Source organism: Methylomonas sp. (assembly GCF_023228165.1).
GTDB lineage: Bacteria > Pseudomonadota > Gammaproteobacteria > Methylococcales > Methylomonadaceae > Methylomonas.
The window spans coordinates 1-57,671 of the sequence record NZ_JALOBS010000031.1; the positions used below are offsets into that span (position 1 = coordinate 1).

At 50.6% G+C, this 57,671-nt stretch carries 41 protein-coding genes; 18 read left to right on the top strand and 23 right to left on the bottom strand.

From position 1 onward, the window contains the following. Positions 1-590 precede the first annotated feature (590 nt). Both M0R33_RS19105 and M0R33_RS19110 read left to right on the top strand, forming a co-directional pair. Positions 591-1,400, top strand: a complete 810-nt coding sequence (locus M0R33_RS19105) for a formate/nitrite transporter family protein (protein WP_292573115.1) — start codon at positions 591-593, stop codon at positions 1,398-1,400. 122 nt (positions 1,401-1,522) lie between these two features. Then, positions 1,523-3,247 carry a bifunctional protein-serine/threonine kinase/phosphatase gene (locus M0R33_RS19110; protein ID WP_292573118.1) on the top strand — a complete coding sequence of 575 codons (1,725 nt, stop codon included), beginning with the start codon at positions 1,523-1,525 and terminating at the stop codon, positions 3,245-3,247. A gap of 62 nt (positions 3,248-3,309) precedes the next feature. On the opposite strand, the gene treZ is transcribed toward M0R33_RS19110, so the two are convergent. The 3 genes from treZ to gap all read right to left on the bottom strand — a co-directional run bounded on the left by treZ (position 3,310) and on the right by gap (position 7,722). Further along, the gene (gene treZ / locus M0R33_RS19115) at positions 3,310-5,166 is read right to left on the bottom strand and encodes a malto-oligosyltrehalose trehalohydrolase (RefSeq protein WP_292573121.1); all 1,857 of its coding nucleotides are present in this window, start codon (positions 5,164-5,166) and stop codon (positions 3,310-3,312) included. 96 nt (positions 5,167-5,262) lie between these two features. Then, complete coding sequence (gene pyk / locus M0R33_RS19120) at positions 5,263-6,699, bottom strand: pyruvate kinase (protein ID WP_292573123.1); 1,437 nt, start codon at positions 6,697-6,699, stop codon at positions 5,263-5,265. A gap of 9 nt (positions 6,700-6,708) precedes the next feature. After that, on the bottom strand, positions 6,709-7,722 hold the full coding sequence (gene gap / locus M0R33_RS19125) for a type I glyceraldehyde-3-phosphate dehydrogenase (RefSeq protein WP_292573126.1): 1,014 nt from the start codon (positions 7,720-7,722) through the stop codon (positions 6,709-6,711). Between the two features lie 367 nt (positions 7,723-8,089). On the opposite strand from gap, the gene M0R33_RS19130 reads away from it, so the two are divergent. The 5 genes from M0R33_RS19130 (at position 8,090) to M0R33_RS19150 (ending at position 16,090) form a co-directional block, all read left to right on the top strand. Then, a complete protein-coding gene (locus tag M0R33_RS19130) occupies positions 8,090-10,129 on the top strand; it encodes a TonB-dependent receptor (RefSeq protein WP_292573129.1) in 2,040 nt (679 codons plus the stop codon). Between the two features lie 25 nt (positions 10,130-10,154). Then, positions 10,155-11,249, top strand: coding sequence for a lipocalin family protein (locus M0R33_RS19135; RefSeq protein WP_292573132.1), 1,095 nt, complete (start codon positions 10,155-10,157; stop codon positions 11,247-11,249). 287 nt (positions 11,250-11,536) lie between these two features. Beyond that, on the top strand, positions 11,537-12,139 hold the full coding sequence (locus M0R33_RS19140) for a YfiR family protein (RefSeq protein WP_292573135.1): 603 nt from the start codon (positions 11,537-11,539) through the stop codon (positions 12,137-12,139). Positions 12,140-12,143: 4 nt separating this feature from the next. Then, entirely contained in the window at positions 12,144-15,173 is a 3,030-nt protein-coding gene (locus M0R33_RS19145; RefSeq protein ID WP_292573138.1) for a response regulator, read from the top strand. Further along, positions 15,170-16,090, top strand: coding sequence for a diguanylate cyclase (locus M0R33_RS19150; RefSeq protein WP_292573142.1), 921 nt, complete (start codon positions 15,170-15,172; stop codon positions 16,088-16,090). Before M0R33_RS19145 ends, M0R33_RS19150 begins: the two co-directional genes overlap by 4 nt. A gap of 108 nt (positions 16,091-16,198) precedes the next feature. Here M0R33_RS19150 and M0R33_RS19155 read toward each other — a convergent pair whose 3' ends face one another. Continuing rightward, on the bottom strand, positions 16,199-18,448 hold the full coding sequence (locus tag M0R33_RS19155; protein ID WP_292573144.1) for a PAS domain S-box protein: 2,250 nt from the start codon (positions 18,446-18,448) through the stop codon (positions 16,199-16,201). 1 nt (position 18,449) lies between these two features. Next, a complete protein-coding gene (locus tag M0R33_RS19160; protein WP_292573147.1) occupies positions 18,450-20,111 on the bottom strand; it encodes a thiamine pyrophosphate-binding protein in 1,662 nt (553 codons plus the stop codon). Between the two features lie 297 nt (positions 20,112-20,408). Here M0R33_RS19160 and M0R33_RS19165 point away from each other — a divergent pair, with 297 nt between their 5' ends. Genes M0R33_RS19165 through M0R33_RS19175 form a run of 3 tightly spaced genes read left to right on the top strand, consistent with a single transcriptional unit; the run spans position 20,409 to position 24,565 of the window. Beyond that, a complete protein-coding gene (locus M0R33_RS19165) occupies positions 20,409-20,741 on the top strand; it encodes an STAS domain-containing protein (protein WP_292573149.1) in 333 nt (110 codons plus the stop codon). A gap of 15 nt (positions 20,742-20,756) precedes the next feature. Beyond that, positions 20,757-21,182, top strand: coding sequence for an ATP-binding protein (locus M0R33_RS19170; RefSeq protein ID WP_292573152.1), 426 nt, complete (start codon positions 20,757-20,759; stop codon positions 21,180-21,182). A 53-nt stretch (positions 21,183-21,235) separates the two neighbouring features. Further along, positions 21,236-24,565: an NAD-glutamate dehydrogenase domain-containing protein gene (locus M0R33_RS19175; RefSeq protein ID WP_292573155.1), complete on the top strand. Its 3,330-nt coding sequence runs from the start codon at positions 21,236-21,238 to the stop codon at positions 24,563-24,565. 61 nt (positions 24,566-24,626) lie between these two features. Here the strand turns inward: M0R33_RS19175 and M0R33_RS19180 are convergent, their stop codons facing one another. Further along, the gene (locus M0R33_RS19180) at positions 24,627-26,966 is read right to left on the bottom strand and encodes a TonB-dependent receptor (RefSeq protein WP_292573159.1); all 2,340 of its coding nucleotides are present in this window, start codon (positions 26,964-26,966) and stop codon (positions 24,627-24,629) included. Between the two features lie 211 nt (positions 26,967-27,177). Between M0R33_RS19180 and rnd the strand changes: the two genes are divergently transcribed. After that, on the top strand, positions 27,178-28,338 hold the full coding sequence (gene rnd, locus M0R33_RS19185; RefSeq protein WP_292573162.1) for a ribonuclease D: 1,161 nt from the start codon (positions 27,178-27,180) through the stop codon (positions 28,336-28,338). Between the two features lie 44 nt (positions 28,339-28,382). On the opposite strand, the gene M0R33_RS19190 is transcribed toward rnd, so the two are convergent. The 5 genes from M0R33_RS19190 to efp all read right to left on the bottom strand — a co-directional run bounded on the left by M0R33_RS19190 (position 28,383) and on the right by efp (position 35,903). Then, complete coding sequence (locus tag M0R33_RS19190; RefSeq protein ID WP_292573165.1) at positions 28,383-32,513, bottom strand: EAL domain-containing protein; 4,131 nt, start codon at positions 32,511-32,513, stop codon at positions 28,383-28,385. A gap of 53 nt (positions 32,514-32,566) precedes the next feature. Further along, positions 32,567-33,196, bottom strand: coding sequence for a TMEM165/GDT1 family protein (locus M0R33_RS19195; RefSeq protein ID WP_292573168.1), 630 nt, complete (start codon positions 33,194-33,196; stop codon positions 32,567-32,569). An 80-nt stretch (positions 33,197-33,276) separates the two neighbouring features. Continuing rightward, positions 33,277-34,206, bottom strand: coding sequence for a ZIP family metal transporter (locus M0R33_RS19200; RefSeq protein ID WP_292573171.1), 930 nt, complete (start codon positions 34,204-34,206; stop codon positions 33,277-33,279). A 147-nt stretch (positions 34,207-34,353) separates the two neighbouring features. Beyond that, a complete protein-coding gene (epmA, locus tag M0R33_RS19205; protein WP_292573174.1) occupies positions 34,354-35,334 on the bottom strand; it encodes an EF-P lysine aminoacylase EpmA in 981 nt (326 codons plus the stop codon). After that, positions 35,334-35,903, bottom strand: coding sequence for an elongation factor P (gene efp, locus M0R33_RS19210; RefSeq protein WP_292573177.1), 570 nt, complete (start codon positions 35,901-35,903; stop codon positions 35,334-35,336). Before efp ends, epmA begins: the two co-directional genes overlap by 1 nt. A gap of 220 nt (positions 35,904-36,123) precedes the next feature. Here efp and epmB point away from each other — a divergent pair, with 220 nt between their 5' ends. The 6 genes from epmB (at position 36,124) to M0R33_RS19240 (ending at position 43,880) form a co-directional block, all read left to right on the top strand. Continuing rightward, positions 36,124-37,110 (top strand): EF-P beta-lysylation protein EpmB, encoded by a 987-nt coding sequence (epmB, locus tag M0R33_RS19215; protein ID WP_292573180.1) that lies wholly within the window; start codon positions 36,124-36,126, stop codon positions 37,108-37,110. Between the two features lie 77 nt (positions 37,111-37,187). After that, complete coding sequence (locus M0R33_RS19220; RefSeq protein ID WP_292573183.1) at positions 37,188-40,235, top strand: PAS domain-containing protein; 3,048 nt, start codon at positions 37,188-37,190, stop codon at positions 40,233-40,235. Further along, positions 40,226-41,173, top strand: a complete 948-nt coding sequence (locus M0R33_RS19225; RefSeq protein ID WP_292573185.1) for a response regulator — start codon at positions 40,226-40,228, stop codon at positions 41,171-41,173. The genes M0R33_RS19220 and M0R33_RS19225 overlap by 10 nt, the downstream gene beginning before the upstream one ends. Before the next feature lie 2 nt (positions 41,174-41,175). Further along, complete coding sequence (locus tag M0R33_RS19230) at positions 41,176-42,123, top strand: diguanylate cyclase (protein WP_292573188.1); 948 nt, start codon at positions 41,176-41,178, stop codon at positions 42,121-42,123. A gap of 60 nt (positions 42,124-42,183) precedes the next feature. Next, positions 42,184-42,888, top strand: coding sequence for a sulfite exporter TauE/SafE family protein (locus M0R33_RS19235; protein ID WP_292573191.1), 705 nt, complete (start codon positions 42,184-42,186; stop codon positions 42,886-42,888). Positions 42,889-42,908: 20 nt separating this feature from the next. Next, entirely contained in the window at positions 42,909-43,880 is a 972-nt protein-coding gene (locus tag M0R33_RS19240) for a sigma-54 dependent transcriptional regulator (protein ID WP_292573194.1), read from the top strand. A gap of 50 nt (positions 43,881-43,930) precedes the next feature. Here the strand turns inward: M0R33_RS19240 and M0R33_RS19245 are convergent, their stop codons facing one another. The 12 genes from M0R33_RS19245 to M0R33_RS19300 form a co-directional block, all read right to left on the bottom strand. Next, entirely contained in the window at positions 43,931-44,671 is a 741-nt protein-coding gene (locus M0R33_RS19245) for a PP2C family serine/threonine-protein phosphatase (RefSeq protein WP_292573197.1), read from the bottom strand. Between the two features lie 4 nt (positions 44,672-44,675). Further along, positions 44,676-45,419 (bottom strand): pyridoxine 5'-phosphate synthase, encoded by a 744-nt coding sequence (pdxJ, locus tag M0R33_RS19250; protein ID WP_292573199.1) that lies wholly within the window; start codon positions 45,417-45,419, stop codon positions 44,676-44,678. Between the two features lie 142 nt (positions 45,420-45,561). Beyond that, positions 45,562-46,263 (bottom strand): DNA repair protein RecO, encoded by a 702-nt coding sequence (gene recO, locus M0R33_RS19255; protein WP_292573202.1) that lies wholly within the window; start codon positions 46,261-46,263, stop codon positions 45,562-45,564. Between the two features lie 3 nt (positions 46,264-46,266). After that, the gene (era, locus tag M0R33_RS19260; protein ID WP_292573204.1) at positions 46,267-47,154 is read right to left on the bottom strand and encodes a GTPase Era; all 888 of its coding nucleotides are present in this window, start codon (positions 47,152-47,154) and stop codon (positions 46,267-46,269) included. After that, the gene (rnc, locus tag M0R33_RS19265) at positions 47,154-47,834 is read right to left on the bottom strand and encodes a ribonuclease III (RefSeq protein WP_292573207.1); all 681 of its coding nucleotides are present in this window, start codon (positions 47,832-47,834) and stop codon (positions 47,154-47,156) included. Before rnc ends, era begins: the two co-directional genes overlap by 1 nt. Beyond that, the gene (locus tag M0R33_RS19270; protein WP_292573210.1) at positions 47,831-48,208 is read right to left on the bottom strand and encodes a DUF4845 domain-containing protein; all 378 of its coding nucleotides are present in this window, start codon (positions 48,206-48,208) and stop codon (positions 47,831-47,833) included. The genes rnc and M0R33_RS19270 overlap by 4 nt, the downstream gene beginning before the upstream one ends. A 28-nt stretch (positions 48,209-48,236) precedes the next feature. Further along, the gene (gene lepB, locus M0R33_RS19275; RefSeq protein ID WP_292573213.1) at positions 48,237-49,013 is read right to left on the bottom strand and encodes a signal peptidase I; all 777 of its coding nucleotides are present in this window, start codon (positions 49,011-49,013) and stop codon (positions 48,237-48,239) included. Positions 49,014-49,027: 14 nt separating this feature from the next. Beyond that, on the bottom strand, positions 49,028-50,827 hold the full coding sequence (lepA, locus tag M0R33_RS19280; RefSeq protein WP_292573215.1) for a translation elongation factor 4: 1,800 nt from the start codon (positions 50,825-50,827) through the stop codon (positions 49,028-49,030). Between the two features lie 68 nt (positions 50,828-50,895). Then, positions 50,896-51,591 (bottom strand): cell division protein ZipA C-terminal FtsZ-binding domain-containing protein, encoded by a 696-nt coding sequence (locus M0R33_RS19285; RefSeq protein WP_292573218.1) that lies wholly within the window; start codon positions 51,589-51,591, stop codon positions 50,896-50,898. Beyond that, positions 51,591-55,091: a chromosome segregation protein SMC gene (gene smc, locus M0R33_RS19290; protein WP_292573221.1), complete on the bottom strand. Its 3,501-nt coding sequence runs from the start codon at positions 55,089-55,091 to the stop codon at positions 51,591-51,593. The genes M0R33_RS19285 and smc overlap by 1 nt, the downstream gene beginning before the upstream one ends. A 284-nt stretch (positions 55,092-55,375) precedes the next feature. Further along, positions 55,376-56,263 carry an ADP-ribosyl-[dinitrogen reductase] hydrolase gene (draG, locus tag M0R33_RS19295; protein WP_292573224.1) on the bottom strand — a complete coding sequence of 296 codons (888 nt, stop codon included), beginning with the start codon at positions 56,261-56,263 and terminating at the stop codon, positions 55,376-55,378. Between the two features lie 13 nt (positions 56,264-56,276). Then, positions 56,277-57,086, bottom strand: a complete 810-nt coding sequence (locus tag M0R33_RS19300) for an NAD(+)--dinitrogen-reductase ADP-D-ribosyltransferase (protein WP_292573227.1) — start codon at positions 57,084-57,086, stop codon at positions 56,277-56,279. A 138-nt stretch (positions 57,087-57,224) separates the two neighbouring features. Here M0R33_RS19300 and M0R33_RS19305 point away from each other — a divergent pair, with 138 nt between their 5' ends. Continuing rightward, the gene (locus M0R33_RS19305) at positions 57,225-57,620 is read left to right on the top strand and encodes a DUF393 domain-containing protein (protein WP_292573230.1); all 396 of its coding nucleotides are present in this window, start codon (positions 57,225-57,227) and stop codon (positions 57,618-57,620) included. Positions 57,621-57,671: the final 51 nt, after the last annotated feature.

Below are 57,671 nucleotides of genomic sequence, written 5' to 3' on the forward strand. Positions count from 1 at the left end.
GTTGCTCGGCATTGCGGCCGCTTGGTTCTGTATTCAAATACACCGAGCCTTCCTTCGAATCTGATTTTTGAACGTCTGCTTATTAAGTGATGAAGTTTAACTAAAAAAATTTGATTCAATATTCGACTGGCCGGTTAGGGTCGACTGCGCCAATTCGCCGCATCGCGTTTTGCCGGCACACTCATACCAGCCTCGATCACCGGTTGCGCGTGATCGTCCGCCCTACCGCTTTGGTGCAGAAACAGTTCATTTCGGTGCAAATTGTTCTGCCGGTGACTGACCAAACTACCTGCCGCTCCCTAAAACAGTAGTGCTGCAGAGCTTGGCACAATCAGTGCTAAAAAAATGACGATGCAATGGCGCATCATATCTTCCCTTCAACAACGGCGTTGGCTGGCTGCATGTTTTAAACAGGCGGCTAAAAGTTTACTCGTCTGTTGTTCCTGTCCATTTCGGCCATCCGCAATTAACGAGTAAATCGCTCGCCTTCGGGGAATCAACGGCCTGCTTAAACTGGCTAAATCAACCGAATGACCGTGTTTTTGATCCGACACCTCATTCATTGTGTTCCTATTTTTTAAAGGTGCGTTATGTCCTATCTGATTCCTTCAGAATTTGTCACCAAGATGGTGGATGCGGGTGAATCCAAAATCTTTATGTCGACCAGAGATACCTTGATCAGGGCTTATATGGCCGGCGCGATACTGGCGCTGGCGGCAGTCTTTGCGGTATCGGTTACTGTCCAGACCGGTTCGCCGATTTTCGGTGCAATCTTGTTTCCGGTCGGCTTTTCCATGCTGTATCTATTAGGCTTCGATTTATTGACCGGTGTATTCGTATTAGCGCCATTGGCTCTGATCGATAAACGGCCTGGGGTTACCATGGGCGGCATTTTCAGGAACTGGGGACTGGTTTTCGTGGGTAATTTTCTGGGCGCTTTAACCGTGGCGATCATGATGTCGATTGTTTTTACTTACTGCTTCTCCGTGGAACCTGATGCAGTAGGTAAAAAACTGGCCGGCATTGGTGAAGCGCGTACCCTGGGTTATGCCAAATACGGCATTGCAGGCTGGTTTACCATCTTCATTAGAGGCATGCTGTGCAACTGGATGGTATCGACAGGGGTAGTGGGCGCGATGATTTCCACCTCGGTCAGCGGCAAAGTCATCGCCATGTGGATGCCCATCATGCTGTTCTTCGGCATGACTTTCGAACACTCGGTAGTGAATATGTTTCTGTTCCCGTCCGGCTTGATCATGGGCGGAAATTTCTCGATTGCGGATTATTTTATCTGGAATGAGATTCCGACGGTGCTGGGCAATTTGGTCGGCGGCCTGGCCTTTACCGGCTTGACACTTTATTCCACCCATGTAAAAACCGCGCCTAAACGTACTTTTTAATTCAAATCGGGATCATTCAGCCTCGGCTATCAACAGGCCGAGGCTGAATGATCAGACGGTTTAAGTAGTATTCACGCTCATCTCGTCCCAGATGCCGCCCCCGAAGCCTTCGGCCTTATACAATGTCCTCCAGTCAATTAACCGTGTCCGTCGGCCAATATTCCGATAAAGGCCGCAAAGCCGTCAATCAGGATTTTCACGGCCTATATGCTCCGGGACAGCCGCAATTAGCGTCAAAAGGTATAGCAATCGCTTTGGCCGATGGCATCAGCAGCAGCGAAGTCAGCCAGATTGCCAGCCAGGCGGCTATTACCGGCTTTCTGGAAGATTATTACTGCACCTCGGAAGCCTGGTCGGTAAAAAAATCGGTACAACGGGTTTTGACCGCCAATAACGCCTGGCTGTACGCCCAAACCCGACAAAGCCAGTATTGTTACGAGAAAGACAAAGGCTATGTCTGCACCTTGAGCGCCCTGGTGCTCAAATCCGCCACCGCGCATATTTTCCATGTCGGCGATTCGCGTATTTACCGCTTGCAAGGTCACGACCTGGAACAGCTCACCAACGATCATAGGCTGTGGGTGTCAAATGAAAAAAGCTACCTCAGCCGGGCCATGGGTATGGATTCTCATTTGGAAATCGACTATCACAGCCTGTCCGTGGAAATCGGCGACAGCTTTATCCTGGCCACCGACGGCGTTTATGAATACGTCAGTCCAAATTTCGTCTGCGATACCATTAACAACCGGTTCAGGGGTAATCTCGACGCCGCCGCCAAGGCTATCGCCGATGAAGCTTACCGGCAAGGCAGCACTGACAATCTAACCATCCAGATCATCAAAATCGAGACCTTACCCACGCCCGACTCAAAAGAACTTTACCAGTCATTAACCGAATTACCGTTTCCGCCGCTCCTGGAAGCCCGGATGCAATTCGACGGCTATACCATCACGCGCGAGCTGCATGCCAGCAGCCGCAGTCATGTCTATTTAGCGGTCGACCAGGACACTCAGACACCCGTGGTGCTCAAAACCCCATCGATCGATCTGCGCGGCGATCCGGCCTATCTGGAGCGGTTTCTGATGGAGGACTGGATTGCCCGCCGCATCAACAACCCGCACGTCCTGAAGCCTTACGCACAGACCCGCAAACGCCACTATCTCTATATCACCACCGAATTTATCGACGGCCAGACGCTGAAACAATGGATGCTCGACCATCCGCAACCGGATATGGAAACGGTGCGCGACATAGTGGAGCAAATCGCCAAGGGCTTGCGGGCCTTTCACCGCCTGGAAATGTTGCACCAGGACTTAAGGCCCGACAACATCATGATCGACAGCACCGGTACAGTGAAAATCATCGACTTCGGCTCCACCCGAGTCGCCGGACTTGTCGAAATGAACACCGCCGGCCAAGACAGCATCCTCGGTACCGCCCAATACACCGCACCGGAATATTTTATCGGCGAGCCGCCCACCGCGCGCTCGGATATGTTTTCCTTGGGCGTCATCACTTATCAAATGTTGATCGGCAAGCTTCCGTATGGCGCCGAAGTCGCCAAATGCAGGACTAAAGCGACGCAAAGCAAGTTAATGTACGCCACCCTGCTACAACCGAATCGGCTCATTCCAGCCTGGGTGGACGACGCCGTCAAAAAAGCCGTACACCCTAATCCCTATCGGCGTTACGAAGACTTGTCGGAATTCATATTCAACCTGCGCCATCCGCACCAGGCATTCTTAAACAAAACCCGCCCACCGCTGTTGGAACGCAACCCGGTCGGTTTCTGGAAAGGCGTTTCCTGTATTCTGGCGCTTATTATCGTGGCGCTATTGCTGAAATAAGGCCTCCCGAGTTTAGACATTGCCGCTTTATTTTGGCATACCCACCGCGGTGCCGGCAGGTTCTAAGCTAACAGGCAGACCACGGCCCAAGCCGGTAAGCAACCGCTTTTCGGTTGCGAGATTAACTCACCATCAGTGGCGTATAGTATTCGCCCGCAAATAACGGATTCACCAAGCTCGGCGGACTGGTCTCCCGGATTGGCTACCAAGCGCAAAATCCTACCTTCTCCGATTTGCCAATCGACTTGCCACGCTTGCCCGCCGAGCTGCTTTATGCGGGTATCGTTTAAACGGATATCCGGCAGTCGCGGGACAATCTCTTGCCGGCGTACCGCCAACAGCTTGCGATGGCAGGCCAGCCAGTCTTGCCCCTCGGCAGTGTTTAACGCCCGCCAATCCAAGATCGATCTCTGAAAGCTTTCGGCCGCCGAGGGATCGGGAATCGCGGCGCGGGCTTTTGCCGTGGTAAAGCCGGGAAACTCGACAAACTCGCGCCGGCGAGCCTGATTGACGCGTTTTGACAAATGCGCTTCAAAATCGCAAAAAAAACTAAACGGCTGCCGACAACCCCATTCCTGGCCCATGAACAACATGGGCGGAAAAGGCGACAGCAATAACACGGCAGTAGCGGCGCGCACGGCTTCCGGCGCGACTAATTGATGAATACGTTCGGCAAACGGCCGATTACCAACCTGATCGTGATTTTGCAAGAAGTTAACAAACGCCAGCGGCGGCAGATGTGCACTGACTTCGCCACGCGGCTTAGCCTGCCGATACGCCGACCTCTCACCCTGAAATGCAAAGCCCTGCTGCAGACAACGCAGCAAATGTTGGCGGGGATTATCCGCGAAATCTTGATAGTAGCCCCAAGTCTCACCGGTCAGTAACACATGCCAGGCATGATGAAAGTCATCGTTCCATTGCGCGGTGTATCGGCAAGGCGTGGCCGAAGCGTCTCTGTTTAAGTAATGCGCCGCATTGTCGTCGTTTTCCAATATCAAATGTATCTGCCGCTGCCCGAATTGCCGCCGCAAGGTATCCGCCAATTCATCGAGTACATGCAGCGGCCCCGAATCCAACATCGCTTGCACCGCATCCAGCCGCAAACCATCGAAATGATATTCTTCCAGCCAATACAAGGCATTGTGGATAAAAAACCGCCTGACCCAATAACTATGCCCGCCGGCAAAATTAAAGGCCTTTCCCCAAGGGGTATGCTGCTTTGAATTAAAAAAAGCCCTGGCATAATGGTGCAGGTAATTACCTTCCGGCCCGAAATGGTTGTATACCACATCCAGAAATACCATCATGCCCTTGGCATGCGCGGCCTGCACCAGATTTTTCAAATCTTCGGGCCTACCGTAACGGCTATCGGGCGCAAACGGTAATACCCCGTCGTAACCCCAATTTCGGCCTCCGGGAAAATCGGCGATGGGCATCAGCTGAATCGCCGTGATACCCTGTTCCAACAAATAGTCCAGCTTTTCAATCACTGCGTTGAAAGTACCCGCCGGCGAAAAGCAGCCGACGTGCAACTCGTAAACCACCGCCTCATGCCAGGGCCGGCCGAGCCAATCGCCATCAGTCCAGCGCCAAGTTCCGGGGTCGATCGCCTGACTGTATCCGTGCACGTCATCGGGCTGATACCGCGACGCCGGATCCGGTACATTATGCTGCCCGTCTATCCGATAACGATACAAACTACCGGCCGGGGCCTCCATCGCCCGCGCAAACCAGCCATCGGCTTCGGCTTGCAGCGGATAACGCTTTTCCGCATCCGCATCTCTCAAACAAAGCTCAACCCGTTTGGCGTTAGGTGCCCAAATTCGAAAGCAAAACCGGCCATCCGGCTGCCACTGTGCACCATACGGCATCCGATGGCTGCGGGTAATTTGGCTATTGATAGCAGTTTTTTCCATAGCTGTTTATATCGCCCAAAATCGACGAACGCCAGATAAAAAAAAGGAAGCACCGCTTATACGGCACTTCCTTTTCGCAACGCTGACACCGGGAAATTAATCTTCGGTTACATTGATCACTTTCAGCGAGTTGGTTCCGCCGCTGGTGCCGGTCCGATCACCTTTGGTCAGAATCAGCGAATCACCGTTTTTCACCACACCGCGCAATTTCAACGCTTGAGTCAGACTATGGCTGACGCTGGCGGATTCCATCTTTTCATGACTGAAATGAATCGGGAATACCCCTTTATATAAGGTAACCCGACCCAAAGTGCGCTCGTGACTGCTAAACGCGAAGATGGGGATGTCGGAGTTAATTCTGGACATCCACAACGGCGTTGAACCCGACTCGGTCAGGGAGGCAATACCGGCGATTTCAGTGTGGTTCGCCATGTACATGGCCGACATGGCGATGGCTTCGTCGATACGTGCGAAGTTATCGGTCATGCGGTGCATGGACTTGGTCACGCTCGGTTGCTTCTCGGTTTCCAGGCAGATACGCACCATGGCTTGCACGGTTTTGACCGGATGCTTGCCGGATGCGGTTTCCGCCGACAGCATGATGGCATCGGTTCCGTCCATGATGGCATTGGCGACGTCAAACACTTCCGCACGGGTCGGAATCGGATTTTCGATCATAGACTCCATCATCTGGGTCGCGGTAATCACGGTCCGGTTCAGGTCACGCGAACGCTGGATCAGCAGTTTTTGCGCTGCCGGCAGGTTGGCATCCCCGATTTCCACCCCCAAATCGCCTCTAGCCACCATGATGGCGTCGGAAGCCAGAATGATTTCGTCGATGACTTCCATGGCTTCGGCACGCTCAACCTTGGCGACCAGACCGGCGTAGCAACCTTCCGCTTCCAGCAGGCTGCGCGCTTCGTTCATGTCCGCCGCGGTGCGCGGAAACGAAATAGCCACGTAATCCGCATCAATAATGGCGATGGTTTTGATGTCTTCTTTGTCTTTGTCGGTTAAAGCCGCCGCGGACAGACCGCCGCCCAACAGGTTGATACCCTTGTTATTGGACAAATCGCCACCCACCACGACGGTGGTGTTGACGCGGGTGTTGTTCTCGACATTCACCACGTCAAGAACTACCCGGCCATCATCCAGCAATAAACGGGTGCCCGGTTTTACTTCACGCGCCAACGGATCATAACTAATGCCGACCTGGGTATTGTCGCCGTCCAACTTGCCCAAATTGATATCCAAAGCAAACGCTTGACCCTCTTCCAGCCAAACTTTGTTTTCTTTAAAACGCTCGATGCGGATTTTCGGGCCTTGTAAATCGGCCAAAATGCCGACCCTGCGGCCGGTTTGTTTACTGATGGCACGCACCCGGTTGGCGCGATCGATGTGATCCTGCGCCGAACCGTGTGAAAAATTTAACCTGACAACGTCAATCCCGGCCTTGAACAACTCTTCAAGTACGCCGGGCTTGTCGGTGGCAGGTCCCAGCGTAGCCAGGATCTTGGTTCTTCGTAACAGCATGTAAATCCTTTATTTGGCGTTGAACAATGCAACCGTGGTATCCAGCATACGATTCGAGAAGCCCCACTCGTTGTCATACCAGGACAAAACTTTAACGAAGTTGCCGCCGGTGACTTTGGTCAGACCCATTTCATAAATAGATGAATGTGGGTTGTGGTTGAAGTCTATGGATACCAACGGCTCTTCATTAACCGCCAAAATACCTTTCAATGAACCCGCCGCTGCTTCTTTAAGAATGCTGTCGATTTCGTCTTTGGTGGTGTTGCGTGAAGCTTGGAAGCATAAATCGACCACGGACACATTAATGGTAGGCACGCGCATGGCGAAGCCATCCAATTTGCCTTTCATTTCCGGCAATACCAAACCTACCGCGGCCGCGGCGCCGGTTTTGGTTGGGATCATGGATTGAGTGGCGGAACGGGCACGGTGCAAGTCGCTGTGATACACGTCGGTCAACACTTGGTCGTTGGTGTAAGAGTGAATGGTGGTCATCAAACCATGTTCAACACCGATGCTGTCTATCAAGGGTTTAACCAGTGGAGCCAAACAGTTGGTGGTGCAAGATGCATTGGAGATAACGGTATCGGATGCTTTCAGGGTCTGGTGGTTAACACCATACACGATGGTTGCATCGACATCGGCACCGCCTGGCGCGGAAATAATGACTTTTTTGGCGCCGGCTGTAATATGGGCAGACGCTTTGGCTTTGCTGGCGAAGAAACCGGTACATTCATGTACCACATCCACACCCAATTCAGCCCAAGGCAATTTTGCCGGATCTCGTTCAGCAAAAACGCGGATTTTGTCGCCGTTAATGACAATGTAATCACCATCAACCGACACATCGAAAGGAAATTTGCCGTGTACGGTATCGTATTTGGTCAAATGTGCATTGGTTTTGGAATCGCCCAGATCGTTAATAGCAACGACTTGAATTTCGTTGGTGCGACCTGATTCGTACAAAGCGCGCATGACGTTGCGACCAATGCGACCATAACCGTTAATTGCAACTTTAATTGCCATAGAGTGTTCTCCGGAATGAGTGTGAAAGACGAGGGGTGAAACTAATTGACACTACGGGCGCCAAAAATCGCTTGGATTGTAGCAAATTGAGCTGGAAAGCGTCCAGATTGCTGAAATTAAAATATCAAAGTGCAAGTAGATTTTAAGCGCATATTATTCAACCTGGCATGAAAGCCATGCTTCCGGTAATAGTTGAATTTGTATTTTGGACTATTCTTCAGCGTTAAATATACGAAAACCTAACCCCATGAATAGGAAAACATTTTGGCTATGCTTACAAGGACTAGACTGGTTACCCGGCTTGCCGCATAAAGCTGCATCCCGGTAAATAGCTAACTTTGCGCTGCAATCTCCTAATGATACGACGATGCAAAACGATAACAACCTAAAGTCCGCGACCAATTCACTCAGCCTTTTTTTACTAGGCACATTACTGGCCTTAACCTTAGCCGACGGTGCGGCGGCAGAGCAAGCCTCCCCGGATATTGGCGACATATCCATCAACGAGCTGATGCAGATGGAAGTCTCTTCCGCATCCAGAAAATCAGAATCATTATCGGACACCGCCGCGGCCGCCTTCATTATTAGTCAGGACGATATCCGCCGATCCGGAGCTACCAGCATTCCCGAAGCCTTAAGACTGGCACCCGGTATTGAAGTAGCCCAAATCAACGCCAATAGCTGGGCAATCACATCGCGCGGCTTCAACGGCAGGTACGCCAATAAATTATTGGTGCTGATGGATGGCCGCACCGTGTATACGCCGCTATTCTCAGGCGTGTTCTGGAATTTACAGGACACCCTGATGGAAGATATCGAACGCATCGAAGTCATCCGCGGGCCCGGTGCGGTAATGTGGGGCGCCAATGCCGTAAATGGTGTCATCAATATCATTACCAAAAAAGCCAAGGATACCCAAGGCGACTTGTTCGTCGCCGGCGGCGGCAATCAGGAACAAGGCTTTGCCGGCTACCGGCACGGCGGCCAGATCGGCAACGACGGCAATTACCGGGTCTATGCCAAAACCTTCGAACGGGAGGCTTTTGTCACCCCCAGCGGCCAGAGGCAACATGACGACTGGCGCTCGGTGCAAGGCGGGTTTCGAGTCGATGACAGGATTTCCAGCAATCACCGTTTTACCGTGCAAGGCGATGTATACCGTAAAAAAGTGGGTAATACCGTACAACCGCTAACGATCTCGGCGCCATTCAACACTGCTTTTAACGTGGACGACCAGGCCGATGGCGCCAACTTGATATCGCGCTGGGCGGGTAGTCTCAGCGACGGCTCGGAATTTGTGTTGCAGGGCTATTACGACCGGGTCGATTTCACCGCCCAAGCCTTGTCCGACAGCCAGGACATGTTCGACATCGATTTTCAACACCGCCTGCATCCCGACCCCAGTCACGACTTAATGTGGGGGGTGAATTATCGCTTCATCCACAGCACGACCGTCAACAGCTCCGCTATCGCCTTTACGCCGAACAGTTTGGGATATCACCAGGGCGGCGCCTTTGTGCAGGACGATATCACCCTGATCGATCATACCTTGCGGCTAACCTTGGGCAGCAAGATCGAGGAAAGCCATTTCGGCCATACCCAGGTACAGCCCAATGCCAGATTATTATGGACGCCAAATAGTACCCATTCGGTATGGGCCTCGGTGTCCAGGGCCTCGCGAATTCCATCGCGCGGCGAGGCGCAATCCAGCATTGCATTGGGAACAGCTAACACAGCTCTGCTACCTGTTCCCATTCAGATCATGGCTTTACCTAATCCAAACTTGAAGGCGGAAAAAGTCTTCAGCGCGGAAATCGGATATCGCACGCAATGGAGCGAGCGGTTTTCAACCGATGTGACCGCGTTCAGCAATCATTACACCGATCTCATCCTACTCAGCAGAGGCGACCTTTCTATACAGACAGCCCCTACCTTTTCGGTAACCCAACCCTTGATGTGGACCAATCTCACTCGAGAGATTACCACCCGAGGCATCGAAGTGTCCGCCGATTGGAATGTACTCGACTGGATGCGCTTTACCGGCAACTACAGCCACTTGAAAATCGAAAAGCCCTACGACCCCAACAATCCGGATCTGGCCGGGCTAAGCCCAAGGCATCGCGGCATGTTGCGTTGGCAGGTCGACGTGAATGCACAAACCCACCTGGATATGACCATGCGCCACGTCGGTCGCTTGAATGCCGTCAATCAAAGCGTACCCGCCTATACCACTTTCGATGCCCGGCTCGCCTACGAACCGATCGCGGGTATGGAATGGTCCCTGGTCGCGCAAAATATATTCGCCCCTCGGCATCTGGAGTTTAGAGACTCCGCCGCCGTCTCGCTAACCGACTTTACAACCGAAGTACCCCGTTCTATTTACGGCAAATTCAGTTGGAGTTTTTGATTTTTTCACTCACTAGAGAATACCTATGCTAAGCAAACTCTGGAAGAAACTACCTTGGATCCTTGTCGGACTTATACTGCTGATTAGTCTGCTGGAGCCGGCATTACTGCCTTGGCTACTGTTGGCCGCAGTCGTGGTCGCTTGTTTGTTTATGCCAAAACGAGGCTTGATCGGCCCGGTTGAACTGCCCGCCGACGATGCCTTTTTGCCGACCGAGCAAGTTCAGTGGTGGTATTGGACCGGGCACTTGCAAAGCGAGGATGGACGCCGCTTCGGCTTTGAGGTGGTATTTTTCACCTTCGACAGCTTTCTGATCATGCGCGACCAACTGGTACAAGCCGCCATTACCGACGTGGAGGGCAACCGATTTGAATTCGCGGAGTATGTCAAGTTTCACCTGCCGACTCGCGGCAAAAACGGTTTTAACCTCGATTCGGGCAACGGCAATCGTATCACCGCTGTCGGCGGCGACGGCCATGATCGTTTACACGCTGCGGTGGGCGAATACATACTGGATATCGAATTACAGGCCACTCAACCGCCGGCCTTGCACTACGGCGGCGGTCCACACCCCTACCGTTTCGGCGGTTACACCTACTATTATTCACGGCCGAAGATGGAGACTAGCGGCACCTTGACGGTAGCCGGCGAAACGCTGAAAGTGAGCGGCAACAGCTGGTTCGACCGCCAGTACGGCGAGCTGTACCAAGCCATTCAGCAAGGTTGGCAATGGTTTGCCATTGAATTGGCAGACAATCGGCAAATTATGCTGTTCGACTTTAAAGGCAACGATTCCGAGGTGGAAAAATCAGGATCGATCACGGATGCGGAAGGCCGTACCGTAACCCTGGCCGCCGCCGAATTTCAGGTGTCCGTATTGGACCAATGGATCAGTCCTAACACCGGCTGCAGCTATCCTTCCGGTTGGGAACTTGAAATTCGCGGCGAAAAATTCACCGTGCAACCCTTGCTGAAGGACCAGGAATTACATGCCAAACACAGCTTCTGGATTGGCCCGGTCTATTGGGAAGGTGCCTGCAGCGTTGCGGGTGCCGTCGACGGTCAAGCGTATGTGGAACTCAACGGTTATTGTCGCTGTCCGCCCCGGAGCGGCATATAACAACGGCTTGCCCGCATATATGCCGGTCAACTATGGAGTAAATTGCTGCCGTGCCGCGACAGTTATAGCTTAAGAAGATGCCGTACCACTCGACTGATGTACGGCATACTGCGTCAATTGAACCGATAACGAATCCGCACCGTAATTTTAAAACAACCGAGCAAAACACTCGTGTTATATGTAAGATTTGTGTAAGTATTTAAGCCTGATCGCCATTACCACTTGATCGTTACCCAACCCGAAAACGCATGATGCCTTCCGATAAATGTAAAGGATTTCAAAATTGCTTGGACAAGATTCGGCTGGGTCCCCGTGCGCGTTTTGCAAGAATATTAACTTCAATAGCAGCTGAGCAAGGCCGTTGGCTGACCAGAGCCATCCTGGCTTTATCGTTGTTGGGCGTCTGCCAGCCCCAATGGGCCGACGGCCTTTCCGAAAAGCAAATCAAAGCGGCTTATTTGTACAATTTTGCCAAATTCGTGGAATGGCCCGCCGATATGCTGTCACCCAACGCTGAAATTTTACTGTGCATTGTCGGGAATAACGCACTGGATGGCGCACTGGATGGGCTGAATGGGCGTAATGTCGGCGAACACCCATTACGCGTAGAGCAAAAAAACTATGCCGATCTATCCGTCGCCGGGTGCCACCTGTTATACATCGGCGACTCGGAACAAGCCCATTTCCTGGTTATACTCACAGCCTTAGGAAACGCGCCGACGCTAACCCTATCCGACATTGACGATTTTGCGGAAAAAGGCGGCGGTATCGGCCTGCTATTCCGCGATAACAAGGTAGTGTTCGAAGTCAATCTGGAATCGATTCGCAAAGCAGGTCTGCACCTGCCGAGTCAGTTATTGAATATCGCAAGCTATGTTTACGGGAGATAGTTCAGTGCGTGCCTTATCCGGTTTTTCCAATTGGTCGCTGCGCCGAAAACTGGTTTCCATCATCATGTTGAGCTGTGCGGTCTGTCTACTGGTCAGCCTATCGGTGATGGTAGCCAGTTCCGCTTTCAAGCATTACCGAAATGCATTACATGAGTTGTCGAGTTTGGCCGATGTATTAGCGGAAAACGGCCAGGCCGCGCTGGCTTTTTCCGATCACGCCGAAGCCCAGCGACTATTGGATAGTATGAAGGAACATCCGGAAATCGTCGCCAGCTGGATGGTCACTCCCGACGGCACGGCACTGTCTTCCTGGAGCAGAGGCGGCATAGCCCGCGTCATGCCGGATGACTTCCAGCAGCCGGCTCGAGAGCTACGCACGGACTTTTGGAGCCGGCGCGCCGAACTTTTTACCCCGGTGATTAAAAATACCCAGCTGATCGGTTACGTGTTGCTGCAAGCCGATTTCACCGAACAATGGAACGACCAACTCACCGGTTTGGGCAAAGGTTTGGGTGCCGCCGGATTGGCGCTAATCTTGGTCTATTTACTGGCAAACCGCCTGCAACGTTTGATCTCCCGCCCAATAGAGGAACTGGCCGCGGCCGCCCGCAGCATAGGCGACCAAAAAAATTACGGGCTGCGCGTCCGGCCGCGCGGCCACGATGAAATCGGCGATCTGGTGCGGGCCTTCAATGCCATGCTGGAAGAAATCCAACTTCGCGATAAAAACCTGACCGAACATCGCGACCGCCTGGAAATTGAAGTCGCGCAACGCACCGCCGAATACTTGCAGGCCAAGGATGAAGCAGAAGCGGCTTCTCGCTCCAAAGGTTTGTTCCTGGCCAATATGAGCCATGAAATCCGCACACCAATGAATGCTATCGTTGGTCTGTCCGATCTGGCTCTGAATGCCACACCCCCACCCAAGCTACTGGATTATTTACAAAAAATCCATACTTCCTCGATGGCATTAATGGCGATTACCAACGATATTCTCGACTATTCCAAAATCGAAGCCGGGCGGATGGAATTGATGAGCGAAGCCTTCAATCTTGAAGAAATGCTGGAAAACGTATTGAACCTCTTCATAGTGCGCGCCGAGGAGAAAGGCCTGGAGATCGTACTGGAACTCGACCACACCATACCTCCGCGCTTAAGCGGCGATGCGCTACGCCTCGGCCAAGTGTTGAATAACCTGGTCGGCAATGCGGTTAAATTCACCGATACCGGCGAAATTCATATCAAGGTCACACAAGTCGCCACCGCGCACGGTTATGCCACATTAAAATTTTCGGTGCGCGACAGCGGTATCGGCATGACCAGCGAGCAACTAAACAATTTGTTTCAAGCCTTTACCCAGGCGGACAGCTCGATTACCCGCCGTTTCGGTGGCACTGGCCTAGGCTTGGCCATTAGTAAAAACCTGATCGAAATGATGGGTGGGGAATTGACCGTAGAAAGCCAGAGTGATAAGGGTAGCGTGTTTGAATTTACCCTGATTCTGCCCTTGCCGGAACAGCAGAACGCCAGCCAAACGCCCAGCCACCTGCACAGCATGCGGGTATTGATCGTCGACGACCTGGACATTTCACGGAAGATTTTAAGGGACATCATGCAGGCTTGGGGATTTCAAGTTGTAGAGGCCGCCACCGGCACGGAAGCCCTGTCGCAATTAAAATCGGCCAACGATGCCGACCGGGATTTCGAACTGGTCTTGCTGGACTGGAAAATGCCCGGCTTGGATGGTGTCGAGGTGACTCGAACCATCAAGGACATGGTGCGTAAGGCGGAAATTCGCCATGCGCCGGTGATTATCATGGTCACTGCGTTCAGCCGGGAAAAATTATTGACTGCCGCCGGCGATACGAAACCGGACGATATTCTGGTCAAACCGGTCATGCCATCCGTTTTGTTAAACACCTTGACGCGTTTACAAGGCGGCGAAAGCTTTCTTGTTGCGGAACAAGACCGGCCACCACTGGCCACCATGGCGGCCGGCATACGCGGCGCGCGCATACTGCTGGTGGAAGACAATGAAATCAATCAGCTTGTAGCCCGCGAATATTTGGAAAGCGCCGGCCTAATCGTTACCGTGGCCAATAACGGCCGGGAAGGCGTAGAAGCCATCCGCCAATCAAAATTCGATGCCGTGTTGATGGATTTGCAAATGCCCGAGATGGATGGCATAGAGGCCACCCGCATCATTCGCCAGGAGAAACGCTTCGCCGATTTGCCCATCATAGCCATGACTGCCGCGGTACAGAACCGGGAGCGTAACGACTGCTATTCCGCCGGCATGTCCGATCATCTGGGTAAGCCCGTGCTACCACAGACCTTAATCGAGGTGCTGATTCGTTGCATCAAACCTCACTCTATCCCTCGGCAGCCCCAGCACTCCACGCCTGCCGATATCGCGAGTTCCGCTCTCCCGTTCGACCTCCCTGGCTTCGACCTGGCGTATGTCGACAAAACCATAGGCCAGGACGGCGCTAAACTTAAACGCTTGCTGGACGGCTTTTGCGAAAAATTCGCCGACTCAGCGGATCACATTCGGCGATTCATCGAGACGGCAGACAGTAAACAGGCCGCCGAATGCTTACATGACCTTAAAGGGGCTGCCGGCGTTATCGGCGCGACAGACCTAAGCCAGGCGGCTGCCCAGCTTGAAGATCAACTCACCGGCAATACGCTTGCCGATATCAGCACCGAGAATCTGGCTCGTACCCTGGAGGCTTTACTACAAACCGCCTCCCGCTTCGGTACCCCGGAAATTCCAGCCGAGCCTGAAGACGAAGCCGACTGGTCCGCCGCAGACAAACTCGCTAAACAATTGCGAATTTTGTTGGATGGCTGCGACTTCGTGCCGCAGGAACTGATAGTATTACTCAAAGAGGCGCTACCCGGACAACATTTTCAGCAACAACTGCTCAAACTTGAAAAACAGATTAATACTATAGATTACCGGCAAGCGGAAAAAACCTTAGCTAAAATGGAAGTCATCGTAACGCATCATTTACAGAAAGGAACGGCATGACTTGCGAACCAATCAAGCCCTTGATTCTGATAGTTGACGACACTCCCACCAACATTCAAATATTGGCGGAAAATCTCATAAAAGACTATCGGATCAAAGTTGCCGCCAGCGGCGAAGCCGCGCTGCAAATTCTTGCTCAGCAAGGCCTGCCCGATCTGATTTTGCTGGACGTGATGATGCCGGACATAGACGGTTACGAAGTATGCCGCCGGCTAAAAAATAACCCGCAAACCAGCTCCATCCCCATCATATTCGTGACCGCATTAAACGAAGTCGCCAACGAAGAATTCGGCCTCAACCTCGGTGCGATGGATTACATCGCCAAACCCTTCTATCTGCCTGTCGTCAAGGCCAGAATACGCAATCATGTCCGCCTCAAGCAGATGACAGACATGCTGGAATCCATGGCCTGGATAGACGGGCTGACCGGCATCCCCAACCGGCGCCGCTTCGACCAAATGCTGGAAGTCGAATGGAAACGCGCCCAACGTAATCTTTTGCCGCTGGCCGTCATCATGGTGGATATCGACCATTTTAAAGCTTATAACGACTGCCACGGGCATGGCGAAGGCGATGTTTGTCTGAAACAGGTGGCCGCGATGTTTGCGGCCACCGTGAACAGGCCGGGCGATTTAGTTGCCCGCTACGGCGGCGAAGAATTTGTGATACTGATGCCGGAAACCGACACCGAAGGCGCCCAACAGCTTGCCGATCATTTACGCCACCGCATCGAATCGATGCGAATTCCCCACACCGATTCCGGCTCTTCAAGCTGGGTGACTATCAGTCTGGGTTACGCCGCCTTGATTCCCCAACCGGACCAAGTCTCCTCCGTATTGCTGGACGAGGCCGATAATATGCTTTATCAGGCCAAAAATTTAGGCCGTAATCGTGTCGTTGGCTATTGTCTAGGGTAAAAACCCGTGGGTCGACTCGACCTGACTGTCCACAAGCAGTCCGCCCCTCAAACCAGTTCACATTAATGTGCTGCCCATTTCAGGTTTATTTCCCCTTGTATTTCCAGCTCAGCGCCATTTGAAAACCATCAGCGTAATATCATCGTCGAAACGGCTTTTTTGGCAAAACCGTTTCAAGGCGGCATATAAGGCGTCAATAATCGCTTGCGGCGGCAGATGCGAATTTTCCAGAAAAATGCGTTTCACCCTCTCCAGACCAAAAAACTCTTGTTGCGGGCTTTCCGCCTCGATTAGACCATCGGTATAAAAAAGAATCACATCACCATCCACCAGGCTAATGGATTTTTCTTCGAACATCACCTCCTGCCGGATACCGACAATTAAGCCATCAGCATCCAATTCTATAAAGTCATTTCGCAAACGATTCAATAATATCGGTGGCGGATGACCGGCATTGGCATATTTAATTTGCCGTCCGATCTGATCGACTTGCATATAAAACAAGGTAATAAAATAGTCGGCATTGTTTAAATCGTTAAACAGAAACTTGTTTAATATCCCCAGGGTTTCCGCCGGGGTTATGGATAAATTGTGCTGCGCGCGTAAGGCGCTGCGCGTTTCCACCATGAATAGCGCCGGACCGATCGAATGCCCGGAAACGTCGGCAATCACGATGTCCAGATGGGTTTCGTTGCGAAAAAAATAATCGTAATAGTCACCGCCGACCTTGTCCGCCGGCACACATAAGCCGGTTATGGCAAAGTTATCGGTTTTTATGGCCGAGGACGGCGATAAAGTAGCCTGAATTTGTTGAGCGATCCTGATTTCATTTTGGGCAATCGCCAGCTCGACTTCGGCCTGGCGAATTTGCTGTTCCGCGGCCCGGCGCCCGGATATGTCGTGTATGAAACCGCTAAAAATATAGCTATTGCCGACTTTCAACGGCGAAACACTGAGTTCGACCGGAAATTCGCTGCCGTCACGCCGCGCGGCTAGTTGTTCGGTCTGCCGGTTTAATACCGGTCCTGCTCCGGTGCGCAAAAAGGTCTGCATACCTTCCCGATGGGCACTGTGATAGCGCTGCGGAATGATCAATTGGGCTAATGGCCGGCCAATCGCTTCTTCAACCGACCAGCCGAACATTTTTTCGGCCCGTTGGTTCCAGTCGGTAATTATGCCGTAAGCATCCATTATAACTATGGCGTCCAGCGAACTTTCGATAATCAACCGGTTACGTTTTTCCGACTCGATCAGGGCATTTTGAAATTGCATGCGAGCGGTTATATCTCGATCGACACCCCGCCATTTAAGTAATTTTCCGTCCGCATCGAACAGCGGCAAGCCGGTGGATTCAGTCAAAACCAGGTGTCCGTCCTGATGCCGGTAATGATTAACCAAGGCATGAAAAGCATGCTGATTGCTGGAGTATCCGGTTTGCGAGGCACGATCTTGATCGGTCAACAGCTCCGTATAATGCTTGCCTATGATCTGTTGCTGACTAAAGCCCAAAATTTGATTTACGGCCACACTACTGTACAGGTAATAGCCGTTTGGATCCTGTTCCCACAACCATTCGCCGGACAATTCCGCCATTTGCCGAAACCGTTCTTCACTTTCCGACAAGGCCGATTCGACGGCTTTACGGTGGGTAACGTCTTCTTCGACAGCCAGGAAATGCGTGATTTCGCCGGCCTGGTTTTTGATGGCGCTAATGCTTTCATAAACCCAGTAATCGCGACCGCTTTTGGATTTATTTTGCACTTCCCCCTGCCACTGCCCGCTGCTCAGCAGCGTATCCCACATCGATTTATAAAGCGTCGGTGACATATGGCCGGATTGCAGAATATTGGGATTATGACCGATTAACTCAGCCGCCTCGTAGCCGGTGAGTTCGGTAAATTTCGGATTGATATATTCAATACGCCCCAAGCGATCGGTAATCATCATGGCACTGGCGCTTTGCTCGACCACCCGTCGCATCACCAACAAATCATCGCCGGATTTAAGCGCTTGAATCAGCAGGATGCAGTCGAGGTAACCGGCTTCGCGACCGGGCAAGGAAGAGACTGAAACCAATGCCGATACGCTGCCGTTTTCCTTGCTGAGTAGCTCCGCTTCGAAACTGCTATCTATACCGCAGTGCTGCGTGTTTGTGGCAGCGGCTTGCCAGCACGACAGGCTCTTTTCGGAAAAAACCATGCTAAGCGGCTGGCCGGTTAGCTCCGCCTCGGCATAACCCAGCAATTTAAGCGCGGAATCGTTGGCTTGAATAATACGCGGTGAAACCGGCCGGCCCTCCGCGCATTCGCTCCTAACGATCAGCAAATTGAAGGTAGGCATCTCAATTAAATTCGACATATCAAGCAGGGCTTTCGCCTTGAACTTTGGATTTCAAATGCTCCGCCAGCCTTCTCATGGCTGAAGAGGTATCGTCGGAGGCAAGATGTACATTGATGATACTGGGCATGCTACGGTTATTCAACGCCTGCAGTAACGCGGCTTCAAACGATTCTTCGCTGGCAGCGTCGAAACCTTGCAACGGTCCGAACACTTCACCCAACCGGTCGAACCGCCAACTGCTGATATCATTAAACGGTCCTTCGAGTATGCATCGTTCGGTACTATAGCCGCTATTGTTAAAGACGATCACAATCGAATCGAGACCCAACCTGGCTTGCGTGGACAACTCCGTGCCGGTCATTTGAAACGCGCCATCGCCTACCAAAATAAGCGCCCGATGCCCCGGCCTGGCAATCTGCGCCCCTAAAGCCGCGGGAACCGCAAACCCCATCGAGGTATAAAAACCGGAAGCCAAAAATTCGCTTTGTTCATGAACCTCTAAATCGATAGCCGCAAACAGGCAATCGCCCACATCGCAGACGACGATCGTTTCGGAGCCGAGCGCCTGATTGATTCGGTCGATCAAGCGGGTGATGGTTATAGCTTGATTGGCCTGAGGAAATGGGCTGGCAACCGATTTGCCGGGCTTTGCGGGAAAACCGGCGCTACTCGGCTTAACTGCTTCCACCAATGCATTTAAAAAATCCTCCAGAGCAACCCGTGGATAACGATGGGCGCTAATCACCACCTCGTTGAGCGCGGCGCGTATGGTATGCTGAGGATCGAGTTTTGCCGTGTAAATACCGGTATCAACCTCATTCAAAGTAACACCCAACATCAATAATAGATCGGACTGTTCCACCATATAGCGGGCATGTTCCGAACTCATAGCGCCCTCATAAATACCTAAATAAGCCGGATGCCGCTCGGCGATGACCGACTTGCCGGTCAGCGTGGCCGTCACCGGCATGCGGGCCCGCTCTATCAATTCAAGCAACCTATTTTGCAAACCGCGCCTATGCAATTCGATACCGGCGATAACCATGGGCGAAACAGACCTTTCCAGCAAGTTCATGGTTTCCGCGACCGCCTCGGATAAGGCGGTTGCATCGCTGCCTAATGGCTCAATGGCCTCTATGGTCGGCATGGGATAGCCTTCAACCATCACCAAATCCCGAGGAATTTCTATATAAACCGGTTTACAGTAGCGTCGTGCCGAGGCAATGGCGTGGTCAATTTGCCGAAACGCAATAACCGGATCGTTGAGAACAGCGGTCGCGCAGGTAATGCGTTCGAAAATTTCACGTTGAAAGGTGAACGGTCCGAAGCGGTGGTGAATCAAAGGATCGTCTCTTTGTTCGCGCACCCCGGGAGCACCGCTAATGACGATAACAGGCGAAGATTCCGCATAAGCGCCGGCCACCGCATTGACGGTATTCAGCGCGCCAACCCCATAGGTGACGGCTAATGCACCCAAACCGCGGCAACGCGCATAGCCATCAGCCGCAAAGGCGGCTGTATCTTCTCGGGTGGTTCCGATATGCTGGATAGCGCTTTTCTCCATCAAATCATAAAAACCCAGCACGTAATCGCCCGGCACGCCAAACACATGTTCAACCCCCGCCGCATATAAGCGATTGAGGAGATATTGACCAATGGTATCGAACTTCACAGTATTCATAACGGTTTATCCTGTAAAAAAGTTCTCATCTTGCAGTGAATAAGCCATTCACGCTGTGGACAGCGAATGTGAGAAAACACTTACAGTCTGAACAGTACAGCTTATCGCTGCCGCAGAGCAAGCGTTTTGAATGTATCAGCTGCGGAGAACGAATCGGTTATTACATTGTCTCAGGTTCATGCTGTGTCCGACTTTTGATGAATAGAGTTATGCAAGCCGAATTAATTCAATATTTTTTGAATTGGTGCTAAGATTCTATATTAATGGGTTTAAATATATTTATTAAAAATAAAAACAATGAATTTTAATCTGGAAAAAATAAAAAATTTTAGCGTATTGACTATCCAAGATGAAAGAATAGATGCGCACAATTCCGCGGAATTAAAAGAATACCTGCTAGATATGATAGAGAGCGGCGAGAGTCATATTATTGTTCAATTAAAACAGGTTCGTTTTATCGATAGCTCCGGCTTAGGGGCTTTATTATTCGGCCATAAACATATGACAGCCAAAGCCGGACAATTTGCTTTAAGCAATATACAAGCTCAAGTGCTATCGATGTTCGAACTGACTAGGCTCACCCGGGTATTTGAAATTTATTCCGACATAAATGAAGTACTTACCAATTAGCCATAGAGATGACTTATGTGTTCCTCAGTGATACAAGTTGACGTTATTGTCCCTACCCATACCAAATATTTGGATTTAATCGGCAGCATAGGTGAACGCATAGTTAAAGAACTGGATGGCTTCACGGGAGACCGGGAGGCCTTGGCATACCAGTTAAACCTGGTATTGACCGAAGCGACCGCCAACGCCATCAAGCATGCTAACGATACTCACCGTAAAGATACCGTGCGTATTTCGATACATCTACATCACGACATATTGAATATTAAAGTTTACGACCACGGCCAGGGCTTTGATTTAGACAAAGTCCCGACACCGGATTTTGACCACCCAACCGAAAGCGGCATGGGGCTATTTTTTATCCGCTCCATGATGGACTCAGTCACGTATACCCGGCAGACCGACTGCAATGTTTTGGAAATTATTAAATACTTAAAATAAACCATCAAAAATTGGTTACGCCCATTACCAAACCCCACACGAACATTATAGATATGCGTAAACCGACTCGATCATGGCTGGAAAATCTGAAGATTTTCACTGAAAAAGCGTTAGGAAAACCAAGCGGAACACCACTGGTGCAAAAGTATTCCGGCCTATTTCCACCCGACTATCAGGCGCTTGTTTCACCACGTTATGCTCTCAACGATATCCTGCACTTAGAGCGATTAACAAACCCTAATCATCAAGCCGTCTCGTTAATCAAACCCTGCGCAAACCATCCGCACTTCCGGTTACATTTTTATAGCCACCGTGAACGTTATTTGGATGAGTTTATTCCAATTCTGGAAAATATGAATTTACGGGTGATCGATCAGGTTCAATTCGGATTTTCGATTGAAGGTGTTCCCGCAACGATTAAAAGCTTCACTATTAAAGCCGCGACGGAACAATGCGAATCTTTTAATACCATAAAGGAAAAACTATTAGAAACCATACAGGCAGTCATGGCGTTTCGGGTTGAAAATGATGCGCTCAATAAACTGGTTATCATGACCGCCATGGACTGGCGGGCCTGCGACGTTTTGCGTACCTATCGAAACTATTATCTGCAACTGGAACACCGCACCACAAAAGACAGTATCCATCACGCCCTGATCAACAATTCTCATGTTACAAAAGCCCTTTATGACTATTTTGAGGCGCGCTTTCGACCTAATCCGGACTGGCAGGATTCTTTAATTAGAGAAGAACAAGTTTTATTCCCTTTGCGATTACACTTGCTGGAAAGCATGGCCTCCGTTTCGAATATCAATGACGACCGTATTTTACGCACCCTATTTAATTTGATTGATGCAACGGTAAGAAGTAATTTTCATCAGCGCTGTTTACTGGATGATTATTTTATTGCCATCAAAGTGCATAGTTTGGGTGTTATCGATATGCCGGCCCCTAAGCCGCAGTACGAAATTTATGTGCATAGTGTCGATATGGAAGGCATTCATTTAAGGGGCGGAAAGGTGTCGCGCGGCGGTATTCGCTGGTCCGACCGCATCGACGATTTTAGAACCGAAATTCTGGACCTGATGCAAACCCAGGTTAGCAAAAACGCCCTGATCATTCCTACCGGTGCCAAAGGTGGATTTGTCGTCAAAAACCATGGCGGCAAACATGATTTCAAGGAAGCCGGCAAAAGGGCTTACCTAACATTAATGAGAGGTTTGCTGGATTTAACCGACAATTATCATGACGACGCGATCGTCACCCCCCCCGGCATCGTGGTACATGACGATCCCGACCCGTATTTAGTAGTTGCGGCCGATAAAGGCACGGCCAAGTTTTCCGATATTGCCAATGGCGTAGCGGCGGAGTACCACTTTTGGCTGGGCGACGCCTTTGCTAGCGGCGGCTCACGCGGCTATGACCATAAAGCACTGGGTATCACGGCGCGCGGAGCCTGGGAATGCGTGCGGCGGCATTTTCGCGAACTCGGCAAGGATATTCAAAACGAACCGTTCACGGTGATCGGAGTGGGCAGCATGGATGGCGATGTGTTCGGCAACGGCATGTTGTTATCACCCTGCATCCGCCTGCTCGCGGCATTTAGCGGCCAGCATGTTTTTATCGACCCGAATCCGCCCGCCACTGATGAGGCGTTTAAAGAACGGCAGCGCTTATTTCAATTACCCGGATCGAGCTGGGATGATTATGACCGCAAGCTGATTTCGCATGGCGGCGGCGTTTACATGCGTACCGACAAAGATATTCCCGTCTCGGCTGAAATTAAAAAATGGCTGGGCATACGTTACAAATCGATTGATGCGGAATCACTGATTCAGCACTTATTAAAAGCCCCCGTCGAATTATTATGGTTGGGCGGCATAGGAACTTATGTCAAAGCCAGCGCGGAAAAACCGGAAGACGTCGGCGACCGTGGCAACGACCATGTGCGCGTGGATGCCGGCGAGTTGGGTGCTATGGTAGTAGGCGAAGGCGCCAATTTGGGCTTTACTCAAAAAGCCCGTATCGAATATAGCTTGACGGGCGGCAGAATTAACACCGACGCGGTGGATAATTCGGCTGGCGTCGACACATCAGACCACGAAGTCAATTTAAAAATACTGTTGACCCGGCTGCACAAGAAGCACCTTGTTGAAGATTACCAAAGTTTATTTATCGGCATGACGGAAGCGGTTTGCCGGTTAGTGCTTGCCGATAATTATGCGCAGAGCCTATGCTTGTCTTTAGAGCAGCAACGCAGCACCGAAAACCCGGCGGCATTTATGCAAGTCGCAGATCGTTTAGAGGCGGCCGGCTTCTTAGATCGCGCCGTGGAATCTTTTCCGCAAAGTAAGGAAATTCAAGCCCGGGCCGGGCAAGTCATTACCCGCCCGGAACTCGCGGTACTGATGTCCGCCAGCAAAATGTATCTGACCGAACAAATACAAAGTCAATTGGACATTTTGGAAAACGATTGTTGCGAAGGATATTTACAGGCTTATTTTCCAACCGAATTCACCGATCTGTACCAACAACACCTGTCCAGTCATCCGCTCGCCAACGAAATTAAAGCAACCATGATTAGCAATTACCTGGTTAATCAGGCTGGATGTAGCTTCTTAAGCCAGGACGACGACATTGAAAACGGCAGCACCTTGGCCTATGTTAAATGTTATTTAACTTTTGACAGGGTATTAAAGGCGCAAGAATTGAGAACGGCAATTTATCAATTAGATAATATAATCCCAGCCAGTTCACAATATCAATTATTGTTGCAAATTGAAAACACATTATCCGACTTTTCTCACTGGGCTGTACTTCATCATAAGAGTATTTGCCCTGACGTAGAAACAGTCGAATGCTATAACGTTTATTTAAATATTTATGCCGAGTATTTAAAACAGCAAACTCGTGAAAATCAACCGAACAAAACCAGCGCTTTGGAATCGGATTGCATTCCCGTGGAAATAGCGGAAAAACTGGAGTTTATCGCTCAGCTAAATGACTTCCCATTCATGGTTTCATTAGCCATAACAACACAGCAAGATTTAATCACTATATTAAAATTATTGGTCGATATCAATCAAACGTTTGGCTTAAATGAAATAGAAAAACAGCTGACCCAAATACCGAGACGGGATTATTGGGTAAAAACCGTGTGCAATACTCTACAAGCAGACATACATCGATTTAGCGCAAAACTGGCTGGCAATATATTAAATAGCCAGGCACAAAACTGCTCGAATTATATTCAACGCCATATCAACAAAGCTCAAATTAAATACTACAGAAAGATTTATCTGGAAAACCAAAAAATGGCACCCGTCAATTTACTGGCCTATATTACCCTGATCCGTGCTTTCGGAAATATGCTGGAAATATGATTGCCAAAAACGGGCCGAATCACCAGTTCGGCCCTAACGCGGCTGTCATATTCGAAATCGGCTACATGGTCAGACGGATACCGACCCAGGCGGCGCGCGGCGCACCTACCCCGACGAAGCGGCTTTTCTGGTCGCCCGGCAAGCCGACGCCATCCAACACATCACCAGTATTACCCCAGGTTCCGAAGTTGACATAGTCACGGTCGAACAGGTTATTGACCCGCCCGAATAGGGCCACATGCTGATTAAAGCGATATTCACTACGCAAGTTAAACACCACGAAAGCCGGTAATTTATCGGTCAGATTGGCCTCATCGCCGCGCAGGTATTGCGGCCCGTTGTAGTTCATATCGAAACCCAACGTCCATTCCGGCAATATGTCGTAATCGGTACTGAATTTAAATTGATGCGCGGGAATTCCCGGTATCTTATCGCCCGCTTGTACCTGAATATTGCCGTTTTCATCCGCTGCCGGATTATTGGGGCTGGACCCCAAAAACGCCGTTTCAAAACTGGCATCGATAAAGGTGTAATGGGTCGACCAACGCCAGCGCTGCTGAAAATTACCGGACAAGTCCAGCTCGACACCCTGCCGCAAAGTAGATCCGACATTATCGAAATAGCCGACATTGCTACCCACTCCGCCGGTGCTCTTGAAAATAATATCGTTGTTGTTGATGGCGCGAAATAAGCCTAGATTCCAGTCCATGTGACCGTCCAGCAAATTGCTGATCCGGCCGCGCAAACCGGTTTCAAAGGTATTGGCCACCACTTGTTTCAACGGCGGGTCGGACACGAAAGCGTTAGGTAAGCGGCATGGGTCGTCCGGATTTGCGCAACTCAACTCCATCGGCGTCGGCACCCGCGACGATTCGCTATAATTGCCGTAAAAGGTCAATTCCGGCATAAACGCGTAAGTCAGGCCGGCCGCAGGATTAAAGCGGTCGAAAGAATGCGAACCATTCAGATCGGCACCGAAATGATCGCGCAGTTTAATATGGCTTTGGTTGTAGCGCCCGGCCACCGTAATATCCAGTTTATCGGTCAGCGAATAGGTATCGGTCAGATAAAGGCCGTAGTGATCGGTTTCGGTGGTCAAGCGCACGCGCGCATCTTGTAGAAAAACCCCACCGGCGGCCACGCCGCGATTGGCGGTTAGGGAACCCAGCTGGGTATCGGCTTGATATTGGGCATTGCCGTAATCGAAACTGGCGCCACCGACTAAATGATTGTTACGGCCGAAAATTTTGTGATCGAAGGCATCCTGCAAGGCAAAACCGAAGGATTGCTGCAAAGTGCTGCTGGTATTGATCGTGCCGCCTTCCAGCGAATCCGCGGCCGGAACATTGTTGCCGGCCAAATCGATCAAACCCTCGTCGGCCAGTTCGCCATCGGATTCTTGACACAAAAAGGCATCTTCCCCACCACCTTCATCGACGCAGTTGCCGAACTCGCTACCGTCACCGTTATAAGTACTGATTTTATTGCGGCGGTAATACAGGGTACCGGATAGCTGGTTCTGGTTGTTCAGCCAGGTATCGCCGGCCAGCGACACCAACAGCATCCGGTTACGGGTAATGTCCGGATGGGTAAATACCTGGTCCCGCCCAAAAGCCAGCATTTCCTGTGGTAAGGCCCCATTACCACGCAAGGTGTTATCGGTACCGGCAATGCTCAAATCCAGACCGGATTCGACACCTCGCCAACTCAGGGTGCCGAAACCGCGCTTGGCTTCGGTATCGGAATGGTCGCGCCAACCGGCCTCGGAAAAATAATTGCCGTCCAGAAAATAACCCCAGGTGCCGTTATTCCAGCCGCTGGTAATTTCCTCGGAATGCCTGTCCCAGGAACCGCCTTGGGCTTCAAAGCGATGACCGGGAGCGGAAAAACCGGTTTTGGTTTTGACGCCTATGGAACCGCCCAGTGCATTTAAACCAAAGGCGGGATTCGAGGCCGGCTGCAAAGCCATGCTTTGAATGGCGCCTTGAGGGATCAAATCCCAATTAATCATGTCGCCAAACGGTTCATTGAAGCGAATACCATTGACGTACACAGCTAATCCTTGTGGCAAGCCCATCAAGGGTGAAGCGCTAAAACCGCGATACTGTACATCCGGCTGCAAGGGATTATTTTGTGCGTCATTTATATTTACCCCCCCCAGATAGCGATTCATATAATCGGCCAGCGATAGGGCCTGCGCTTCTTGAAGCTGTTCGGCATTTACAGTTTGCACATGGGCCGGAATTTTACTGATATCCACGCCGCCAAACTGAATCGGCGATACCGCCACTACTTCCACGCTTTCCAGCGCTTCATTGTTACCGGCAATTTGTTCGGCAATCGCTTCAGCCAACGGCATCAGCGCAAACCAGGGCAAAAGGCCCAGGGCAACTTTGTTCATCGTTTTTTCCTAAATCATGCTGTCTTTTATTAAAGCTGCGCATGATACCCAGCTGCTCCCACCGCCACCACATTTGTCGCCTAAAAAGGAAATTTTCCCACCTTTATGCCAACCCATTACTTCCAAGAAATATTTAAACCCCGCCTATTGCTTTGGCAGAGTAAAATAGCCTCTTAATACATCAAGAAAGCCCCATTCCCTATCAGGCACCATGACTATTCAATACATCGACCGCCCCGAACAACTCCCCCTTTTGTGCGAACAAATTCAACAAGAACCCTGGATTGCGCTGGATACGGAATTCCTGCGCGAAAAGACTTATTATCCTAAATTTTGTTTGCTGCAAATTGCCGCGCCAGGTTGGGTGGCATGCATCGACCCGTTGGCCATAGCCGATCTGTCGCCGTTATTCGAAGCCATCTACAACCCCGACATCATTAAAGTTCTGCATTCCTGCCGCCAGGATCTGGAAATTTTTTTCCAAATCACCGGCCGCATACCCGGACCAATTTTCGACACCCAAATCGCCGCGCCATTGTTGGGTTTTCAGGAAAATCCCGGCTATGCCATGCTGGTGTCGAGTTTTTTGAACATTAATCTGAACAAGGCTCACACCCGTACCGACTGGACTCAACGTCCATTGAGCGGCGACCAGATTCAATATGCCGCCGATGACGTCATCTATTTGTGCAAAATCTATACGCTGATGTGCCAACAGCTGGAAAAGCTGGGCCGGTTAGACTGGCTGGAAAGCGACTTTGCGCTGCTGAACAATCCTGAACTCTATCAACTGTCTCCGGAAAATGCCTGGCTGAAAATCCGCGGTAAAAATAAACTCACCGGCCGACAGCTATCGATTTTACAAAGTTTGAGCGAATGGCGGGAACAGACAGCCCAGTCCGAAAATAAGCCGCGCAACTGGCTGTTCCCGGACGATATGCTGCTGGAACTGGCCAAACTGCAACCCGTCAATTTAACCGATCTGGGCAAGATCAGGAATATCAACGAACGTAGCGTCAACCGCTATGGCAAAATCCTTTGCGAATTAATCGACGCTGCCCGGCAACGCCCGCCTAAACCATTAACCGAAAAAGATCGCTCGGGTAAAAAGACTCAACAACATGAGGCCGTTATGGATGTATTAAGCGCCGTCGTGCGTATCCGGGCCGAACAAAACTCGCTTAATCCGGTGATATTGGCGACCCGTAAAGAACTGGAACAACTGCTGTTTGGCGATCCCGACTGCCCGCTGCTGCACGGCTGGCGCTATAACATGGCGGGACAGGAGTTGCAGGGCTTGTTGCAAGGGCACTATAGTTTGAGCCTTACGCCCGATTCGGTGGCGATTAACCCGGTTACTAGCGCGCAATAGTGATGTTGCTTGGCGAGGTAGAGATGCAGATTGCGTCTCTGCCTTCAATTTGGCTTCCGGTCGACCGGCGCCTGTCTAGCGGCGCTATCCTTAAATCGCGCTTCAAAATCCTCTGCGACCAGGGGCTTTGAAAATAGGTATCCCTGCCCGTAATCGCAAGCGATTGAGGTCAATAAATCGCATTGCGCTTGGGTTTCCACGCCCTCCGCAATCACTTTTAATCCCAATTTATGGGCCATGACGATGATGGCCTCGCATAACACAAAATCGCTGGATTCTAGACTCAGGTTACGCACGAACGATTGGTCGATTTTCAAATAATCGATATCGAACTTCTTTAAGTACGACAGGGAGGAATAGCCGGTACCGAAATCGTCGATGGCTACTTGGATACCCGCATCTCGAAACACCAATAAATGTTCGGCCGTTTTGATATTGGTTTCCAACAACAACCCTTCGGTAATCTCCACCACCACGGACTGGCCCAGTGAATCATGCGCCTGCAGATAACGAATCCAATCGGTCGGATCATGACGGATATCCAAGAATTGCATCGGCGATTTATTGATGCTGATTTGAAAATCCGGATGCAGTATTTGCCGCCAATGGTTCACCTGCGCCACAGCCACGTGAAACACCCAATCGCCGATTTCATTTATCAAACCGGATTTTTCGGCCAACGGGACGAAATCGGCCGGACTGATCAATCCACGCAAAGGATGCCGCCAACGCAGCAAAGCCTCGGCTTTATGCACCTGTTGCGTGGCCAGTTCCACTATGGGCTGGTAAACCAGCGTGAATTCCTGTCTAGCCAGAGCGCCGCGCAAATCGTTCACCATTGCCGCCCTGGCATTCAACTCGGCCTGCATGGAGGGGGTAAAAAAGCTGTAGCAATTTCGACCTTTGGCCTTGGCCGCATACATGGCCTGATCAGCATTTCTCAGTAGCTGACTCAATTCCGGCCCATCTTCGGGGTACAAAGTAATGCCGATACTAGCCGAAACATACACTTGCTCATTTTGCAAATTAAATGGCTGACTTAATCGTTCCAGCAGCTTTTTAGCGACTTGCTCGGGACTGTCGGCGCTTTCCAGTCCATTCAAAATCACCAGAAATTCATCACCGCCCATACGGCCTACCATATCCGACTCGCGCACAGCCGAGATTAGACGCTTGGCCACTTGCTGCAACAGCTGATCGCCGATTTCATGCCCCAAGGTGTCGTTGACTTCGTTAAATCGGTCCAGATCAAGCATCAGTAAACCCAATCGCTGTCGAGTGCGCTGGGCATGTTTAATTTCTTCCCCCAACTGTCTACTCGCCAAATGCCGATTAGGTAAGCCGGTTAATTGATCGAAATTAGCCTGTTGCCAGATTTCTTCTTCCGACCGTTTGCGCTGGGTGACATCGGAAAAAAAAGCCACTCGCCGACTTGGCCTGCCTTCGCTGTCAAAAATAGTATTTATGACAATTTCCACCATATAATGCTCGCCGGTATCGCGGCGATTTTTGATAACGCCCCGCCAATTACCCGTCGCCTCAATGCTTTGCCGCATCTTTTGATAAAGCTCGGCATCATGCTCTCCACCCATCAAAATACTTAGATCCTTATCCAACACATCAGCGCGTTTAAGGCCGGTTATCGAGGTAAATGCAGCGTTCACATCTAAAACTTTATTATTGTCATCGACAACCATCATTGCTTCGCTGCTGTTTTCAAATACGGAGGCCGCTAACTTTAAATTCTCTTCAGCTGCCTTTCGTTGGCTGATATCACGAGCAAAGCCGACCGTACCCAGCACATTGCCCTGTTTATCAAATAACGGCGCCTTATAGACTTCAAACCAAGTGGCCGGCTTTATTATCTTGCCAATTTCTTCGGTATTTCTATTGAGTTTACTCTCCATAATCTCAATATCCTCGGACCGAAAAAGCCGCGCCAATCTGGAGGGAAACAAATCAAAATCCGTTTTACCTATCACCTCTTGCATACTGAGCGCATAGGATTCGGCAAACACTTTACTGACCACTTGATACCGGCTTTGCGCGTCTTTAATCCAAATTAAAAATGGAAAATTATCCATGAGCGCCTGCTGGTAATAATCCTTTAATTCCAACTCGGACTGAGTTCGTCGAATCTGCGTGACATCCTTAAACTGCCAGATTCGACCATAGTAGTTACCCAACCTATCCTTCACTGGCGCGGAATATCGTTCCAGAACGGTGCCATCCCGCAATTCTATTTCATCGCGACTGGTGATATCCGGGTGGGCATACAGATATGCCACTTTCTCCAAAAACTCAGCCGGATTGCCGAGCTTGCTTTTAACATATTCCACTTGCACGGCATCCTCTGGATGATTGGCCACCTCGGCGGGGAGCCGCCATAAATCCACTACCCGCTGATTTTGCAATAGTTTGCGTCCCTCCTTATCCACCGCCAAAATCCCGTCCGGCGAGCATTCCAGCAAGGTTTCTAAAAATGTCGTGCGCCATAAAAGTTGGTCTTCGATACGTTTGCGCATACTAATGTCTTCATAGGCACCCACAACACCAATAATTTGATTGTCGCTATTGCGTAGCGGCAATTTGAAGGTGCTTAACCACACCTTTTCGCCATCGGGCATGGTTCTCAGCTCTTCGACATTCAATCGGCTAACGCCGGATTGCATGATCTGTTGATCGTCCCGTTGGTAAAAAGCCGCCCGTTCCCACCATTGCAACTCATAATCGTTCTTGTCTAATAAGTCGGCGACTGAATCCATCCCGGCATCTTGGGCAAACAATCGATTGCCGCCCCTATATCGCGACTGGGTATCCTTCCAGAACACCCGTAACGGCAACGTTTCCAGAATGGATTGCAATAAAACATTAGAGTTTGACAGTGCACGGCTAGCTCTGATTTGCTCGGTCATGTCCAATAACGTGACTAAATACTCGCTGGAATACACTCCTTCCAACGGTCCGGCACCAACCAGAACATGCTTGACCTCGTCGTTTTTACACTGTATCCGTATCTCGAACGGCTGAAACGGGCGACCGTTTTTTTCGGCCAGCTGCGAACGCTCCCGCCAAGTCGCCTCCACCCATTTCCGGTAGTCGAGATCTGGACAGGCTTTAGGCCACCAATCAGCTAAAGAGGGTATATCCGCTAGCGTATAACCAAAGGTGGCGATAAAGGCCGGATTGAGTAGCGTAATGTTCTGTTGATCGTCGTTGAGGACGTAAGCGACAGGAGAGGCATCGATAATGGCTTGCAACCGATGTTCGCTGACCGTTAATTTGGCATGAGCTTCGCGCTCATTGTGCAAAGTCAACGCCAATACCGTACCAATCCAGGAAAACAGTGTTTGAAAAAGCCAGTAATTCCATAACCCGGATTTTTCAAAATCGTCGGCAAAATACCCTAATCCCTTGGCGGCCCCCATCAATGCAGTGACAGCTGTGAATGCCGCAACCAGTTGAACGCCGTGGCGGCCGAAGCGCATGGCCCCCCAAAACATAACCGCAAACATCCAGTAGCCATGCTGTTGCCCGTCCAACGGCTCTTTGAATGCCCCCAGAAACACCACCGATGCCAACAAGAGATTAAGGGTAATAAACCCAGCGGTCTCTAACAGACGGTTTTTGTTAAACCAGTCTGTCGGCCAATTGCGCCAGATTAATATAAATGGGGTGGTGGAAATAATGCCGAATACGTCCGCCATCCACCAATGAAGCATGATACTCGGCACGGCTTGAGTGGAGAACACGCCTTCCAGCCACAACGCACTGGGCCCGATAGCGCCACTGATCAGGGAACAAACCAACCCCACCCCGGTAAGCCACGCCAAATCGCTAGGCTGCCTTAACTGTAGAGAAAATGCGGTACTTCGCTTAAGCAGCCAGGCGGCGGCTACTGACTCCAAAGTATTGCCCAGGGCAATAAATAAACACAACCAATAGGCATCTTCGACCAGTAATCCGGCGACAAAAGCACCAATAAACACTCCCGGCCACAGCTTCAACCCTTTTGACAATAAAACCGCTAGTGCCATGCCGCCTGGGAACCACACTAAGGTAACATTGCCAATAGCGGAAAAATAATTCAGCACTAGCTTGCCCAACAACGCATACGCTGCAGCCATTAGCAATATACTGAATACATCCTGCCTTTGATAGTGCGGAAATACCATACCGATCACTCCGGCTCATTGGACGATTAAAACACCAGCCACCAGCCTGCCAGTTATACAGCAGTATAGGCTTGATAGGCAGCCACCGCCGCCAATAGGATAAAAATCATCCCGCTAATTTTATGCAAAAAATTCAAAGGCATACGTTGCAACACCGTACGCCCGGCCCATACACCCAAACCCGAAGTAAAGGCGAGCGCTAACGTAGCGCCCAACCAAACGGCTACTGGCACGGTGGTACTACTCAAGGCCACAACCGCCAACTGGGTTTTATCGCCAAATTCCGCCACGGTAATTAACAGGAAAGTGGTAAAAAAAATCCCATGCCCGGTTTTTTCCACCACCTCGCCGTCACCCTCGTCATCCGCATGATTCAGCAAAGCATGCGCGCCAAAACCGGCAAATAACAAAGCCACCGCCGCCGCAACCAGATAATCCGGTAACCAGCTGGCTATGGCGACGCCAAAAACCACCGCCAAGGTGTTTAACACGGCAAAGGCCGCTACAGCGCCCCAAATCACCGGCACGGCGCGGTGCCGGGATGCCAGGGTCATACAGACCAGCTGGCTTTTATCGCCTATCTCCGCCGCCGCGATTAAGGCAAAACTGGTCGCCGAAGTAGTGGCAAGTCGCGGAAAATTGATGTCTTGAATATCAACAATGATTTGAGTTAATGAATCCATGGGCCAAACAGATCAGCTAGAAGGCTTAAGGTAATCGTTATCGATATCTTGTCTTTAAATTTTCGCAGTTTATGCAGGTTTCATCCCAACATTTTGTCCAACATCATCATGATGATAAAACCTATCATCAATGAGAACGTTGCGATGCGCGAACGGCCCTTGGAGTGCGTTTCCGGAATAATTTCTTCGCTGATCACAAACAACATGGCTCCGGCGGCAAAGCCCATGGCTATAGGCAGAACCGAAGAAAAAATCGTGACCATGGTAATGCCCAGCAATCCACCTACCGGCTCAACCAAACCTGTCAATGTGGCCAACCCCACTGCCTTCCATTTGTTATAACCCAAACCGACCAAAGGTAAGGCGACAGCCAGACCTTCCGGCAGATTTTGCAAGGCTATCGCTATTGCCAACACCAGGCCATTCTTCATATCGCCGGAGCCGAAGCTGACCCCGACCGACATCCCCTCCGGAAAATTATGAATAGTAATGGCAATGATGAATAGGGAAATTTTTTGCAGCGAATCCAAGCTCTCATCCGCCACCGTATCGAAATGCAGGTGCGGCAGTTTTTGGTCGGCAAAATGTAAAAACAAGGCGCCTAGGATCATGCCTACCGATACAACCAGTAACCCCTTGCCGGGCCAAACCTGTTCGCCGTATTCCATGCCGGGCACCAACAACGAAAAGGCGGTCGCCGCCAACATCACGCCGGCCGCGGCACCCAACATGCTATTAAACAGGCGGGTAGAGATATCTTTTAAAAATAAGGCCGGCAAAGCCCCTACTCCGGTCGCCAGGCCGGCCAGAATGCTGGCTAAAAAACCGACGACAACCACTTTATCGAAAATGATGTACAGGCTACCGAACACCACTAACTGACTCAATAAAAACAAGCCTGTAATCACCCCCCAGCGTTGCAGTGTCGGCAGAGCCATAAGCTTTAGATACTGCGGATGGGCTTGCAGGCGTAGATACTGGTTTTCAAAAAAGCTGTCGATACCGTACATGAGACTCCCCATTTATTATTGTTATGGTAAGCAGCAATTATACTGAAGACCACATAAAAGGCAGGCGATTTGTTCATGTGCCCAAAACCCAAAGGATATTATCTATTAGATTTGACTGGGGGCGAGTGCGCTTGAGGCGCTTGGCCGTTAAGCGTTGCCGACGGGAAAAGCCAACACCTGAGTAATTGCGTCGCAGCCCGAGGCTATCATCAACAACCTGTCTAAACCAATCGCCACACCGCTACACGCCGGCAGGCCTGCTTTTAGCGCAGCTAGAAACAGCTGATCTTTTGCCACGGCCGGCAAGCCATGCTGCTGGCGATGCGCTATTTCCCGGTCAAAACGGCTTTCCTGCTCATCGGCATCACACAGTTCAAAGAAGCCGTTACCTAATTCCAACCCATTGATAAACACCTCAAATCGCTCCGCCACACGGGTATCCTCGGGGAGCAAACGAGCTAAAGAAGATTGTATGGCCGGATAGCCGTGCACCAAACAAAGGGTGTCTCCCGGCAAGCTATTTTGCACACAATGGCTAAACAAAAAATCCAACCACAAGGCATGATCCTCGCCGCATATCATATCGGCCTCCGGGTGATCGCGACTAACGGCATATTGCCGGTAAGCCTGCCTGTTGAACGCCAGTGCGTCCAAACCGGTGTGTTGCTTGAATAGCTGTTGATAACTAATCCGCAGCACCGCCAAGTGCGGCAACCCAGCCCTTAATAGGCCGAGCAACAATTCGGCGACTTCGTCCATCAGTTGTTGCAACGTGAAGTCAAGCCGATACCACTCCAATAGGGTAAATTCCGGATTGTGAAAGCGCCCTGCCTCGCCATTGCGAAAGGCTTTGCAGATTTGGTAAATGCTACCGCTGCCGGCCGCCAACAAGCGTTTCATGGCAAATTCGGGCGACGTTTGCAGAAACAAGGTCTGTGTATGGGGAACCTGATGAAACTGGCTGGAAAAAAAATTTAGATTAGGATCGGTGCCCGTAGCGCGACATAACAGCGGCGTTTCCACTTCCAGCACTTCGCGACAGGCAAAAAACTGGCGGATGGCGGCCAGCAACCGCGCTCGCTGCCGCAATTGCCGGATATCCGCCGCCGGTTGCCAGCTCGCCCGCACTATTCTTTAACGCGGGATACGTACTCGCCGGTACGGGTATCGACACGGATCATCTCGCCGATTTGCACAAATAGCGGTACACGCACCACAGCACCCGACTCCAATGTCGCGGGTTTACCGCCGCCGCCCGAGGTGTCGCCTTTCAAGCCCGGATCGGTTTCGGTGATGGTTAATTCAACGAAGTTGGGTGGCGTCACCGACAGTGGAGAATCGTTCCACAACGTCATGGTGCAAATATCCTGCTCTTTCAGCCATTTAACGGCATCGGAGACTGCATTTTTATCGGCTTGATATTGTTCATAGGTATCCGGCACCATAAAATGCCAGAACTCACCATCGCCATACAGATATTGCATTTCCACGTCAACGACATCGGCACTCTCCACCGTATCGCCGGATTTAAAAGTCCGTTCTATTACGCGGCCGGTTTTTAGGTTACGGATTTTGACCCGGTTAAAAGCTTGGCCTTTGCCGGGCTTGACGAACTCGTTCTCGATAATCGAACAAGGATCGTTATCCAGCATAATTTTTAAACCGCCTTTAAACTCGTTGGTGCTATAAGTCGCCATTTTTTCCTCGTGAAACAAAAATAAGTCGGACGATTATAATGGATAAGGCAAGTCTCAAGAACAAATATAGCCCGATAGAGCGGGATTTTTGTTCAACCTCGACATGCGAGAATAGGCGCAAAGCTCACGCGGGTTCTGTTTGTATGCCCTTGGTAAATGAGCAATAAATCTGCTGATCGACGCAACTGCCTTGTTATTTTTTTCAAAAACCGGAGCCGCATTGAATACCCTTCCCACACTCTGGCAACGCCAACTTGCCGAGGCTTTTTCCAGCGTCGAGGATTTATGTCGACACCTTCAACTCGCCCCCGCCAGCTTGCCCTTATTACCGCACTGCAAAGAATTTCCGTTGCGCGTACCGCGCGGGTTTGCCGATTGCATGATAAAGGGCGACCCGAACGACCCGCTATTAAGACAGGTGCTGCCCCTACAAGATGAGTTGGAACATTACCCAGGATACAGCCTTGACCCGGTAGGCGATTTAAGCGCCATGGCCGAAACAGGTGTCATACACAAATATCAGGGACGGGTGCTATTAATTTGCACCGGTGCTTGTGCAATCAATTGCCGCTACTGTTTCCGCCGACATTTTCCCTATGCCGACCAACAGCTCTCCAGGCAAAAATTGCAACAGGCCTTGGCTTATATCGCCGCCCGCCCGGAAATCAAAGAAGTAATACTGAGTGGCGGCGACCCATTACTGCTTAAAGACGATAAGCTTGCAACGTTGCTGGAAGCCGTTGCAGATATCCCCCATATTCAGCGCATCCGGATTCATAGCCGCATTCCGGTCGTGTTACCGGCCCGGGTTACCCTCGAGTTGCTGGAAACCCTAGCCAAGTTGCGACAACAGATCGTGCTGGTACTACACGCCAATCATGCCAACGAATTAAGCGCGGAGGTAGCCAGCGCCTGTCGAAACCTGAAGCAACATCGGGTCACATTACTGAATCAAAGCGTATTACTAAAAGGCATTAACGACGACAGCCTAACCTTGCGGCAATTGAATGAAAAATTGTTCAGCTTGGGCGTTTTGCCGTATTACCTGCATTGCCTGGATCGCGCCAAAGGCGTAGGCCATTTTGAAGTGCCTGAACAGCAAGCGCTGGCATTAATGCAAAGCCTGCAGGAACAGTTACCCGGCTATCTAGTGCCCAGACTGGTCAAAGAACAGGCCGGAGCTGCCCATAAAATTCGTTTGGCTTAACAATGACATTTAAAGGCGGATTGTTCTGTCGCCGGCAGAAAGGTAACATTGGCTAGGGATTTCAAACCAGGAAAATGATGACGCCAGAATACGCGCCGCGCCGCGCCGCTCGCCCAACTTTACCGTTAATTACCGCGGCGATTCTGTTTGCCGCGGCAATGAGTGTTAGCGCTTTCCAGTATTTTATCGGCATACCCCCTGTTATTTGGCTGCAACTTACCCTTTCGGCAATAGGATTCATTTGTCTTATCTGGGGGATAATCGGTTTTTTCCGCCAGACTGCCGCGCCAAATCTCCAAACCGGTATTTGCTTTTCCCGCTTACCGCAACCGGCCTTGGTGGTTGACCGGCAAGGTATCATTCGCGACGCCAATCATGCGGCCGCCCAATTACTCGACAAGACGCCCGCCAGCCTTATTAATCAACCAGTACATGATTTATTTCACCCCCCGCAATGCTCCGGACAAGACTGCCAGCTCTGCCAGCACATAGCCGCTGGCCAGGAATTGGCCGCCACCGATTTTGCCTTCCCTTTGCAGCGTTGGCAGCAAATTTCCCTAAGCGGCCTACCTGCCGGCGCTCCGGATCAATTACTGCAATTGCATATTGATATCACGGCCCGCAAAAAAACCGAGCAACAACTGGCCTTGGTTATCGACGGTGCGGGACTGGGTTTTTGGGACTGGGAATATGTCACCGGCAAACACGAGGTTAATCAACGTTGGCTGGACATACTGGGTTTACAACAAGATGAACTGGATCACCATATTCACGACTGGGAGCATAGACTTCATCCCGAGGATCAAAACCGGGTTCGGCAGATGCTTTTGGCGCACATAGCCTCGGGATCACCCTATGTGGTTGAGTTTCGCATGCGGCACAAAGACGGCCATTGGGTATGGATACAAGGTTCGGGATCGGTCGTGGAACAAGATCCTGTCACGGGTCAACCCACCCGCTTATGCGGCACGCACCAAAACATCACCGCCCGCAAACAATTCGAACAAAACCTGCAAGCCGCTTATCAGGTGATTAGCCAAAGCCCTTCCGTGGTTTTGAAATGGCGTTGTAGCGAAGGATTACCCATCGAATTTGCCACTGACAATGTCATGCAATTATTGGATTGTACCGACGTGCGTCTGGTGGCCGACAAAGTGCCCTATCTGAGTTTGGTCCATCCGGATGATGCAGCTGCATTCCGCGCGGAAATTGAAAACTGCCGTAACAATCCAGAATGTTCGGATATTGTTCATCAGCCTTATCGCATCATTACCAGTGCCGGCGCCGTTAAATGGGTACAAGACCATAAAGTCATCAGCCGCGATGATCATGGGCAAGTCATCGGTTACCAAGGTTTGGTGACGGATATCACTCGCCAACGCCAGCAAAACAGTGCTATCCGCAACATTATCTCCGGCTCCCTGGAGAACTCTACTGACGCCATATTAGATAATTTCTCCCTGTTGGCCGCGGAGACATTGGCGGCCGATTACACCTTAATCGGAGAAATGACTACCGACGGTATCTGCAAAACCTTGTCATTTTGTGCCTTGAATAAATCCGACCGCCCCATTCCATACGTCATGCACGCCAGCGTTTGCGCACATCTGTCGGCGGGCGCGATCTGCAACTATAAACAGGAGGTTTACCGCTATTTCTCGGAGGACAAATGGCTGGTCAACCACGGCATCCAGGGCTTTATAGGCATACCGTTACAAAACGATCGCCACCGGGTTTGCGGATATGTGGTGGCCCTTTATCGCCATCCCATTCCCGACCTGCAATTTGCCGAAGACATACTGAAATTGTTTGCCGCCCAAATCACCTCCGAACTGGATCGCAGCCAAGCCATCCGGGCGCTGGAAATTCAAAAACAACGCTTGGTCGACGCACAAAATATTTCCCATATAGGCGATTGGCAATGGCATTGGTCAGACAACCACTTTAGTTGGTCCGAGGAAATGTATCGTATTACCGGCACTCACAGGAGCAGCTTCATTCCGTCTTTTGCCAGCTTTCTGACCCAATTAGTGCACCCCGACGATAGAAATATTTTCAAAACCGCGCTCCAAAATACCCACAATAATGACATCGTCGATTTCAAGCACCGCATCGTGTTAAATAATGGCGAAATCCGCCATGTTCATCAACGCGGCAAAGTGATTCGTGACGATCGGCATCGCGCCAACGGTATTCAGGGCACGATGCAGGACATCACCGAACGCCTTAAAACCGAACAAAGCCTGTTGGAAGCCAAGCAGGAAGCCGAGAAAGCCACTCAAGTAAAATCCGAATTTCTCGCCAACATGAGTCATGAGATTCGCACCCCGATGAACGCCATCGTCGGATTGGTAGAACTGTGTTTGAACAGCGATATCACCTCCAAACAACGCGATTATCTGGAGCGCGTCGAAACCGCGGCTCACGGCTTGACCAACTTGATAAACGATATTCTGGATTTTTCAAAAATGGAATCCGGCAAACTGCACCTTGAAGCGGCACCTTTCATTCTGGAAGAGATGCTGGACCAAGTTTTTTCAACCATGGCTGATTTATGCCGCCGCAAGCAGCTCAAGTTGATCAGGCCTCGGATCGACCAGCACCATCATGCCGTGGTAGGCGATCCGCAACGTTTACGACAAGTGTTGATCAATTTGATTGGGAATGCCATCAAATTCACCGAACGCGGGCAAATTGAAGTCTCATTCACAGAACTCCAACGTACAAACGAACATACTACCTTTGAATTTGGCATCACCGACACCGGTATCGGCATGACTGAACAGCAACAAACACGATTATTCAAGGCCTTCAGCCAGGGCGACAGCAGCGTGACTCGCACATACGGAGGCACCGGTTTGGGTTTGGTGATTAGTAAACAATTGGTGGAACAAATGGGCGGCTCGATAAGCGTCAAGAGCCGGGAGCATGTAGGTTCCTGCTTTAGTTTTACGGTCACCTTGGGCTTAACGGACATTGAGTTATTACGCCAACCACGCCAGCGCCCCGATATCGATACTCGCCAGTTACAGCGGATTCGTGGCGCCCGAATCCTATTGGTCGAAGACAACGAAGTCAATCGCATTGTCGCCATCGAATTATTGACTCAGCCCATTTGCAGGTAGATACCGCTGAAAACGGTGAAATCGCCCTGTTGAAGCTCAAACAAACTCAATATGACTGCGTTTTGATGGATGTGCAGATGCCGGTAATGGATGGGTATGAAACCACCCGGAATCTTCGCAAACAAGCCGATTGCGCGAAATTACCGGTCATCGCCATGACCGCCAACGTCATGAATGTCGATCGCGATAAATGTCTGAAAGCCGGCATGGATGACTTTATCGGCAAACCAATTCTGCCGGGAACCTTATACGCTGTTTTAACCAAGTGGATAAAACCCAAACAGAGTGACGAGGTCCACGCCACGGACTCCCTCGCCACTAGCGAGGACATTCCTTTCCTGTACGGCATAGACAGTCAATTAGGTCTACAACATACAGCGGGCGACAAAGTCGTTTATCGGAAAATTTTACAAAAATTCGCGGAAAACCATGCTAATAGCATGACCGAGATATCACTGGCTCTGACAGCAAAAAACACCCCCACTGCCAGGCAATTTGTCCACACACTCAAAGGCCTAGCCGGCTCCTTGGGCGCCACCTCATTACAAGGACATTTACAAAGGTTAGAGGAATCACTTGCAGAGCAGGGCGCTAACATTCAGAATACAGCTGCCGTGAGTAAACTTATTAGCATGGCCACTCAAGAACTTAACCGCATTATCAATAGCATACAAAGCACTATCCCCACTCTTGAGCCGGACTTTAAACAGAACCAGGGATTTTCAAAGCTCGAAACCCAACATCAGTTACGTATTTTGCTTAATAAATTGCAAAACTTTGATTCGGATGCCGATCAACAATTGGATTTCATTTGGTCCGGTATTAAAGATCAATCGCTCATTGGCGCATTGGCATCAATCCGCAAACAAATAGCCCAATATCAATTTGATAAAGCCGCTTTAGCAGTAAAAACCCTCATAGATTTCCCGGAACGATAGGTATGGAAAATAAATCCGATCACACCATTCTCGCAGTCGACGATAGCCCGGAAAATCTCGATCTGATTAAAAATATCCTCGAGCCACACTACTCGGTAAAAGTGGCGCCGAGCGGCCAACTGGCTTTGCGTATCGCGCGCAGCCAAAAGCCTGACTTGATTTTGCTGGATATCATTCTGGACGATATTAACGGCTACGACATATGCCACCAACTGAAATCGGACGACGGCACGCGTAATATCCCGGTAATTTTTCTAACCGCCAAACGCTCCGAAGCCGACGAGGTTGAGGGATTTAAAATTGGCGGCTGCGATTACATCACCAAACCCTTTTCGCCGGCCATTGTGCTGGCACGCGTCAGAACCCAAATACAATTAAAAGCCAAAACCGATCTGTTGGAAAAATTGGCCTCGCTGGATGGCTTAACCGAAATCCCGAATCGGCGTGCTTTCGACTCGGCGCTGGAGAGACAATTCAATCAGGCCAAACGCATCGCCAGCCCGCTTTCGCTGATAATCTTCGATATTGATAACTTCAAAATGTTTAACGATCAATACGGCCATCCGGTGGGAGATGAATGCTTAAGAAAGGTGGCACATGCCTTTGTCACTCATACTCAGCGCACTGAAGACTTAGTTGCGCGACTGGGCGGCGAGGAATTTGCCGTTCTGTTGCCGAACACCGATAACATGGGTGCCGTCATGCGTGCCGAGCAATACCGGCTTGCCGTGGAAAATCTGAAGATCCACCACGCCCACGACAGCGAATTCCCGTATGTGACCGTTTCCGTCGGGGTTAGTACTATCATTGCCAACACCACCGATCATTTTAGCGGTTTGATGCAAGCAGCCGATGACGCATTGTATCGCGCCAAAAAACAGGGCCGGAACCGGGTGTGCTGCGAAAATTTATCGCCTCAATCCCTCTCAACAACCATTAGCACTCCTTAAGGCGATTATCCGTTTATAATCGGACCCGGCTACCGCCCTTTATTTTGAGTATTTCTGGTTATGCACCTTTATTTAGACTTCAATGCCTCCTATCTTGCCGCGTTTTTTATTGGCTTGTTCAGCAGCCTACATTGTATAGGCATGTGCGGCTCAATTATAGGCACGTTAACGTACAGCCTGAGTCAGGAATTGAGAAACAACAAGCGGATCTTGTTCAGCATCGTTCTCAGCTACAACTTGGGCCGCATTGCCAGTTATGCCATAGCCGGCGCGGTCGTCGGCTTTCTCAGCCTGCCCTTCACGGAGGGCCAAGCTCACCGTATTTTACAACTGGCATCGGGCGCCATTATGGCCAGCGCCGGCCTTTATATCGGCGGCTGGTTTCCTCGTTTCGCTTATATCGAAAAAATAGGCTCGCGCTTCTGGAAACTGATAGAACCCTTTGGGCGTAAGTTAATCCCGGTTAAAACCCGCACCCAGGCCATTCTATTCGGCATGATCTGGGGCTGGCTGCCGTGCGGCCTGATTTATACCGCACTGGCCTTGGCGGCAACCACCGGTAATGTCGTGCACAGCTCCATGACCATGCTGTCATTTGGATTGGGTACTTTACCTGCCGTGGTTGGAGTCGGTATAATGACCTCATTATTAGCCAGGCTTTCCAAAGCTAGGCGCTTCAAGCAAGTAGTGGGCATACTATTTATTATCTTTGCCTTACTAGCCGTATTCCCGTGGCTTAACCCGATGCGTGTTGAACACATCTGACGTTTTGAGAGGTTTTTACAGTGGATAATTTCAGTTCTATTATTGGTCAATCCCCTGCTCTGGAAGCATTGATTCGTAGTGCCCGTATGGTTGCTGCAACCGATGTAACCGTGCTAATCAAAGGAGAAACCGGCACTGGAAAGGAAGTCCTAGCAAGCGCCATTCAAAAGGATAGCCCCAGAGCCAACAAACCCTTCATTGTACTTAACTGTGCCGCATTACCGGAAGGACTGGTGGAATCCGAGATTTTCGGCCATAAAAAGGGTGCATTTACCGGCGCCACTTCAGACAAACAAGGCTTGTTTCAAGCAGCGGACGGTGGCACCCTGTTTTTGGACGAGATCAACTCTCTACCGTTAACCATTCAATCCAAGCTGCTACGTTTTTTAGAATCCGGCGAATGCCTGCCAGTCGGCAGCACCAAGCCTTATCGGGTTAACGTTCGAGTAATTGCAGCCACTAACTCCGACCTGGAAAAACAAATCGAATCGGGTGAATTCCGCCGCGACTTATATTTTCGCTTAAATGTCGTTCCGCTGGAATTACCCGCCTTGCATGAACGCAGTGAAGATATCGAAATTTTGGCTAAACATTTTTTCGCCCACTTTTCCGAAGCCCATTCGCTGCAATCGCCTACTTTTAGCAAACATGCTCTTAAAGCACTCAAGACGCATAAATGGCCGGGCAACGTGCGCGAATTACGCAATTTGTGCGAACGCCTGAGTATTTTGTTGGCCGGCAGAGTGATCGAACCGGAGAATTTGCCGCATGAATTCACTCACGGCAAAGAAAGCAGCAACGCCACAACCACCACGGCAACCGACTTCAGATTGCCGGAAACAGGCTTACAACTGGATGCGCTTGAAGCCAACATGATCCATCAAGCCCTGGCCCGCACCAATGGCAATCGCAGCAAATCCGCCCGACTGTTAGGCATCTCCAGAGACACCCTGCTGTACCGTATCCAAAAACACGGCTTGGCAACTCATTAAGCGTTTCTTCTGGTTGCGGAGACAACATCTCCGCAACTTTTCATAAAACCCTAGCGTTTCCTCACCCACTGCACCGTACAGTTATCGCTTTTACCCTGCGCCCGCAAAATGGTCATTTGCGCCATTTTTTTAAGTTCGTCTTTGCCGCTGGCCGGCTGGGACAACTGCAAAAACTCCTGTTCTTTTATGCATTCCCAAAAGCCATCACTACACAGAATAAAGGTCTCTCCCGAGCGCATGGCGGGAAATACCCTAATATCCACGCTAGGTGTGCTTAGCACATTTATACTGCGGGTCAGTTTATTTTGTTCCGGATGTATGCCCATCTCCCATTCGCTGATTTCACCTTCGTCAAATAGCCGTTGCGTAAAGGAATGGTCTTTAGTGCGCCAGAGAACTTGCGAAGGATTAAGACGATAAATCCGGGAATCGCCACAATGGGCAGTAATGATGCGCTTATCATCCAGATACAAAATGGCGCAAGTTGTATGCGCATCGGACGCGAAGGAATCGCCATCGAATAACTCCCGCATTCGGTTAACCGCTGCAGCTATCCATTCCCGCACACCCTGCTCGGGCTGCTGAATAATACGGCCCTGATAAGGTTGGGCTTGTTCGATCAAGCCTTTGCAAAAATACCGCGAAGCTTTCTCACCGGCCTGGTGCCCCCCCAAACCGTCCGCCACCACAAATACTGCGTAGTCGGCGCACACCCTATGCGCCATGCAATCCTGGTTGATCTCCCGGTCGCCCACCGATGATAATTGATAGAACTCCAATGCCGTCTGCATACGCTTAACCGTGCAAACGCGCTTCCCGCATCACCTGCTTCAGGTCGCGCACCGCTTGCGCCAACCCCGAGAATACCGCTTGAGCAATAATGGAATGCCCTATATTTAATTCCACGACAGGCATAATCCGGCATATCGCGGCCACATTGTGGATATTTAAACCATGCCCGGCGTTGACTTGCAAACCCGCCTGAAAAGCATAATCCGCCGCTTGTTGAATACGTTGCAGCTCCAGTTTTTGCTCCGCCGAGGTTCTCGCATCCGCATAGCGACCGGTATGCAATTCAATCACCGGCGCACCGACTTTTACAGCGGCATCAATTTGCGCAAGTTCAGGATCGATAAATAATGACACTTCCACGCCCGCAGCCGCCAAAGCCCGACAGGCATCCTGCATTTTCCACGGCGCGGCCAGCACATCCAAACCGCCTTCGGTGGTTAATTCCTCCCGACGCTCCGGCACCAAACAACAAGCCTGCGGCTTGACTTGCAGGGCAATTTCGATCATGGCGTCAGTAACCGCCATTTCCAGATTCAACTTACTGTGCAGCATATCCTTTAATAGAAAAATATCCCTATCCTGTATATGACGCCTGTCCTCCCGCAAATGCGCGGTAATGCTATCGGCCCCGGCCTGTTCAGCCACCAATGCAGCCTGGATAGGCTCTGGATAACGGGTTCCCCTGGCCTGGCGCAGGGTTGCGACATGGTCAATATTTACGCCTAATAAAATAATTTGTTTTTCCATACCTGTTTCTGTGTGTATACGCGGTTATTTAATGTCAACCCGCTCTTTCGTCTTTCGTCTTTCGTCTTTCGTCTTTCGTCTTTCGTCTTTCGTCTTTCGTCTTTCGTCTTTCGTCTTTCGTCTTTCGTCTTTCGTCTTTCGTCTACAAATATTTAATCATCTTTGCCAGCACTTCACGACTTTGCAATGGTTTGCCTTGCAAATGCACGTCCAGCATCGCTCGTAAAAACTGTTTTGCCTCCAGCAGCGCGGCCCCCTGTAATTGCGTCTTGACACTCAGCATCCGCAGACTGGCACCGCTAATACAACCTTCGCCGTCTTCGACCAAGCCAACATTAGCCTTAAAACTGTAACGACTCAGCCTATCAACCTCTTGATCCCGGTGATCGACGACCAAATCCACGGCATAGCCGCATGCCTCCAGCACTTCCAGTTCAAAATAACGTAATGCCTGCTCGATATTCAAGCCCTCGCGCAATTCGCCCAGACAAGCCTGGTAACCGGCGAATAGTTCCGGATGTGGATCATTTCGAAACAAAAACCGTTGCAACAACTCATTGAGATAAAAACCGCAATACAAGGCGAGCCGCTGCAATGCGTAATTACAGACAAATTCCGTCTGGGTGAGAATTTTTAGCTCGCTTTTATCCAGATAGGAGATATGCAATAAGCTGAAGGGCAATAACATGCCGGCCAGTTTTGACTTTTGCTGACGCACACCTTTGGCCAAGACTGAAACGATGCCGAAATCGCGCGTGTAAACCTCCAACAACCGGCTGGTTTCGCGATATGGCCGGTGCTGTAAAATGAATGCCGGCTGCAGGTAGACAGCGGATTCGCTCATGGCTTATTCGGTATCGATAAAGCCTAAACCTTGCAGAGCACGCTCGTTATCCGACCAACCTTTTTTCACTTTTACCCACAACTGCAGAAAGACTTTTTGACCGATCAGTTTTTCGATATCCAGACGGGCTTCCGTTCCGATTTTTTTCAGCATCTCGCCTTGTTTACCGATCACGATGCTTTTTTGGCTGCTGCGCTCCACCCAGATATTGGCATAGATTTTACAAATTCCGGGATGCTCTTCGTACAACTCTATTTCCACTGTCATTGCATAGGGCAATTCATCCCCCAAACGGCGCGTAAGCTTTTCCCGTACGATTTCCGCCGCAAAAAAGCGCTCCGGCCGGTCGGTGATTTGGTCTTCGGGATAAATCAACTCGCCTTCAGGTAACAAAGCCATGATGTGCTGTTCCAGCACATCCAGGTTGGTATTTTTTAAAGCCGAAACCGGCACGATTTGCTCGAAAGGATACTTCTGTTTGGCTTCAGCAAAAAAGGCCATCACTGCTTGTCTATCCTTAATTTTATCAACCTTGTTGATAACCAAAATCACCGGCAGTCCAGCGGCCTCCAGCTTTTTGAAAATCCGCTCGTCATATTCATGCCAATACAATCCATCCAATACCCACACCACCACATCCACCCCCAACAAGGTGCTATCGGCGGTTTTATTCAAGTAGCGGTTCAATACCTTTTTTTCATCACTATGCATACCAGGCGTATCCATGAAGATTGCCTGGCCAGCTTCGCTGGTTTTGATACCCCGGATGCGATGCCGGGTGGTTTGAGGTTTTCTGGAGGTAATACTAAGCTTTTGGCCTAGCAAATGGTTCATCAAAGTCGATTTGCCGACATTCGGCCTACCGATTAATGCGACATATCCGCAATTCATTAGTCCTGATCTTCTAGAAAAATTAACATGCTTTCCGCGGCGGCCTGCTCCGCTTTTTTACGGGAAATCCCAACACCCTGGGTGGTTTCGGCAGTAATCGGCACCCGGCATTTGACCTCGAACGTTTGCGCATGGTCTGCACCAGACATGCTGACCAATTCGTAAACGGGCAGTTCCTTTTTCCGGGCCTGCATCAGCTCCTGCAAACGGGTCTTAGGGTCTTTGTTCCAGGTGTCCAGCTTGATCTCCGCGAATTTTTCGGCGAACAAATTCAGAATCCATTGCCTGCAAACATCCACCCCACTATCAAGCAATATGGCGCCCATAATGGCTTCCAGGGCATCCGACAAAATCGAATCACGCCGAAAACCACCGCTTTTCAACTCTCCGGAACCCAGAATTAAATAATCGCCCAAATTATGCTGCCGGGCTAATTCGGCCAAGGAGGTTTGATTAACCAGACTGGCCCGCAAACGGCTCAATACACCTTCGCCCACACTTGGAAATTGCGAGTACAACCTTTCCGCCACCACAAACCCCAAGACCGAGTCGCCGAGATATTCAAGTCGTTCGTTATTTTTGGCTCCTGCGCTACGGTGGGTTAATGCGGTCTTAAACAATTGGGGCTGACTAAACGTTAGCCCCAGCTTTCTGGCCAGTTCTTCCGGTTTTTTAATCACCTGCCACCAGCTTCAAATCCTTCATGAAACTCAACCAACACACTTAAATTACCCACCATGTGTTCAACCCGCTCGTAATCGATGTCCACTTTGACGTAACCCGGCTGAGCTATAATTTTAACGTCGTCTCCAGTTACGTAGTCGACATAATTCATATCGAAGCGTTTCAACAAGCTATTCAAAATTTCAGCCCTGGATTTGCTGGTAATGTCGGTGGTATTCTCCACCGCGTCCAACGCATTAACCACTTTACTGTGATTAAAATAGATAGGGCCGATTTTCAGCACCAGCATGGTAAAAAACGCAATCAGCCCCAACAACAAAACCAATGAAATAAAGGTTAAGCCTTGTTGTTTATAAGGTGAAACTTGCATACCGGTCTCCCGCTTCAATTTAATTGGTTCATTCCAGAATAGTGCCGATTCGATCAAAAGCAATGCCCTTATTTTGCAAGTCCCAATTCATCCAGATGAAAAAGGCCTTACCCACTAAATTGGCTTCCGGCACGGTACCCCAATATCGGCTGTCGTTACTGTTATCCCGGTTATCGCCCATCACAAAATATTGGCCTTGCGGCACCACAAATACATCTTCGACGGTAGGCACGCCGGGGCTAATCAAAATCGAATGCTTAACGCCGGTCAAATCCTCTTCCAGACGTTCAGCTCCAGTCATATTCATACCCTGGCCTACTCCTTGATAGCGGCCAAGCGAAGTCTGCGCAATCGGCTGGCCGTTAACATACAGTTTCTTGTCAAAATAGGCGACCCGGTCGCCAGGCAGGCCAATCACTCGTTTGATGTAATCCACGGTCGGCTGTTTCGGAAAACGAAACACCACGATATCGCCTCGTTCCGGCTCTCCCATTTCGATGACTTTATCGTTCAACACCGGCAGGCGCACGCCATAGGTAAATTTATTGACCAAAATAAAGTCGCCCACCAATAAAGTCGGCATCATGGAACCGGACGGAATCCGAAACGGCTCCACCAGAAACGACCGCAGTAATAAAACAATGAACACAACCGGAAAGAACGAGCGCGCATATTCCACCAACAACGGTTCCTTGTCGATCGAATAAGGCTGATGCGCATATTTTAAATACAAACAATAGCCGCCCCAGACGATACCGGTCACAAAAGTGGCCATCACCAGAAAAAAAGAAAAATCGTAATCCATAAGTTTTACTGCCGTTATTCTTTATTAACCTGCAACACCGCCAGAAACGCTTCCTGCGGAATCTCAATACTACCCACCTGTTTCATACGTTTTTTACCCGCCTTTTGCTTTTCCAACAGCTTTTTCTTACGGGTAATATCGCCACCATAACACTTGGCCGTGACATTTTTGCGCATGGCTTTTACGGTTGAACGGGCAATCACTTTTGAGCCGATCGCCGCTTGAATCGCCACCTCATACATCTGTCGCGGAATCAGGTCTTTCATTTTCTCGACCAAATCTCGACCACGGTTCTGACTCAAGTCCCGATGCACGATAATCGACAAAGCGTCGACTTTATCGCCATTGATCAACACATCCAGCTTGACCAGCGGGGACGGATCGAAACGCAAGAATTCGTAATCGAACGACGCATAACCGCGACTAACCGATTTCAAGCGGTCAAAAAAATCCAGCACCACTTCACTCATCGGCAACTCGTAACTCAGCGAGACCTGGGCACCGACATATTGCATGTTTTTCTGCACGCCGCGTTTTTCGATACACAGGTTGATGACATTGCCCAAATAGGTCTGCGGCACCAGTATATTCGCCAGAATGATGGGCTCGCGGATCTCCACGATAGTACCAGCATCGGGCAGCTTGGCCGGATTATCCACCATAACCACTTCGCCGCCATGGGTTTCCACTTCGTAGACTACCGTGGGTGCCGTGGTAATCAGATCGATATCATATTCACGTTCCAGACGTTCCTGAACGATTTCCATATGCAACATCCCCAGGAAACCGCAGCGGAAACCGAACCCCAAGGCCTGAGACGTTTCAGCCTCGTAATTCAAGGCCGAATCGTTTAACCTGAGTTTATCCAGCGCTTCACGCATGTCGCCGAAATCGTCGGAACTGACCGGATACAAACCGGCAAACACCCGCGGCTGTACTTTTTCGAATCCAGGCAAGGCGGATGCGGCCGGATTATCGGTGGCAGTGATGGTATCGCCCACCGGCGCGCCGAAAATATCCTTGATGCCAGCCACCATAAAACCGACTTCACCGGTGTTTAAACTCTGTTTTTCGAATGATTTCGGAGTATAAACACCCAGCTTTTCAACCAGAAACGACTTTCCGGTCGACATGACGGTTATCTTTTGTTTTTTACGTAAGCCACCGTTAACGATGCGCACCAAGGACACCACGCCCAGATAATTATCGAACCAGGAGTCGATAATCAAGGCCTGCAACGGTAGATTCTGATCACCCTGCGGTGGCGGAATTTTCCGAATCAGTTGATCCAACACCAATTCCACGCCAACACCGGTCTTGGCGCTGATTTTTAGCGCTTCGTCCGCGGGAATGCCTATCACATCCTCGATTTCCGCCATCACCCGCTCCGGTTCCGCGGACGGCAAGTCGATCTTATTTAAAACCGGCACGACTTCCAGACCTTGTTCGATGGCGGTATAGCAATTGGCCACGCTCTGCGCTTCCACGCCTTGGGCCGCATCGACCACCAGCAAAGCGCCTTCGCAAGCCGCCAATGAGCGTGAAACCTCATAGGAAAAGTCCACGTGGCCTGGCGTATCGATAAAATTGAGTTGATAGACTTCGCCGTCGCTGGCTTTGTAATCGAGGGTGACGCTTTGCGCCTTGATAGTAATACCCCGTTCGCGTTCCAGATCCATGGAATCTAAAACCTGGGCTTCCATCTCTCTAGCACTTAATCCCCCGCAAATTTGAATGAACCGATCCGCCAATGTCGATTTACCATGATCGATATGGGCGATGATAGAGAAATTTCTAATATGTTTTTGATCCACTTACTAACTACTAATGTTAACTTGAAAAGAGGGCAGACCGCCCTCGCCAGGTAGAGAACGGTTTACTATCAGGCCAGCATTTGCCGGAATTGGGCGATGGTTTCGGCGGTTAAGGGCTGTCTTTGATTGTCCCAGACCACGCCGTCGAGCTCCATTGCCAATGCATCAATGGTTTCGATAAAGTCGTCGAACACCGCTAGAGGCTTATCTACCTCGCGGGGCTGCATATAAAATACGATACCCGGGCAATAAAATTCATCCAGATGGGTATCGGGAAAAGTACCGGGATCAATCATGCTAGCAACGGCAAAATCCACCAGGCGGTTTTTATCGATCCGTTCAAACACCTTTACGCTACCGTATTCCAGACCGACGCGCTCAAAGGCGTCGAACAAGTCTTCACCATTGAAACCTTCATCGGCGCGGGCAACTAGGCTGAATTCGATCAGCGCCGGCAATGCGGTTTTGGGTTGACCTTTCACCACATCTTGTTTGACGGGTTCTTTATGGGCCGGATTGATGGATTCGTCATCGAGTAAGGCATCGCCGTCGACCACATCGTGCAGCGGAAAAATATCCATTTCATCGTCGCCATCGTCGACTTCAAAGTCATCGACCAGCCGATCGCTGTATTCGGAATCATCGAAATAATCGCCGGCTTCGCGCCGTTCGCGCAGCGTTTTAAAGAAATGCCATAACAGCATGCCGATCATTACCAGCATGCCGATCAAAATAATCACGACTCTTAATAATTCTTTATCCATTAGCTTTCCGCCATGCTCACTGCTTCTTCAATATCGACCGCCACCATTCTGGACACCCCAGGCTCTCTCATGGTAACACCTGCCAAATGTTTTGCAATTTCCATTGTGACTTTGTTATGTGAAATATATAAAAACTGTACGCTGGCGGACATGTCCTCCACCATTTTGGAAAACCGCACCACGTTGGCATCATCCAATGGCGCATCCACTTCGTCCAGCAAACAAAACGGCGCCGGATTCAATTCAAAAATAGAAAACACCAAAGCCACGGCGGTCAAGGCCTTTTCGCCACCCGACAACAAATGGATAGAGCTGTTGCGCTTGCCCGGCGGACGAGCAATGATATTGACGCCAGCTTCCAGCACATCTTGCTCGGTGAGTTCCAAATACGCCTGCCCACCGCCGAACAAACGCGGAAATTTTTCCTGTAAGCCGTTATTGATTTTGTCAAAGGTTTCCTTAAAACGCTGCCGGCTTTCCTTATCGATTTTGCTAATAGCCTGATCCAAAGAGTTTAACGCCTCCATCAAATCACCATGCTGCTCGCTCAAAAACCTCATTCGCTCGGATTGCGTTTTAAATTCCTCGATCGCGGTCAAATTGATGGACCCCAGCCTTTCAATCTGCTCGGTCAACTCATCCAGTCGGTTTTTCCATAGCGGTTCCTTGGCGTCAGCCCGCAGCTTCGCCAAAATCTGCTGCGGATCGGCATCCACTTCGCTTAACTGCTCGGCGACGGTTTGCTGGCGTACCCGGCTGTCCTGCTGCTCGAAACGTACCTTGTCCAAGGCTTCTTTTTGTTGCTCCAGGTCGCGCTGAGTCTTCGCATAAAGCTCCGCCAGCTGACTGACGCTTTGTTCGCTGACCTGCTGTGCCAGTCGTTCGGCCGCCAACCCGGCTTCAAAGGCTTGCTTTTTCTCCAGCAACTGCTCCAGCAGTATTTTCTCGTCATCTAGCGGCGACAGACTGAATTCCAATTTATTTTCCAGTTCCGTAATACGGTCGGCCGACTGTCGATGCTGAATTTGCAAACGCTCGATTTGCTTGGCCGTCAAACCCTCCGAGGCTTTTAACGACTCGATTTGCGCATGCAGGCGCTGCAAGTGCCGGCGCGCTTCGTCCACCGAGGCATCGGTATCCTGCTGTTGCGACTGAATTTGCTGGTTCAATTGCTCCAGTTGCATTTTTTTATCGGCTAATTCGCCCAAAGCCAGTTCGGCATCCAGCTTGACCATTTCGGCTTCGGAAATGCTTTCGGCATTTTCGGCCAGCTGCTGGCTGATTTCCTCGATCTCATGATCCAGCTGTTCCATCCGACGTTTTTGCTGCTCGAAACGCGCGGACTGGGCGCTATATTCGGCGCTTTTGGCGGAATATTCGGCGCTCAATAATTTTTCTTGGCGCTGGTACTGCTCGCGATTGGCTTCGGCGGTTTTTAATGCCTGTTCGCTATCCGCCAATTGCTGTTCGTCTTCGCCAATCGCCATCTGTAATTCAGCCTGCAACTGTTTCAATTCGCGCAGCTCCTTTTCCCGGTGCAGCACGCCGGCCTTGCTGTCGCTGCCGCGGCTAATTTTGATCCAATCCTTACCCAACCAAGTACCATCCGCCAATACCACCGACTCATGCGCCAGCAAGGTCATTTGCCGCGCTTGCGGCAGCGTCTCGGCGCAATAAATCCCGCTTAACAGACTGGACAAATCCCACCGGCTGCGCAGTTTGCTGACCAACTTGACCGCTTCCGTTCCTGCGCCGGCATCGGCTGGATGCGTTTCAAACACAATTAACGATTGCTTGCTGAGTTCCTGCAGCTCAGAGAGGATACTATCGGCATTGTCGACGCAAATCGCTTCCAGATAACTGCCCAATACTGTTTCCAGGCCAGTTTCCCAACCTTCTTCCGCTTCCAGAAATTCGGCCAGACGCGGCTGTTGCTCCAAGCCGACTTGCTCCAGCCAGGCCGTAAGGTCTTTTTTATCCTTACCCATGGCGTGTTGCTGCAGTAATTCCAAGGAACTGATTTTACCGTTGACTTTTTGTAATTGCGCACGGCGCTCATGCAACTGGTCATGCAGCAGCTTAATTTCCGGACGCAAACCGACAATACGCTGCAATACCTCATCTAACTGCTGCTGCAGCTGAGCGCGTTCGGCTTCGATCAGCTCGATGCCGCGTTCCAGGACTTCCAGTTCGAATTGCAATTGGGCATCGGCCAAACCGCCGCGCTCGCTTTGCACTTTATCCAGTCGGGTTTGCAGTTGCCGGTTTTGGTTTTCCAGCTGAATCAGCTTGGTACGCTGCACCTCGGCTTGCTCCCGATAACCGGCGTTTTCCGCCAAAAAAGCTTCCCATTGCTGCTGCCATTGTTGCTTTTGCAACTGCGCATCCTGCTGTATACCCAGCAGATCTTCCTCGCGTTCAGTGGCGACTATTAAAGTCTCCTCGGCTTCCATTAAAGTCTGGCGAATTTCTTCCAGCTGCTGCCGGTCCAGTTCGCATTCGGTTTGCGCCTGTTCCGCTTGCTGTTTCAAGCGCTTGATTTCAAGCAGGGTTTCTTCATGGCTTTTTTCGCTGTGCTTGATGGCCTGCTCCAGCCGGCTTACTTCGCCCACCACCGCATAATAGTCGGCCTGAGTACTATCCAGTTGCTGCTGCTGGACCTTTTGCTCGCCGCGTTTCAGTTCCATGGTTTTTTCGGTATCGCGCAACAATACGAACAAACGATTGTGTTCGGCGGCAATACCTTGCAGTTTAGCTTCCAATTGCTGGGCATGCTGTTGAAAGTTTTGCCAGCGCATGGCCAGCAACTCTTGTTTGTACTGGCGTTCCTGTTTTTTGAGTTCGGTATATTTCTCGGCCTTTTCCGCCTGCTTGGCCAGATTTTTGATCTGTTTTTCCACTTCGTCGCGCAAATCGTCCAGGCGCTCCAGATTTTCGCGGGTGTGGCGCATGCGGGTTTCGGTTTCCGACCGGCGCTCCTTGTATTTGGAAATGCCGGCCGCTTCCTCTATATGCACCCGCAAATCTTCCGGCTTGGCCTCCACCATTCGGGATATCGTACCCTGTTCAATGATGGCATAGCTGCGCGAACCCAAGCCGGTACCCAAGAACAGGTCGGTAATGTCTTTACGCCGACATTTGGAGCCGTTCAACATGAACAGGGATTGGCCGTCCCGACTGACTTGACGTTTAATGGAAATGGTGGCGTATTGGGCGTATTCGCCGCCGGCCTTGCCCTCGCTGTTGTCGAACACCAACTCCACGGAGGCCATGCTGACCGGCTTGCGTCCCGAAGACCCGTTGAAAATCACATCGGCCATATTGCCGCCACGCAAATGTTTGGCGGAACTTTCCCCCATCACCCAACGCACCGCGTCGATGATATTGGATTTGCCGCAACCGTTCGGACCGACAATGGCGGTTAAATTGCCGCTAATCGGTATGCTGGTGGGATCGACAAAGGATTTGAAACCCGAAAGTTTGATTTTTTCCAGCTTCATGACTGGCGGAACATGCTCAAGGTCGTTTACAAAGCCGACTATTATCGACGAAAAAGCCAGTAATTTGGAATGGATTTTATTTCGGTGCTTTTGGTGACGGCATTAGCAGGGCTTTTATAGCGCATAGTTACCGACACCCCATTCGTTTACTCCATTTAGACCCACCCTATTTGCTATATCGCCAGGACAGACCGCGCCGGCGGAAGCCGTCGAATGGCGTATCGGTTTTTACATCATTACCGGCATATCGCTGGATTTTAGATACCAAGTCTCAAAGCCAAAGGCTAACCACTTGTATTGACGGCATACTCGATCAACCCCAGTGTCTGCCGCTTGAGCTGTTCCGCAACCGGCGGTTCCAAGCGCGCCAGCCAACGCTGCGGAATTTGCTCCAATCCGTATGCCGCACCCGCCAGCATCCCAGCCAATGCCCCGGTGGTATCGGCATCTCCGCCCCGGTTAACCGTGCCGATCAGACACGACTCAAAATCACCGCTATTAAAAAAATAATGCAGCACCGTCTGCAGAGTATCGACGATATAGCCGCTGGCCTTGCCCGGATATGGCTGATAGGCGAATTCGCCGAATTGACCGATTAGCGCGTCGATTTCCAGCTTGCAGTCCGCCACCGGGTCCCCCTTGATCAGCCTGCCCGCCATGCGGCCTAAAGCCAGCGTCGCCGCATCGGATAACGGATGGTGATGGGTGAGTCGGGCTTGTTGTAATGTCCATGCTTCAAAGCTAACCGGATTGAAAAGCGTCGCCAGCACTACCGGCAGATTACGCATGCAAGCGCCATTGCCGGCCTCATCGGCTCGCGGTTCGCCTTGCAAAATTCCACTATCACGATAGCGCAGAATACCGCGCCGGCAGGTATTGCCGATATCCGGCGGATTGCTTGCCAGCCAGGCGACAAATTTATCGGCAACTGCCGTTAAATTCCAACCCTGCTGCTCGAGAATCGCCTCGCCGACAGCCATGGACATTTGGCTATCGTCGGTAACCTGCCCGGCTTCCAGTCCCAACCAACCGCCGCCGATAATTTCCGTGTGCACGCCATGGCGCTTTTGGATTTGCCTGGGTGACATAAACTCCACCGTCGCACCCAGTGCATCGCCGCAAGCGAATCCCAGGTAAGCACCCAGCGCCCGATTTAACAATTGCCGTTCCATTCCATCGCCTCGCTTAACGCTGCACCTTGACCCGGTAATCACCGCCTATCGCCAAATATTCGGCCTCGCCGTGCAAAGCATGGTGAGGCAGCAATTCGTTAAAAAAAATCAGTTTCACCACCGGCACTTGCACCTGCAGAATATAGGCACCAAATTCGCTGGCAATGCTACGCCGGTCGGTAAAGGACACCAGACTGTTAAAACGCACTAGTTTTTGGGTTTTGTCCTCATCCGCCACGAGACTGCAATCATCCAGCGTATTAACCCCGCGATACAAGGTTTTATGCCGGGCCGCCGGTATCTGAAAACGCGCTATCACCCACTGGCAATATTCATACAGCAGATCCAGCTGCATAAAAATACAGTTATTGTGATAGCGGCTGTTCATCTTTTCTTCGATGTAAACCAGCCAGTTTTTACCCCTAAAACTATCCAGCGGTTGCTTATGAAAATTGGGAAACAAGCCGAAGCGGCTTTCCACCCAGCCTTTAAATACCGCCCCCTGGGCATTGTTGGAATCCAGCCCCCAATCTTGAATCAGGCGTAAATAACTACTGCGAAAACGCCGTCGGCCTTGTTTATCCACGCCCAGACGCTGCTCGGCCTCAAAACCGAATACCACACACATGTAATCCTGAAATACCTGTCCGCAGGCAGCCAAATCAGGCTGTTGGGCCAATTTATCAAATAATCCGGCCGCGGCTTCCCGGGTGCCGGCTATGCGCAAAGCCTGCGGATTGTCATTGAATAGCGGGCTAGCCATGTAGGAGGTGGCGATACCAATCAGGTTGGTACTGTGGCCGTAGCGAGAGATGGCGGACATCGTCAATCTAAATACCCAAACAAAAAAGTGGAATCTTCACACTAAATTCATGATTAAGCCAGCCCAAGCCGCTAAACTGGCATTTTTGCTTTATCACGGCAAACTTACCGGCTACCAAGCGATCAGGAAATAGCCTCCATGCTCAATCAGCCCGAATTTACTTTGCTTTACGATGGCAATTGTCCCATCTGCCGAAAAGAAGTGGCTTGGCTGCGCTGGAAAAACACCCGGCACAAATTGTGTTTTCAGGACATTCATGCTGCGGATTTTGATGCTGCCCGTTTTGACAAAACCCTAACCGAATTGATGGCGGAGATTCATGGGATTTATCCTGACGGCCGACTTATCCAAGGCATGCCGGTATTTCGAGCCTGCTATCAGGCGGTAGGCTTGGGTTGGCTGTTTGCGCCGACCGGGTGGCCGTTGCTGAGACAGTCATTCGATTGGCTATATGCATTATTCGCCCGCCACAGGATTCGTTTAGGCGGCCGATTTGGCGGCAATACTTGTAAAGCCGGCGTTTGCAAACCTTAAGGCTTAAGATATCTCCCAATTTAAGCGGACTTCGATTCTCGGTTTTCATAG

Bases quoted from the DNA above. Each gene is read 5' to 3' on its own strand.
- M0R33_RS19105 (WP_292573115.1), top strand. From the start codon at position 591: ATGTCCTATCTGATTCCTTCAGAATTTGTCACCAAGATGGTGGATGCG.
- M0R33_RS19110 (WP_292573118.1), top strand. From the start codon at position 1,523: ATGTCCTCCAGTCAATTAACCGTGTCCGTCGGCCAATATTCCGATAAA.
- treZ (WP_292573121.1), bottom strand. From the start codon at position 5,166: ATGGAAAAAACTGCTATCAATAGCCAAATTACCCGCAGCCATCGGATG.
- pyk (WP_292573123.1), bottom strand. From the start codon at position 6,699: ATGCTGTTACGAAGAACCAAGATCCTGGCTACGCTGGGACCTGCCACC.
- gap (WP_292573126.1), bottom strand. From the start codon at position 7,722: ATGGCAATTAAAGTTGCAATTAACGGTTATGGTCGCATTGGTCGCAAC.
- M0R33_RS19130 (WP_292573129.1), top strand. From the start codon at position 8,090: ATGCAAAACGATAACAACCTAAAGTCCGCGACCAATTCACTCAGCCTT.
- M0R33_RS19135 (WP_292573132.1), top strand. From the start codon at position 10,155: ATGCTAAGCAAACTCTGGAAGAAACTACCTTGGATCCTTGTCGGACTT.
- M0R33_RS19150 (WP_292573142.1), top strand. From the start codon at position 15,170: ATGACTTGCGAACCAATCAAGCCCTTGATTCTGATAGTTGACGACACT.
- M0R33_RS19155 (WP_292573144.1), bottom strand. From the start codon at position 18,448: ATGTCGAATTTAATTGAGATGCCTACCTTCAATTTGCTGATCGTTAGG.
- M0R33_RS19160 (WP_292573147.1), bottom strand. From the start codon at position 20,111: ATGAATACTGTGAAGTTCGATACCATTGGTCAATATCTCCTCAATCGC.
- M0R33_RS19165 (WP_292573149.1), top strand. From the start codon at position 20,409: ATGAATTTTAATCTGGAAAAAATAAAAAATTTTAGCGTATTGACTATC.
- M0R33_RS19170 (WP_292573152.1), top strand. From the start codon at position 20,757: ATGTGTTCCTCAGTGATACAAGTTGACGTTATTGTCCCTACCCATACC.
- M0R33_RS19175 (WP_292573155.1), top strand. From the start codon at position 21,236: ATGCGTAAACCGACTCGATCATGGCTGGAAAATCTGAAGATTTTCACT.
- M0R33_RS19180 (WP_292573159.1), bottom strand. From the start codon at position 26,966: ATGAACAAAGTTGCCCTGGGCCTTTTGCCCTGGTTTGCGCTGATGCCG.
- rnd (WP_292573162.1), top strand. From the start codon at position 27,178: ATGACTATTCAATACATCGACCGCCCCGAACAACTCCCCCTTTTGTGC.
- M0R33_RS19190 (WP_292573165.1), bottom strand. From the start codon at position 32,513: ATGGTATTTCCGCACTATCAAAGGCAGGATGTATTCAGTATATTGCTA.
- M0R33_RS19195 (WP_292573168.1), bottom strand. From the start codon at position 33,196: ATGGATTCATTAACTCAAATCATTGTTGATATTCAAGACATCAATTTT.
- M0R33_RS19200 (WP_292573171.1), bottom strand. From the start codon at position 34,206: ATGTACGGTATCGACAGCTTTTTTGAAAACCAGTATCTACGCCTGCAA.
- efp (WP_292573177.1), bottom strand. From the start codon at position 35,903: ATGGCGACTTATAGCACCAACGAGTTTAAAGGCGGTTTAAAAATTATG.
- M0R33_RS19220 (WP_292573183.1), top strand. From the start codon at position 37,188: ATGACGCCAGAATACGCGCCGCGCCGCGCCGCTCGCCCAACTTTACCG.
- M0R33_RS19230 (WP_292573188.1), top strand. From the start codon at position 41,176: ATGGAAAATAAATCCGATCACACCATTCTCGCAGTCGACGATAGCCCG.
- M0R33_RS19235 (WP_292573191.1), top strand. From the start codon at position 42,184: ATGCACCTTTATTTAGACTTCAATGCCTCCTATCTTGCCGCGTTTTTT.
- M0R33_RS19245 (WP_292573197.1), bottom strand. From the start codon at position 44,671: ATGCAGACGGCATTGGAGTTCTATCAATTATCATCGGTGGGCGACCGG.
- pdxJ (WP_292573199.1), bottom strand. From the start codon at position 45,419: ATGGAAAAACAAATTATTTTATTAGGCGTAAATATTGACCATGTCGCA.
- recO (WP_292573202.1), bottom strand. From the start codon at position 46,263: ATGAGCGAATCCGCTGTCTACCTGCAGCCGGCATTCATTTTACAGCAC.
- era (WP_292573204.1), bottom strand. From the start codon at position 47,154: ATGAATTGCGGATATGTCGCATTAATCGGTAGGCCGAATGTCGGCAAA.
- M0R33_RS19270 (WP_292573210.1), bottom strand. From the start codon at position 48,208: ATGCAAGTTTCACCTTATAAACAACAAGGCTTAACCTTTATTTCATTG.
- lepB (WP_292573213.1), bottom strand. From the start codon at position 49,013: ATGGATTACGATTTTTCTTTTTTTCTGGTGATGGCCACTTTTGTGACC.
- M0R33_RS19285 (WP_292573218.1), bottom strand. From the start codon at position 51,591: ATGGATAAAGAATTATTAAGAGTCGTGATTATTTTGATCGGCATGCTG.
- smc (WP_292573221.1), bottom strand. From the start codon at position 55,091: ATGAAGCTGGAAAAAATCAAACTTTCGGGTTTCAAATCCTTTGTCGAT.
- draG (WP_292573224.1), bottom strand. From the start codon at position 56,263: ATGGAACGGCAATTGTTAAATCGGGCGCTGGGTGCTTACCTGGGATTC.
- M0R33_RS19300 (WP_292573227.1), bottom strand. From the start codon at position 57,086: ATGTCCGCCATCTCTCGCTACGGCCACAGTACCAACCTGATTGGTATC.
- M0R33_RS19305 (WP_292573230.1), top strand. From the start codon at position 57,225: ATGCTCAATCAGCCCGAATTTACTTTGCTTTACGATGGCAATTGTCCC.